58 protein-coding genes and 1 pseudogene (1 of these 59 running past the window's edge) are annotated in these 55,502 nt (G+C 70.8%); 28 read left to right on the forward strand and 31 right to left on the reverse strand.

Annotation, left to right across the window (positions count from 1 at the left end):
- Positions 1-152 (reverse strand): methylmalonyl-CoA mutase family protein (locus ASC82_RS30120; RefSeq protein ID WP_157863489.1); only part of this gene is annotated, 152 nt, incomplete at its 3' end.
- A 209-nt stretch (positions 153-361) separates the two neighbouring features.
- Here ASC82_RS30120 and ASC82_RS22075 point away from each other — a divergent pair.
- Complete coding sequence (locus tag ASC82_RS22075; RefSeq protein WP_056650882.1) at positions 362-1,273, forward strand: L,D-transpeptidase family protein; 912 nt, start codon at positions 362-364, stop codon at positions 1,271-1,273.
- A 124-nt stretch (positions 1,274-1,397) separates the two neighbouring features.
- On the opposite strand, the gene ASC82_RS22080 is transcribed toward ASC82_RS22075, so the two are convergent.
- Complete coding sequence (locus ASC82_RS22080) at positions 1,398-2,495, reverse strand: hypothetical protein (protein ID WP_056650885.1); 1,098 nt, start codon at positions 2,493-2,495, stop codon at positions 1,398-1,400.
- The gene (locus ASC82_RS22085; protein ID WP_056650888.1) at positions 2,495-3,187 is read right to left on the reverse strand and encodes an RNA polymerase sigma factor; all 693 of its coding nucleotides are present in this window, start codon (positions 3,185-3,187) and stop codon (positions 2,495-2,497) included. The genes ASC82_RS22080 and ASC82_RS22085 overlap by 1 nt, the downstream gene beginning before the upstream one ends.
- 408 nt (positions 3,188-3,595) lie before the next feature.
- On the opposite strand from ASC82_RS22085, the gene ASC82_RS22090 reads away from it, so the two are divergent.
- Positions 3,596-4,342: a Clp protease N-terminal domain-containing protein gene (locus ASC82_RS22090; protein ID WP_056650890.1), complete on the forward strand. Its 747-nt coding sequence runs from the start codon at positions 3,596-3,598 to the stop codon at positions 4,340-4,342.
- 115 nt (positions 4,343-4,457) lie between these two features.
- Here the strand turns inward: ASC82_RS22090 and ASC82_RS22095 are convergent, their stop codons facing one another.
- The 4 genes from ASC82_RS22095 to ASC82_RS22110 form a co-directional block, all read right to left on the reverse strand.
- The gene (locus ASC82_RS22095; protein ID WP_056650893.1) at positions 4,458-4,988 is read right to left on the reverse strand and encodes a hypothetical protein; all 531 of its coding nucleotides are present in this window, start codon (positions 4,986-4,988) and stop codon (positions 4,458-4,460) included.
- Positions 4,989-5,112: 124 nt separating this feature from the next.
- Positions 5,113-5,535 (reverse strand): type II toxin-antitoxin system VapC family toxin, encoded by a 423-nt coding sequence (locus tag ASC82_RS22100; RefSeq protein ID WP_056650895.1) that lies wholly within the window; start codon positions 5,533-5,535, stop codon positions 5,113-5,115.
- Positions 5,532-5,759, reverse strand: coding sequence for a hypothetical protein (locus ASC82_RS22105; protein ID WP_056650898.1), 228 nt, complete (start codon positions 5,757-5,759; stop codon positions 5,532-5,534). The genes ASC82_RS22100 and ASC82_RS22105 overlap by 4 nt, the downstream gene beginning before the upstream one ends.
- Before the next feature lie 46 nt (positions 5,760-5,805).
- The gene (locus ASC82_RS22110) at positions 5,806-7,437 is read right to left on the reverse strand and encodes a glycoside hydrolase family 20 protein (protein WP_242427743.1); all 1,632 of its coding nucleotides are present in this window, start codon (positions 7,435-7,437) and stop codon (positions 5,806-5,808) included.
- Between the two features lie 302 nt (positions 7,438-7,739).
- Here ASC82_RS22110 and ASC82_RS22115 point away from each other — a divergent pair, with 302 nt between their 5' ends.
- The 6 genes from ASC82_RS22115 (at position 7,740) to ASC82_RS22140 (ending at position 12,444) form a co-directional block, all read left to right on the forward strand.
- Positions 7,740-8,216: a 2-oxo-4-hydroxy-4-carboxy-5-ureidoimidazoline decarboxylase gene (locus ASC82_RS22115; RefSeq protein WP_242427767.1), complete on the forward strand. Its 477-nt coding sequence runs from the start codon at positions 7,740-7,742 to the stop codon at positions 8,214-8,216.
- Positions 8,217-8,408: 192 nt separating this feature from the next.
- Positions 8,409-8,789 (forward strand): succinate dehydrogenase, cytochrome b556 subunit, encoded by a 381-nt coding sequence (gene sdhC, locus ASC82_RS22120; RefSeq protein WP_015035721.1) that lies wholly within the window; start codon positions 8,409-8,411, stop codon positions 8,787-8,789.
- 8 nt (positions 8,790-8,797) lie between these two features.
- On the forward strand, positions 8,798-9,274 hold the full coding sequence (locus ASC82_RS22125) for a succinate dehydrogenase hydrophobic membrane anchor subunit (protein WP_056650901.1): 477 nt from the start codon (positions 8,798-8,800) through the stop codon (positions 9,272-9,274).
- Between the two features lie 25 nt (positions 9,275-9,299).
- Positions 9,300-11,054, forward strand: coding sequence for a succinate dehydrogenase flavoprotein subunit (gene sdhA / locus ASC82_RS22130; protein WP_056650904.1), 1,755 nt, complete (start codon positions 9,300-9,302; stop codon positions 11,052-11,054).
- Complete coding sequence (locus tag ASC82_RS22135) at positions 11,054-11,812, forward strand: succinate dehydrogenase iron-sulfur subunit (protein ID WP_056650907.1); 759 nt, start codon at positions 11,054-11,056, stop codon at positions 11,810-11,812. Before sdhA ends, ASC82_RS22135 begins: the two co-directional genes overlap by 1 nt.
- A gap of 107 nt (positions 11,813-11,919) precedes the next feature.
- The gene (locus ASC82_RS22140; protein ID WP_056650910.1) at positions 11,920-12,444 is read left to right on the forward strand and encodes a hypothetical protein; all 525 of its coding nucleotides are present in this window, start codon (positions 11,920-11,922) and stop codon (positions 12,442-12,444) included.
- A 19-nt stretch (positions 12,445-12,463) separates the two neighbouring features.
- On the opposite strand, the gene ASC82_RS22145 is transcribed toward ASC82_RS22140, so the two are convergent.
- On the reverse strand, positions 12,464-13,030 hold the full coding sequence (locus tag ASC82_RS22145; RefSeq protein ID WP_024755304.1) for a MarR family transcriptional regulator: 567 nt from the start codon (positions 13,028-13,030) through the stop codon (positions 12,464-12,466).
- Between the two features lie 87 nt (positions 13,031-13,117).
- Here ASC82_RS22145 and ASC82_RS22150 point away from each other — a divergent pair, with 87 nt between their 5' ends.
- Positions 13,118-14,341: an MFS transporter gene (locus tag ASC82_RS22150; protein WP_056650913.1), complete on the forward strand. Its 1,224-nt coding sequence runs from the start codon at positions 13,118-13,120 to the stop codon at positions 14,339-14,341.
- A gap of 7 nt (positions 14,342-14,348) precedes the next feature.
- On the opposite strand, the gene ASC82_RS22155 is transcribed toward ASC82_RS22150, so the two are convergent.
- Entirely contained in the window at positions 14,349-15,122 is a 774-nt protein-coding gene (locus ASC82_RS22155) for an alpha/beta hydrolase (RefSeq protein ID WP_056650917.1), read from the reverse strand.
- A gap of 136 nt (positions 15,123-15,258) precedes the next feature.
- Between ASC82_RS22155 and ASC82_RS22160 the strand changes: the two genes are divergently transcribed.
- The 3 genes from ASC82_RS22160 to ASC82_RS22170 all read left to right on the forward strand — a co-directional run bounded on the left by ASC82_RS22160 (position 15,259) and on the right by ASC82_RS22170 (position 17,022).
- Positions 15,259-15,693: a hypothetical protein gene (locus ASC82_RS22160; RefSeq protein WP_056650920.1), complete on the forward strand. Its 435-nt coding sequence runs from the start codon at positions 15,259-15,261 to the stop codon at positions 15,691-15,693.
- 11 nt (positions 15,694-15,704) lie between these two features.
- On the forward strand, positions 15,705-16,109 hold the full coding sequence (locus ASC82_RS22165) for a DCC1-like thiol-disulfide oxidoreductase family protein (protein ID WP_199862589.1): 405 nt from the start codon (positions 15,705-15,707) through the stop codon (positions 16,107-16,109).
- 202 nt (positions 16,110-16,311) lie between these two features.
- The gene (locus ASC82_RS22170) at positions 16,312-17,022 is read left to right on the forward strand and encodes a TetR family transcriptional regulator (protein ID WP_056652394.1); all 711 of its coding nucleotides are present in this window, start codon (positions 16,312-16,314) and stop codon (positions 17,020-17,022) included.
- On the opposite strand, the gene ASC82_RS22175 is transcribed toward ASC82_RS22170, so the two are convergent.
- Together ASC82_RS22175 and ASC82_RS22180 are read right to left on the reverse strand one after the other, a co-directional pair.
- Positions 17,019-18,578: an ABC transporter substrate-binding protein gene (locus ASC82_RS22175; RefSeq protein ID WP_056650923.1), complete on the reverse strand. Its 1,560-nt coding sequence runs from the start codon at positions 18,576-18,578 to the stop codon at positions 17,019-17,021. The two genes, ASC82_RS22170 and ASC82_RS22175, sit on opposite strands and share 4 nt — an antisense overlap.
- A 203-nt stretch (positions 18,579-18,781) precedes the next feature.
- Positions 18,782-20,047: a metallophosphoesterase gene (locus ASC82_RS22180; protein ID WP_056650925.1), complete on the reverse strand. Its 1,266-nt coding sequence runs from the start codon at positions 20,045-20,047 to the stop codon at positions 18,782-18,784.
- Between the two features lie 145 nt (positions 20,048-20,192).
- Here ASC82_RS22180 and ASC82_RS31210 point away from each other — a divergent pair, with 145 nt between their 5' ends.
- Positions 20,193-20,429 carry a hypothetical protein gene (locus ASC82_RS31210; protein WP_056650927.1) on the forward strand — a complete coding sequence of 79 codons (237 nt, stop codon included), beginning with the start codon at positions 20,193-20,195 and terminating at the stop codon, positions 20,427-20,429.
- A gap of 52 nt (positions 20,430-20,481) precedes the next feature.
- On the opposite strand, the gene ASC82_RS30690 is transcribed toward ASC82_RS31210, so the two are convergent.
- The 5 genes from ASC82_RS30690 to ASC82_RS22215 all read right to left on the reverse strand — a co-directional run bounded on the left by ASC82_RS30690 (position 20,482) and on the right by ASC82_RS22215 (position 26,189).
- Positions 20,482-20,784, reverse strand: coding sequence for a hypothetical protein (locus ASC82_RS30690; protein WP_056650930.1), 303 nt, complete (start codon positions 20,782-20,784; stop codon positions 20,482-20,484).
- A gap of 75 nt (positions 20,785-20,859) precedes the next feature.
- On the reverse strand, positions 20,860-22,107 hold the full coding sequence (locus ASC82_RS22195; protein ID WP_157863490.1) for a hypothetical protein: 1,248 nt from the start codon (positions 22,105-22,107) through the stop codon (positions 20,860-20,862).
- A gap of 157 nt (positions 22,108-22,264) precedes the next feature.
- The gene (locus tag ASC82_RS22200; RefSeq protein ID WP_157863491.1) at positions 22,265-23,563 is read right to left on the reverse strand and encodes an MFS transporter; all 1,299 of its coding nucleotides are present in this window, start codon (positions 23,561-23,563) and stop codon (positions 22,265-22,267) included.
- 10 nt (positions 23,564-23,573) lie between these two features.
- Positions 23,574-25,025: a radical SAM protein gene (locus tag ASC82_RS22205; RefSeq protein WP_079039420.1), complete on the reverse strand. Its 1,452-nt coding sequence runs from the start codon at positions 25,023-25,025 to the stop codon at positions 23,574-23,576.
- 588 nt (positions 25,026-25,613) lie between these two features.
- A complete protein-coding gene (locus tag ASC82_RS22215) occupies positions 25,614-26,189 on the reverse strand; it encodes a recombinase family protein (protein WP_347336085.1) in 576 nt (191 codons plus the stop codon).
- A 285-nt stretch (positions 26,190-26,474) separates the two neighbouring features.
- Here ASC82_RS22215 and ASC82_RS22220 point away from each other — a divergent pair, with 285 nt between their 5' ends.
- The gene (locus ASC82_RS22220) at positions 26,475-27,797 is read left to right on the forward strand and encodes a D-alanyl-D-alanine carboxypeptidase (RefSeq protein WP_056652397.1); all 1,323 of its coding nucleotides are present in this window, start codon (positions 26,475-26,477) and stop codon (positions 27,795-27,797) included.
- Here ASC82_RS22220 and ASC82_RS22225 read toward each other — a convergent pair.
- Positions 27,715-28,632, reverse strand: coding sequence for a YihY/virulence factor BrkB family protein (locus ASC82_RS22225; RefSeq protein ID WP_056650950.1), 918 nt, complete (start codon positions 28,630-28,632; stop codon positions 27,715-27,717). The two genes, ASC82_RS22220 and ASC82_RS22225, sit on opposite strands and share 83 nt — an antisense overlap.
- Positions 28,633-28,812: 180 nt before the next feature.
- Here ASC82_RS22225 and ASC82_RS22230 point away from each other — a divergent pair, with 180 nt between their 5' ends.
- Positions 28,813-29,613 (forward strand): SDR family NAD(P)-dependent oxidoreductase, encoded by an 801-nt coding sequence (locus ASC82_RS22230; protein WP_056650953.1) that lies wholly within the window; start codon positions 28,813-28,815, stop codon positions 29,611-29,613.
- Between the two features lie 19 nt (positions 29,614-29,632).
- Here ASC82_RS22230 and ASC82_RS22235 read toward each other — a convergent pair whose 3' ends face one another.
- A complete protein-coding gene (locus ASC82_RS22235; protein ID WP_056650957.1) occupies positions 29,633-30,229 on the reverse strand; it encodes a 2'-5' RNA ligase family protein in 597 nt (198 codons plus the stop codon).
- A gap of 95 nt (positions 30,230-30,324) precedes the next feature.
- Complete coding sequence (gene trpS, locus ASC82_RS22240; RefSeq protein ID WP_056650960.1) at positions 30,325-31,338, reverse strand: tryptophan--tRNA ligase; 1,014 nt, start codon at positions 31,336-31,338, stop codon at positions 30,325-30,327.
- Between the two features lie 56 nt (positions 31,339-31,394).
- Here trpS and ASC82_RS22245 point away from each other — a divergent pair, with 56 nt between their 5' ends.
- From ASC82_RS22245 to ASC82_RS22260, 4 genes are all read left to right on the forward strand, one after another.
- Positions 31,395-31,991 (forward strand): RNA polymerase sigma factor, encoded by a 597-nt coding sequence (locus tag ASC82_RS22245; RefSeq protein ID WP_056650962.1) that lies wholly within the window; start codon positions 31,395-31,397, stop codon positions 31,989-31,991.
- On the forward strand, positions 31,984-32,811 hold the full coding sequence (locus ASC82_RS22250) for a hypothetical protein (RefSeq protein ID WP_242427744.1): 828 nt from the start codon (positions 31,984-31,986) through the stop codon (positions 32,809-32,811). Before ASC82_RS22245 ends, ASC82_RS22250 begins: the two co-directional genes overlap by 8 nt.
- 179 nt (positions 32,812-32,990) lie before the next feature.
- The gene (gene rocD / locus ASC82_RS22255) at positions 32,991-34,196 is read left to right on the forward strand and encodes an ornithine--oxo-acid transaminase (RefSeq protein ID WP_056650965.1); all 1,206 of its coding nucleotides are present in this window, start codon (positions 32,991-32,993) and stop codon (positions 34,194-34,196) included.
- A 248-nt stretch (positions 34,197-34,444) separates the two neighbouring features.
- Positions 34,445-35,140: a polysaccharide deacetylase family protein gene (locus tag ASC82_RS22260; RefSeq protein ID WP_056650968.1), complete on the forward strand. Its 696-nt coding sequence runs from the start codon at positions 34,445-34,447 to the stop codon at positions 35,138-35,140.
- 8 nt (positions 35,141-35,148) lie between these two features.
- Here ASC82_RS22260 and ASC82_RS22265 read toward each other — a convergent pair whose 3' ends face one another.
- Entirely contained in the window at positions 35,149-36,333 is a 1,185-nt protein-coding gene (locus ASC82_RS22265) for a glutathionylspermidine synthase family protein (protein WP_056650971.1), read from the reverse strand.
- A 14-nt stretch (positions 36,334-36,347) separates the two neighbouring features.
- A complete protein-coding gene (locus ASC82_RS22270; protein ID WP_024755284.1) occupies positions 36,348-36,650 on the reverse strand; it encodes a hypothetical protein in 303 nt (100 codons plus the stop codon).
- Between the two features lie 115 nt (positions 36,651-36,765).
- Between ASC82_RS22270 and ASC82_RS22275 the strand changes: the two genes are divergently transcribed.
- Positions 36,766-37,653, forward strand: coding sequence for a hypothetical protein (locus ASC82_RS22275; RefSeq protein WP_056650974.1), 888 nt, complete (start codon positions 36,766-36,768; stop codon positions 37,651-37,653).
- Positions 37,654-37,730: 77 nt separating this feature from the next.
- On the opposite strand, the gene ASC82_RS22280 is transcribed toward ASC82_RS22275, so the two are convergent.
- Entirely contained in the window at positions 37,731-39,140 is a 1,410-nt protein-coding gene (locus ASC82_RS22280; RefSeq protein WP_056650977.1) for a PLP-dependent aminotransferase family protein, read from the reverse strand.
- Between the two features lie 47 nt (positions 39,141-39,187).
- On the opposite strand from ASC82_RS22280, the gene ASC82_RS22285 reads away from it, so the two are divergent.
- Positions 39,188-39,703 carry a carboxymuconolactone decarboxylase family protein gene (locus ASC82_RS22285; protein ID WP_056650978.1) on the forward strand — a complete coding sequence of 172 codons (516 nt, stop codon included), beginning with the start codon at positions 39,188-39,190 and terminating at the stop codon, positions 39,701-39,703.
- A complete protein-coding gene (locus ASC82_RS22290; protein ID WP_199862591.1) occupies positions 39,700-40,464 on the forward strand; it encodes an isocitrate lyase/phosphoenolpyruvate mutase family protein in 765 nt (254 codons plus the stop codon). The genes ASC82_RS22285 and ASC82_RS22290 overlap by 4 nt, the downstream gene beginning before the upstream one ends.
- Before the next feature lie 36 nt (positions 40,465-40,500).
- Here the strand turns inward: ASC82_RS22290 and ASC82_RS31215 are convergent, their stop codons facing one another.
- From ASC82_RS31215 to ASC82_RS22325, 7 genes and pseudogenes are all read right to left on the reverse strand, one after another.
- Positions 40,501-41,490, reverse strand: coding sequence for a hypothetical protein (locus ASC82_RS31215; protein ID WP_056650981.1), 990 nt, complete (start codon positions 41,488-41,490; stop codon positions 40,501-40,503).
- A gap of 1 nt (position 41,491) precedes the next feature.
- On the reverse strand, positions 41,492-41,881 hold the full coding sequence (locus tag ASC82_RS22300) for a hypothetical protein (protein ID WP_056650982.1): 390 nt from the start codon (positions 41,879-41,881) through the stop codon (positions 41,492-41,494).
- Entirely contained in the window at positions 41,874-43,631 is a 1,758-nt protein-coding gene (locus tag ASC82_RS22305; RefSeq protein ID WP_056650985.1) for a hypothetical protein, read from the reverse strand. The genes ASC82_RS22300 and ASC82_RS22305 overlap by 8 nt, the downstream gene beginning before the upstream one ends.
- Before the next feature lie 261 nt (positions 43,632-43,892).
- Positions 43,893-44,882, reverse strand: a complete 990-nt coding sequence (locus ASC82_RS22310) for a malate dehydrogenase (protein ID WP_056650988.1) — start codon at positions 44,880-44,882, stop codon at positions 43,893-43,895.
- A 329-nt stretch (positions 44,883-45,211) separates the two neighbouring features.
- Positions 45,212-46,132 (reverse strand): XRE family transcriptional regulator, encoded by a 921-nt coding sequence (locus ASC82_RS22315; RefSeq protein WP_056650991.1) that lies wholly within the window; start codon positions 46,130-46,132, stop codon positions 45,212-45,214.
- 236 nt (positions 46,133-46,368) lie between these two features.
- A pseudogene (locus tag ASC82_RS22320) lies at positions 46,369-46,746 on the reverse strand (DUF3017 domain-containing protein); the annotation flags it as partial.
- 97 nt (positions 46,747-46,843) lie between these two features.
- Positions 46,844-47,704 carry a bifunctional methylenetetrahydrofolate dehydrogenase/methenyltetrahydrofolate cyclohydrolase gene (locus ASC82_RS22325; protein ID WP_024759217.1) on the reverse strand — a complete coding sequence of 287 codons (861 nt, stop codon included), beginning with the start codon at positions 47,702-47,704 and terminating at the stop codon, positions 46,844-46,846.
- 250 nt (positions 47,705-47,954) lie between these two features.
- Between ASC82_RS22325 and ASC82_RS22330 the strand changes: the two genes are divergently transcribed.
- Positions 47,955-48,560, forward strand: coding sequence for a hypothetical protein (locus ASC82_RS22330; protein WP_056650996.1), 606 nt, complete (start codon positions 47,955-47,957; stop codon positions 48,558-48,560).
- A gap of 86 nt (positions 48,561-48,646) precedes the next feature.
- On the opposite strand, the gene ASC82_RS22335 is transcribed toward ASC82_RS22330, so the two are convergent.
- Positions 48,647-50,077, reverse strand: coding sequence for a DUF2079 domain-containing protein (locus ASC82_RS22335; protein ID WP_107105944.1), 1,431 nt, complete (start codon positions 50,075-50,077; stop codon positions 48,647-48,649).
- A 201-nt stretch (positions 50,078-50,278) separates the two neighbouring features.
- Between ASC82_RS22335 and ASC82_RS22340 the strand changes: the two genes are divergently transcribed.
- The 5 genes from ASC82_RS22340 to ASC82_RS22360 all read left to right on the forward strand — a co-directional run bounded on the left by ASC82_RS22340 (position 50,279) and on the right by ASC82_RS22360 (position 54,926).
- Complete coding sequence (locus ASC82_RS22340) at positions 50,279-51,100, forward strand: hypothetical protein (protein ID WP_056651003.1); 822 nt, start codon at positions 50,279-50,281, stop codon at positions 51,098-51,100.
- The gene (locus ASC82_RS22345; RefSeq protein ID WP_056651006.1) at positions 51,097-52,452 is read left to right on the forward strand and encodes a protein kinase; all 1,356 of its coding nucleotides are present in this window, start codon (positions 51,097-51,099) and stop codon (positions 52,450-52,452) included. Before ASC82_RS22340 ends, ASC82_RS22345 begins: the two co-directional genes overlap by 4 nt.
- A gap of 71 nt (positions 52,453-52,523) precedes the next feature.
- Positions 52,524-53,417 (forward strand): peptidoglycan DD-metalloendopeptidase family protein, encoded by an 894-nt coding sequence (locus tag ASC82_RS22350; RefSeq protein ID WP_056651009.1) that lies wholly within the window; start codon positions 52,524-52,526, stop codon positions 53,415-53,417.
- 103 nt (positions 53,418-53,520) lie between these two features.
- Entirely contained in the window at positions 53,521-54,426 is a 906-nt protein-coding gene (locus ASC82_RS22355) for a hypothetical protein (RefSeq protein WP_056651011.1), read from the forward strand.
- 41 nt (positions 54,427-54,467) lie between these two features.
- Positions 54,468-54,926, forward strand: coding sequence for a hypothetical protein (locus ASC82_RS22360; RefSeq protein WP_056651015.1), 459 nt, complete (start codon positions 54,468-54,470; stop codon positions 54,924-54,926).
- Between the two features lie 92 nt (positions 54,927-55,018).
- Here ASC82_RS22360 and purH read toward each other — a convergent pair whose 3' ends face one another.
- A protein-coding gene (gene purH, locus ASC82_RS22365) for a bifunctional phosphoribosylaminoimidazolecarboxamide formyltransferase/IMP cyclohydrolase (protein WP_056651018.1) crosses the window boundary here: on the reverse strand, positions 55,019-55,502 show its 3' end. Its footprint extends 1,079 nt past the window's final position; 484 of the gene's 1,563 nt are visible here — the last part of the coding sequence; the start codon falls outside the window, past its right edge — the gene reads right to left on this strand; it ends in the stop codon at positions 55,019-55,021.

The following is a 55,502-nucleotide window of genomic DNA, read 5'->3' on the forward strand; positions in this document are numbered from 1 at the left end:
CACGGACGACCCGTGTACATCGACGGATACACACCACGCGTGAACGGGTACGAACCCGGCTCGCCCAGCTTCTCGGCGGGATCCCACCCCTCCAGAGCCTCCGGCCCGTAGACCGGCTCGATCGGCAGCCCCGACTCCGACTCGCGCGCCATGTGTTGTGCCTTCCCGATAGACCTGCTGCTCAGCGGTACCGACCCTCGCGACGGACTGTAGCTGCGGGCGTGCGGCCGGTGGAGGGCAGCACGCTGGGACCTTCCTCACAGCTTGCCCGCGCTTCTCTCCGATCTTCGTACGCGCGTGCGCAACCGCACGCGCGCGGGAAGCATCCCTACGTACACACGACTCGCCTCGGGGGGCAACGATGAAGCGGACCACGTCCGTCATACGCAGAGCGGTTCTGGCAGCGGCAGCGGTGGCGCTGGCCGCGGGCTGTACGGCCCAGGCGGCCGATCCGGGAGGCGGCGGCGCGAGCCCGTCGGCGGGGGCGACGAAGCCGCCGACGACCGCGGCGCCGACCGGGACGGCGTCCCCGAGCGACTCCGCGACGGGCTCCCCGACCGACGCGCCGACGACCGACTCCCCGACCACCGACGGCAAGCCGCCGTCCCCCTCCGCGAGCCCCAGCACCTCGGCGTCCGCGTCCAAGGCCCTCATGGCCGACGGCGACGAGACCGAGCAGGTCCGCGAGCTCCAGGCGCGGCTCCGGCAGCTCGGCCACTTCGACCGTGCCCCCACCGGTTTCTACGGGACGATGACGGCGGCTTCGGTCACCGCGTTCCAGAAGAAGCAGGGGCTGCCGGGGACGGGTTCGGTCGACGAGACGACCTGGCAGCGGCTGCTCGCGGGCAGCAAGAAGCCGACCGCCGACGAGCTGAAGCCGTCGACGACGAACCAGCTGGACACCCCGGACGCGCGCTGCATGACCGGCCGGGTGCTGTGCATCAGCAAGGAGAGCCGGACGCTGGCCTGGATGATCGACGGCCGGGTCGTCTCGTCCATGGACGTCCGCTTCGGCTCGGAGAACACCCCGACCCGCGAGGGCACGTTCAGCGTGGGCTGGAAGGCCCGCAAGTGGACGTCGACGATCTACCACACGCCCATGCCGTACGCGATGTTCTTCAGCGGCGGCCAGGCGGTGCACTACTCGGCGGACTTCGCGGCCCGCGGCTACAACGGGGCCTCGCACGGCTGCGTCAACGTCCGGGACAAGGCGAAGCTCTCGGCCCTCTTCGACCAGGTGAAGGTCGGCGACAAGGTCGTCGTCCACTGGTAGTGGCGGGGAGAAGAAGGGGCGCGGGTGGGACCGGGGGAACGTGCCCCACCCGCGCCGGGTGCGCGGAGCCGTAGGTACGGGGGGAACCCCGGCTCATCGCGCGGCCGATGACCAGTCGGCTCACTCAGTACTGCGCCGACGGCCCGAAAAGTGTCACACCTGGAGCGACGAGGGCTCCGCGGCGGTTCCTGTCGGTGTGCCCGGAGCCGCGGTTCCGGCGCTCGGAGGCCTCGCTCCCGCCGTCGTCCTTCTTCGCGCCGGCGTCCTTCCTCCGGTCGCCCTTCCCGTCGTCCTTGCCGTCGTCGCTCTTCCCGTCGTCACTCTTCCCGTCGTCCTTCTTGCCGTCCTCCTGCGGGTCGGCGGACGCGCCCGTGCCGCCGGAGCCGAGGATCCGGTCGCAGTACCGGCGGAGGGTCTCGCCGCCCAGGGTGCTCGACAGCTCCCGGTTGCCGGCGGAGTCCAGCCGGCCGGCCCGGTAGTCACGACAGGCCTTGAGGGCCTTCTCCTTCGCGGTCGGGCCGCTGGTGACCTTGTCCCCGCCCGGGCGGGACGTCGTCCGGCCCGGGTTCGGGGTGTGCCGGGGGTCCGGCGGCGTGGAGAGCGAGGGGAAGGGGGACGTGGAGGGCGAGGCGGGGGAGGCGGAGCCTCCGGTCGTGGGCGACGAGCCGGGTGAGTGTGCGCCGCCGTCCGGGCCCACCGGGGGGACCTCGGGGTCCTTCCGTATCCCGGGCGTACCGGTGACGGCCGGCGGGTCGGGGCTCTCCCCCGCCGTGACGGAGGCCGCGGGCTCGGGGCCCACCATCGGCAGCATGCCCGTACCGGCGGCGACGGCGACGCCGCCGACCGTGACGGCGGCGACCGCGGCGGCCAGCCCGTACCGCACGGAACGTCCCCAGCGGCGCACGGGCGCGGAGACGGGGGCGATACGGACCCGGCCCAGTTCGACGCGCTCGGCGTGGGCGGCATGGGCGGCGTGGGCCGCCCGCTCGGCGTGGGCGGCGCGTTCGGACGTGGCCCTGCGGAAGGCGGCCAGTGCCGCCGCCTCGCCGGGCAGTTCGGTCTGACCTGCGAGGGCGGCGGTCGGCGTACGGGCCGCGTCGAGGGCCTCCGCGAGACGTCCGGCCTCGATGCGTGCGGGGTCGTCGAGGGCGTCGACCGGCTCGCCCCGGAGCAGCCGCTCCGCGGCCTCCTGGTCGAGCCACTGGTAGCGCTCGTCGGCCATCACATGTCCTTCTGCGTACGCGGACGTGAATGCGTCACACCTCCGGGGCCCGTGGGCCCCGGTCCGCGCCCGCGTTGCGGAGGGACACCGTCCAGCGGGACGACATCCTCGCCGGTCCCGTCCGCCGGTCCGTCCGCCGATCCGCCCTCCCCGAGGAGTTCGGCGAGCTTCTTGAGACCACGGTGCGCAGCGGTGCGTACGGCGCCGGGGCGCTTCCCCAGGGTGTCGGCGGCGCTCTTCGCGTCCAGGCCGACGACGACGCGCAGGACGACGGCCTCGGCCTGGTCCTGCGGAAGTTGGGCGATCAGGTGCATGGTGTGGCCCGTGGCCAAGGCTTCCAGTGCCTCGTCCGCGGTGTCGGAGTCGGCGGGCTTGTCGGTGAGTTCGGTCTCGTCTGCTCCCACTGCGGGCCGGCGGCCGCGCATCCGGATGTGGTCGAGCGCGCGGTTGCGGGCGATCCGGGCCGCCCAGCCGCGGAAGCGGTCCGCGTCGCCGCTGAAGCGGTCGAGGTCGCGCGTGATCTGGAGCCAGGACTCCGAGGCGACATCCTCGGCGTCGCCCTCGCCGACCAGTGTGCGTATGTAGCCGACCAACCGAGGATGCACGGCGCGATACACAGTACGGAACGCGATCTCGTCCCCGTCCTGCGCAGCGAGCACCGCGGCGGTCAGCTCCGCGTCGTCCCCCAGCACTCCCCAAACCCTGTTCGTCGGTCGCGTCCTCGCGTCGTCGCGGCCGGTCACCACCGCCACGCCGCCTCGCGCATCTGCACGCTACGTCGTGCCCCCGCGCCGCGTCCACGCGATCCGGGGTCTTTGTACAACTTGCAACCTTCGAGATCGGAGCCGTGATGCACGTGCGGGTGCACGTGCCGGTGTGACAGAAAACGCACCACTGGCGCTGTATGGAGTACGGAGCCGTGCTGCGGCTCCGTGGATGACGACCGGGGCCTCTCCTGTGGGGGGTGGCGGCCCCGGTCGTCTCCCTTTTTCACCTCTCTCCCCCTCTGACGTCGCCCGTTCCCCGGGTTGGGCACCTCATGCCCTTTTCACTGTCAACCGTCGGTTGACAGTGCGGGACTGTCAACCTAGGGTTGCCTCATGACGAATCCAGTCGTTCCGAACGTCCCCGTCCGTCTCGACGAGCTCATCGAAGCGATCAAGAAGGTCCACTCCGACGCCCTGGAGCAGCTCTCCGGCGCCGTCATCGCGGCGGACCACCTCGGCGACGTCGCCGACCACCTCATCGGCCACTTCGTGGACCAGGCCCGGCGCTCCGGCGCCTCCTGGACCGACATCGGCCGCAGCATGGGCGTCACCCGCCAGGCGGCCCAGAAGCGGTTCGTGCCGAAGGACCCCGACGCGTCCACGATGGACCCGAACGCCGGGTTCAGCCGCTTCACCCCGCGCGCCCGCAAGGTGGTCGTGGCCTCGCAGGAGGAGGCCCGGACGGCCGCCAACGCGGAGATCGTGACCGGTCACCTCGTCCTCGGCCTGCTCGCCGAGCCCGAGTCGCTCGCCATGCGGTGGCTGACCGGGCACGACGTGACGGCGGAGGCGGTACGCGACGCGGTGACCCCGACGCTGCCGCCGCGGGCCGAGACGATCCCGGCGCTGATCCCGTTCGACGCGGACTCGAAGAAGGTCCTGGAGCTGACGTTCCGCGAGGCCCTGCGCCTCGGCCACAACTTCGTCGGCACCGAGCACATCCTGCTGGCGCTCCTGGAGCACGAGGACGGCGCGGGCGTGCTGGCGGGCCTGGGCCTCGACAAGGCCACGGCGGAACGCGAGATCGCCGAGGCGATCGCGTCGGTGTCGATCCAGGAGCCGGAGACCCCGGAGGCCTGAGCCGCCGTTCCGTACGAGAGAGGCTTCGTACGAAGCGAGGTCCGTACGAAGCGGGTCCGTACGAAGCGAGGGGGTGGCCGGCGCCGGCCACCCCCTCGTTCCTTTCCTGCGCGGCTCAGGCGGTCCGCGCCCGGCGCGAGACGACCGCGCGCAGCACCCGTCCGCCCTCGGTGGACAGCTCGCGGGCCCGGCGCAGACCGGTCGGTCCGTGCGCGGCGGCTTCCAGGACGGCCTGCTGGCGGCGGAGTTCTCCGGCGTGGAGCGGGCCGGCCTCGGTCGCGTCGTACAGGCGGTGCACGGCGAGCGCGACCGCCGAGCACTGCCCGGCCCAGGCCCGCAGGGGCTCATCGGCCCACTCCGCGGGGACTCCGTCGAGCATCGCGTGCACCATCGTCACGACCCCGCCGGCGTCCGCGTCCTCGCCTCCCACGCCGTCCAGCTCGACCCGCGCCTTGCCGACGGCCTCGGCCCACGCCCCGCCGTCCCCGCGCGCCACCGCGGCCCACGCGGGCCGGAGCACCTCGGCGCGCTCGGGCGCGAGCAGCGGCAGACACCGGTCCAGGCACGCGAGCCCGGCGGCCGCGAGGCCCCGCACGTCGGCGCGGTCGATCAGATCCTGCATGCTCGTGCTCGTCACGGACGTCATGGACGCCTCCTCGCCAGCGATTCGGACGCAGTACTTCCACTACTGCGCCGGGGCGCGACTTTTCGTCACTGCGGCCGGAATCATGCCAGTGGCGCGGCGCGCTGCATAGGGGCCGAACAGTGCCCTACAGCGCCCCGTGGGTCTTCTCGTTGAAGACCTCCACCGGGCACTTGGCCCGAGTGGCACGCGCGCCGCCCTCGATACGCCCGTCACTCGTCACGAGCGGCACGTCATACCCTTCGGCGAGCGCCACGTACACGGCGTCGTACGCGCTGAGGTTCGCGTACAGCTCGCGCACGCGTGGCAGCAGGAACAGATGCTCCGACCTGCGCAGCGGCAGCTCCGCGAACGCCGCACAGGCGTCATCCAACTGCCGGTCGGTCAGCTTGCCGCCGCGATGCCTGCCGAGGAGCGCGGATGTCACCTCGACATCCACCAGGTATGGGGCGAGCAGCCGCTCCCCCCTCACCCGTTCCCTCAGCGCCGCTCCGACCGGTCCCGCGTCGGCGAGCAGCATGACGAGCGCGCCCGCGTCCACGACGATCACTCGCGCCGCCCCCGGTCGATCTCGTCGAGCACACCCTCGGTGGAGAGCCGCGCCGTGGCCTGCTCCTGGATGCGGGCGATCACGCTGTCCAGCGACGGGCTCGCGGCTTCCTGCTCCAGCAGTGTCCGCGCGTACGCCTGAAGGGACTGCCGGTTACGGGCGGCCCTTATCTTCAGCTCGGTCAGCGCTTCCTCGGACAGGTCTCGCACGTAGAGAGTGGCCATGCGACAACATTAGTCGCATGGCCAGCACTCTGCTAGCAGATCCGGCTCAGCGCACCTTGGCCGCCAGCGCCCGGAACTGGTCCCAGGTCGGCGTCGGCTTCCGCTCGTCCCACAGCTTCTGCGCCGTCGCCGTCAGGGGCAGCCGGATCCCGTCGGCCACCTGGGCCTGCGTCTGCGACCGGGACAGGTCGCACCAGACCGCGAACCGGCCGCCCAGGATCTGGGGTCCGTACCGGGCCGGCACCGGGGTCGTGCCCCGCAGCACCAGCGGGGTCCACTGCTCGTAGATGCGGCGGCCCGTCGGGTACGTGAAGTCGTTGGGCTGGCCGAGGACGTAGTAGAGGTACTCGTCGTTGAGGTTCACGACCTTGCGGCCCTCGGCCAGGTACTCGGCCGGCGGCCGGGCCCCGATCTCCTTGCCGGTCCAGTACTCGACCTCGATGTCCTTGTCGGCGTTGACGACCCCGCCCCGGAAGAAGCCGTCGTTCCAGGCCTTCGCCACCTTGCCCGTGTCGCGCACCACCGCCGCGCGGTCGTTCAGCCAGCCCTCCGCCAGGTCCTGGACGCGCGCCTGCGCGCCGTACTTCTGGCGGGCCGCCGCGGCGAGCTGCGGATAGGAGGTCTCGGGTGACCGGACGGTCAGCGCCTGGTACTCGTCGGCGCCGACGTGGAACCAGCCGCCGGGGAAGAGGGCGGCGTACTCGCGCAGCAGCTCGTCCACGAGCCGCGCGGAGGCGGGCTTGGAGATGTCGATGGCACCCTGCCGCGGGACGCCCTGGACGTTGAGCAGCCGGAGGTCCGGGTAGGCGCGCAGGACGGCGCCGAGGTGTCCGGGCGAGTCGATCTCGGGCACGACGGTGATGTGCAGGGTCTGCGCGAGCGCGAGGATCCGGCGCACCTCGGCCTTGGTGAGGTGCTCGGCCGAGACGATCTCGGGATGGGTGTCCGAGGCGATCCGGAAGCCCTGGTCGTCGGAGAAGTGCAGACCGAACTGGTTGAGCTTGAGGTCGGCCATCTCCCGGAGCCGGGCCTCGATCCACTCCGCCGTGAAGAACTTGCGGGCGATGTCGAGGTTCAGCCCGCGCTGGGGCTTCGCCGGGGCGTCGGTGACGGTGCCCTCCGGCATCGAGCCCGAGCCCTTCACCGACTGCTTGAGGGTGCGGGTCCCGTAGAAGACGCCGGCCTGGTCGGGGCCGGTGATCCTCACTCCGTTGTCACGGGTGGTGAGCGTGTACGACTCGGGGGCGCCCTTGCCGCCGAGGGCCAGCTCGACGTCGCCCGCGCGGGCGGCGACGGCACCCCGGTAGGCGATCTTGAGTTCCCCCGCGAGCAGCTGCGCCTCGTCGGCGAGCCCCTCGCTGCCCGCGGCGATGACGATCCCCGCGGTGGGCGTGGGCTTCCAGCCGGGGCCGCGGGCGGCCTCGTGGTCGCGGACTGCGGGGATGGTGCGGGGCGCGGTGGAGAGGGGGTAGGTCCGCGTCGGCGTGGGGCTGGGCGGCGGCGCGCTGCTGGGCGCGGCGCTCGTGGACGTACCGCCGGAGCCGGAACCGGAGGGGGAGGCAGGCGACGGCGCTCCGGAGGGAGAGCCGCTCGAACAGGCCGCCACGGTGGCCAGTGCCACCGCGGTCGCCATCAGTGCGGTGCCCCCGCGGGGCACCCGTATGGAGTACCGCATCATTCGGAATCCTCCCGTACGGAAGACGGTCCGGCCAATCGGGGGAACGGAACCGGATCGTCCATCACATGTTCCGAAACTCTCCCTTCCGGGTGAAATTCGCGCATCCGTCGGACACTTCCCTCATCCCGTCGATAACGTTGCGTCACGCCCACCCCGCCCGTCCCGGAGTACCGGAGCCCACGCTGACCAGCGACACCCACGCCCCCTGCCGGAATCCGGGCTCCACGGACACGCCTGCCATACCTGCCCAGCACCAGGGCCCGACCCACTCTCCTCCCTCCGCGACCTCCCCTCTCCATGGGCTGACGCGCTTCAACGCCGCCTCGTCCGCCGAGGCCGAGGCCCTGCTCCTCTCCTGCTGCCGCAGCCGGCGCTGGGCCGAACGGGTGGCCGCGCACCGCCCGTATCCGACGGTCGACGCGCTGCTCGCCGCCGCCGACGAGGCCGGTTACGACCTGTCCCGCGCCGATCTCGACGGGGCGCTGGCCGCCGAGTCCTCCGCCCCGCCGCACCCCGACGCCCCGCCGGCGGCGCGGACCGCGCTGCGGGCCGCCCACGCCGCGTACGAGAGCAGCTTCGGACACGCGTTCGTGATCAGCCTCGAAGGAGTAAGGCCCGGAGAGCGTCTCGACCAGGTATTGGCAGGCATTCGGTCACGTCTCGGCAACGAACCGGAGGAAGAGCGCGTGATCGCCGCCGACGAACTGAGGCGGCTCGCCCGCGCCCGCCTGGCCTTCCGCCTGTCCGAGGGCCTCACGCTCCGACACTCCGAAGCGTGATTCCGACCGGAACAGGGCGATTTCGGCTTGTGGGATAGCCCGTCCGTGCCTGTTTGATCACACCGATGGACCCCGCGCGAGCGAACCGACAAGTCGTCGCTACGATGACCGGGGCCGGTGGACCGTACCCGGCCGGGTCAGACCGACAGAGAAGCCGGCCGACCCTGATCCCCGCTCCCGGAGGGTTTTTCCGTGCCGGCTGGAACGCTGTACCGCGGCCGGGAAGGAATGTGGAGCTGGGTGGCTCATCGAGTCACCGGCGTCCTCATCTTCTTCTTCCTGTTCGTACACGTGCTGGACACCGCTCTCGTCCGCGTCTCGCCCGAGGCGTACGACGAGGTCGTCGCGACCTACAAGACGCCGATCGTCGCTCTTCTGGAGTACGGCCTCGTCGCCGCCATCCTCTTCCACGCGCTGAACGGCCTCCGGGTCATCGCCGTGGACTTCTGGTCCAAGGGCCCGCGCTACCAGAAGCAGATGCTCTGGACCGTCGTGGGCATCTGGGTCGTGCTGATGGCGGGCTCGCTGTACCCCGTCCTCGGCCACGCCGCACGTGAACTGTTCGGGAGCTGACGCCAGATATGTCCTCTGACACCACCTCCGCCACGATCGGCCCCGTCGAGGGCGCCCAGTACGACGCGGACAACCCCGCGCCGTACATCGAGGCCCCGCGCAAGCGCACCGGCAAGACGCCGCGCGCGACCCGCGGCAACTTCGAGATGGCCGCGTGGCTCTTCATGCGCCTCTCCGGCGTGGTCCTCGTCGTCCTGGTCCTCGGCCACCTGCTGATCCAGCTCTTCCTCGACGGCGGCGTCTCCAAGATCGGCTTCGCCTTCGTGGCCGGCCGCTGGGCGTCCCCGTTCTGGCAGGTCTGGGACCTGCTGATGCTCTGGCTCGCCATGCTGCACGGCGCCAACGGCCTCCGTACGGTCATCAACGACTACGCGGAGCGGGCCAACACGCGCCTGTGGCTCAAGGGCCTGCTGTACACCGCCACGGTGTTCACCATCCTTCTGGGCACGCTGGTGATCTTCACCTTCGACCCGAACATCCGCTAGGCACGGGGCTGAGGTAATCCACGTCATGAAGATCCACAAGTACGACACCGTCATCGTCGGCGCCGGCGGCGCCGGCATGCGCGCCGCCATCGAGTCGACGAAGCGCAGCCGCACCGCCGTGCTGACGAAGCTCTACCCCACCCGCTCCCACACGGGCGCGGCGCAGGGCGGCATGGCCGCCGCGCTCGCCAACGTGGAGGAGGACAACTGGGAGTGGCACACCTTCGACACGGTCAAGGGCGGTGACTACCTGGTCGACCAGGACGCCGCCGAGATCCTGGCGAAGGAGGCCATCGACGCCGTCCTCGACCTGGAGAAGATGGGCCTGCCGTTCAACCGCACCCCGAACGGCACCATCGACCAGCGCCGCTTCGGCGGTCACTCCCGCAACCACGGCGAGGCCCCGGTCCGCCGGTCCTGCTACGCCGCGGACCGCACCGGCCACATGATCCTCCAGACGCTGTACCAGAACTGCGTCAAGGAGGGCGTGGAGTTCTTCAACGAGTTCTACGTCCTGGACCAGCTGATCACCGAGATCGACGGTGTGAAGCACTCCGCGGGCGTCGTCGCCTACGAGCTGGCCACCGGCGAGATCCACATCTTCCAGGCCAAGGCCGTGATCTACGCGTCCGGCGGCACCGGCAAGTTCTTCAAGGTGACCTCCAACGCCCACACCCTGACCGGTGACGGCCAGGCCGCGTGCTACCGCCGCGGCCTGCCCCTGGAGGACATGGAGTTCTTCCAGTTCCACCCGACGGGCATCTGGCGCATGGGCATCCTGCTGACGGAGGGCGCCCGCGGTGAGGGCGGCATCCTCCGCAACAAGGACGGCGAGCGCTTCATGGAGAAGTACGCGCCGGTCATGAAGGACCTCGCGTCCCGTGACGTCGTCTCCCGCTCCATCTACACGGAGATCCGCGAGGGCCGCGGCTGCGGTCCCGAGGGCGACCACGTCTACCTGGACCTGACGCACCTCCCGCCGGAGCAGCTCGACGCCAAGCTCCCGGACATCACCGAGTTCGCCCGTACGTACCTCGGCATCGAGCCGTACACGGACCCGATCCCGATCCAGCCCACCGCGCACTACGCCATGGGCGGCATCCCGACCAACGTCGAGGGTGAGGTCCTGTCGGACAACACCACCGTCGTCCCGGGTCTGTACGCGGCCGGCGAGGTCGCCTGCGTGTCGGTGCACGGCGCCAACCGCCTCGGCACCAACTCGCTGCTCGACATCAACGTCTTCGGCAAGCGCTCCGGCATCGCCGCCGCCGAGTACTCCGCCAAGAACGACTACGTCGAGCTGCCGGAGAACCCGGAGTCCCTCGTCGTCGCGACGATCGAGAAGCTCCGCAACTCCACGGGCCACGAGCGGGTCGCCGACATCCGCCGCGAGCTGCAGGAGACCATGGACGCCAACGTCATGGTGTTCCGCACCGAGCAGACGATCAAGACGGCCGTCGAGAAGATCGCCGAGCTGCGCGAGCGCTACGAGAACGTGTCCATCCAGGACAAGGGCAAGCGCTTCAACACGGACCTCCTGGAGGCCATCGAGCTGGGCAACCTGCTCGAACTGGCCGAGGTCATGGCCGTCTCGGCCCTCGCGCGCAAGGAGTCCCGCGGCGGTCACTACCGCGAGGACTACCCGAACCGCGACGACGTCAACTTCATGCGCCACACCATGGCGTACCGCGAGGTCGGCGAGGACGGCTCCGAGACCGTCCGTCTCGACTACAAGCCGGTCGTCCAGACCCGCTACCAGCCGATGGAGCGTAAGTACTGATGGCTACCCCCGTACTGGACAAGGTCGAGGCGGAGTCCGCCGCCTCCCCGTACATCACGGTCACGATGCGGATCCGCCGCTTCAACCCCGAGGTGTCGGACGCCGTGGTCTGGGAAGACTTCCAGATCGAGATCGACCCCAAGGAGCGCGTCCTCGACGCCCTCCACAAGATCAAGTGGGACGTCGACGGCACGCTGACCTTCCGCCGGTCGTGCGCGCACGGCATCTGCGGCTCGGACGCGATGCGGATCAACGGCAAGAACAGGCTCGCCTGCAAGACGCTGATCAAGGACATCAACCCCGAGAAGCCGATCACGGTCGAGGCCATCAAGGGCCTGACGGTGCTGAAGGACCTCGTGGTCGACATGGAGCCCTTCTTCCAGGCGTACCGGGACGTCATGCCGTTCCTGGTCACCAAGGGCAACGAGCCGACGCGCGAGCGCCTGCAGACCGCCGAGGACCGCGAGCGCTTCGACGACACCACCAAGTGCATCCTGTGCGCCGCGTGCACGTCGTCGTGCCCGGTCTTCTGGAACGACGGCCAGTACTTCGGTCCGGCCGCGATCGTCAACGCGCACCGCTTCATCTTCGACTCGCGTGACGAGGCCGGTGAGCAGCGCCTGGAGATCCTGAACGACAAGGACGGCGTGTGGCGTTGCCGCACGACCTTCAACTGCACCGACGCGTGCCCGCGTGGCATCGAGGTCACGAAGGCGATCCAGGAAGTCAAGCGTGCGCTGATCACGCGTCGCTTCTGACGTCTCGTCCGGCCGTCTCGTTCGGCCATCTCGTTCGGTTGTAAAAGCCCGCTTCTGTACGCTGCGCGTGCAGGAGCGGGCTTTGTCGTAGTGGAAAGCGGGGACTGATGAGCGAGCCGAACCCTTACGCGGACGGGGAGTACAAGTGGGGGCCTGGCCAGGGTGCCGGGACGCCCGGGTACGGGTACCCGCAGGACGCGACGCCGGGGCCGGGGCCGTACCAGGCGCCCGCCTACCAGCCGACGCTGCCGGGCGGGGTGGCCCTGCCGCCGCAGTACGCGACGGGCGGGGCGCCGTCGTTCGCCATCGGGGACATCAGCGTCGTCGGCGACCAGATCCTCACCCCGGCCGGGCCGATGCCGCTGCGGGGCGCCGTGTGGAACGCGATGGACCTGTCGCGGACCGAGGAGAAGATCTCGACGGTCGGCATCGTCCTCGCCTGCCTCTTCGTCGCGGCCTGCGGACTGGGGCTGCTGTTCCTGCTGATGAAGGAGCAGACGACGACCGGCTTCGTCCAGATCACGGTGAACAGCGGCGGCAAGCACCACTCGACGATGATCCCGGCGGTGCGGCCCGACACCATCCACTGGGCGATGGCTCAGATCAGCTACGCGCGCTCGCTGAGCATCTGACCCGGTCTCGGCCGCGCGCTCAGTCCCAGTGGCGCGTGTGCTCCGCGCTCTCCGCCTCGACCATGATGCGGCGCAGCAGGTCGTTGAGCTGGTTCCGCTCCTCGGCGGAGAGCACGCCGAGGAGGCGGTACTCCTCGTGACCGAGGACGTCCATCGCGCCGAGCCAGGTCTGGTGGCCGGAGTCGGTGAGTTCGACGACGACCCGGCGCCGGTCGGTCGTGGACTGCGTACGGCGGACGAATCCGCGCTTCTCCAGGGCGTCGAGGCGGCCGGAGACGGAGGCGGGAGCGAGGTCGAGGTCCTGGGCGAGCTCGGAGGGCGCGGCGCTGCCGCCGCGGCCGGCGAGCTTGTGGAGGGTGTCGAACTCGTGGCGCTCCAGGTCGAAGTCGACGAGGGACTGCTCCCTGACCCGGCGGAAGTGGACGGAGAGCTTCTTCATGCGGGTGACGGCACCTTCGACGACGGGGTCGAGGCCGGGCAGGACGGGCTGCCAGCGGGCGACGTGGTCGTCGGTCCAGTCGCGCGGTTCTTCGCGGGGTGCGTCGCGCGGTTCGTCGGCGGCACGCGGTTCGTCGGAGGGCGCCATGAGGTGATCGTACGTCGGCGCACGGGCCATCTCCCGGCAGAAGTAATTCGTTGACGAATTATTCGGTACCGAAATACTCTCCTTGACATGCCCGCCGCACCCGCGCGCGCCGTCGCGCCCGCTCCCGTCCCGCACCCCCTGCGCACCCGCTCCTTCCGCCTCCTCTTCACCGGCCGCGCGCTCTCCCTCCTCGGTGACGCCGCGATCCCCGCCGCCCTCGCCCTCGCCGTCCTGGAGGCCACAGGATCCACGTCGGCCCTCGCCCTCGTCCTCGGCTGCGCGATGGTCCCCAAGCTGCTCCTGCTGCCGCTGGGCGGGGTCGTCGGCGACCGCTTCGACGCCCGTACGATCGCGCTGACGACCGACCTCGTACGCTGCGCCACCCAGCTCCTCGTCGGCGTGCAGCTGCTCGGCGGCGCCCCGAGCCTCGCCGTCCTCGCCGTCTCCGAGGCGCTCGGCGGGGCGGCCGGGGCCTTCGCGATGCCGACCGGCTCGCCGCTCGTGAAGGGGACCGTGGCGCCCGAAGCGCTGCACCGCGCCAACGCGGCCATGGGGGTCGCCAAGAGCGCCTCCCGGCTCGCGGGACCGGCGCTCGCGGGCACCCTCGTACTGACCGTGGGGGCCGGCTGGGCCTTCGTCCTCGACGCGGCCACCTTCGCCGTCAGCGCCCTGCTCCTGACGGCCGTACGGGTGGAGAGGGTGCCGATCCCGCGCCGCTCGCTCCGCGCCGACCTGGCGGAGGGCTGGCAGGAGGTCCGCTCCCGGGACTGGTACTGGACCAGCCTGATCGGCCACAGCGCCTGGAACGGCGCCGCGGCCGTCCTGATGACGCTCGGGCCCGCCGTCGCCCTGCACCGGCTCGGCGGCGAGGCCACCTGGGTCGTCCTGCTCCAGGTCGGCGCCGTCGGCTTCCTCCTCGGGGCGCTGCTCGCCGACCGGGCCCGCCCCAAGCGCCCGGTCCTGACGGCGAACCTCGGGCTCGCCACGTACGCCCTGCCGCTCGTCCTGCTCGCCGTGGCCGCGCCCGCGCCGCTGACGATCGCGGCCTACGGGCTCGCGCAAGCGGGGCTCGGCTTCCTCTCCCCCGTGTGGGACACCGCCGTCCAGCGGGCGGTGCCCGACCACGCGCTCGCCCGGGTCACCTCGTACGACTGGCTGCTCTCGCTGGCCGCGATGCCGCTGGGCTACGCCCTGGCGCCGCTCGCCGCCTCCGCCTGGGGGCCCGAGGTGCCGCTGATCGCCGCCGCCGTCGTGGTGGGCGGCTGCTGCCTCGGTACGGCGCTGGTCCCCGGGGTGCGGCGCTTCCGCTGACCTCCCGTCACGACCGCCCGGCGGCCTCCGCGAGGAACGCGGTGAGCAGCCGGGCGGTCTCGTCCGGGCGCTCCAGGGCGGGGAGGTGTCCGGCCCAGTCGAGGTCGAGCCGGCGGGCGCCGGGCAGGAGGCCGGCGAGGTCGTCGGCGACGGCCCGGAAGTCGGGCAGGTCGTGGGCGCCGATGGCGACGAGCGCGGGGGCCTCGAACCGGGCGAGGTCGTCCCGGGTGACCTCGGGGTCGACCGGCGAGAAGTCGTCGGGGGCGGCGAGCTGGAGGTCGAAGGCGCGGCGCTGCATCTCCCGTACGAGGGCGCGGGCGGCCGCGTCGGCCTCGGGGCCGAGCCAGGTGTCGACGTTGAGCTCGACGGCGGCGTCGACGTGGCCGGCTTCGAGCAGCGCGTCCTCGCGGCCGCCCCAGGCCCGCAGCTCCTCGCTCGGCTCCATCCAGGGGCTGGCGGGGCCGAGCAGGGCGAGGGCGGTGACGCGGCCGGGGTGGCGGGCGGCGAACTCCAGGGCGACCCGACCGCCGAAGGAGGAGCCGACGACGGCGGCGCGGTCGGCCCCGAGGTGGTCGAGGAGGTCGCGGACGTCGTCGGCGTGGGTGTGCGGGGCGTCGATGGGGGATGCGCCGAAGCCGCGGAGGTCGCAGCGGACGACGCGGTGGCCCGCCTCGGCGAGTGCGGAGAACTGTCCGTCCCACATCCGGCGGTCGCAGACCCCGGAGTGCAGCAGGACGACGGTCGAGGGGCCTTGGCCGGCCAGGTCATGAGAGAGCGTCACCCGCCGACCCTAGACGGGGCGGGGAGGGGCGGCCACGGGATTTCCGGAGGCGCCACGAAGGGACTTGAACACGTTCAAGAAGGGGTCTACAGTCATGCCCAACAGCCTTTTGAACGCGTTCAAGGGAGGGTGGGGCATGGACCTCACTGTCGTCGCGTACATCGTCTACCTGCTGATCAGCGTGGCACTGACCGTCTGGGTCGCCCGCACGCTCAGCCGCAACGGAAGGATCTTCCTCGCCGACGTCCTGCACGGGAACGAGAAGCTCGCCGAGGCCGTCAACCACCTCCTCGTGGTCGGCTTCTACCTCGTCAACTTCGGCTTCGTCGCCCTCTACCTGAGCCAGGAGCGGGCCGTCCTCGACGCCCGCGCGCTCTTCGAGGCCCTCTCCGTCAAGCTCGGAGTCGTCCTGCTCGTCCTCGGCGTGATGCACCTGGGCAACGTCTACGTGCTCAACAAGATCCGCCGCCGGGGCGTCATGGAGCGCGAACAGACACCGCCGGTCGGCCCGCAGGGCTGGACCGCGACCCCCAAGGGCGGCCCCTGGGCCCCGCCCGCGCCCCAGGCCTGAGGGACCCGGCCATGCCGACCCCCGTGGGACGCCTGACCGTGCTGTACGACGCCGACTGCCCGCTCTGCGTGCACCTCAGGCACTGGCTGGTGCGCCAGCGGCAGATCGTCCCGCTGGATCTCGTACCGGCCGGATCGCACGAGGCCAGGCGCCGCTTCCCCGACCTCGACCACTCCGCCACCCTGCGGGAGATCACCGTGGTCGGGGACCGGGGGCAGGTCTACCGCGAGACCAACGCCTGGATCGTCTGCCTCTGGGCCCTGGCCGACCACCGGGCCAAGGCCCACTGGCTGGCCACCCCCGCCGGGCAGCCCTTCGCCCGGATGACCGTCCTGGCCGCCGCGAAGTGGCGGGAGGCGCTCAAGGGCCCGGCCTGCGAGGACGGGCGCTGCGAGACACCCGGCCGGCCCGGCTAGGCTCGGGCGCGTGAAGGACGTGAAGGAAGAGAAGCCGGCCGAGGACAAGTCGACCGAAGGCACGTCGGCCGAAGGCAAGTCGACCGAGGGCAAGTCGGCCGAGGCGAAGTCGGCCGCACCGAAGACGGCCGCACCGAAGTCGGCCGACGAGAGGAAGGCCGACGAGAAGAAGGCCCCGAAGAGCGAGCAGACCCGCACGCTCATCCTCGAAACCGCGCTCCGGCTGTTCAAGGAGCGCGGTTACGACAAGACGACGATGCGGGCCATCGCCCAGGAGGCCGGAGTCTCCGTCGGCAACGCGTACTACTACTTCTCGTCCAAGGAGCACCTCGTCCAGGGCTTCTACGACCGGATCGCCGAGGAGCACCAGGCGGCCGTCGAGCCCATCCTGACCGGCGGCGAGAAGGACCTGACGGCCCGGATCCGCGGCGTCTACCTCGGCTGGCTCGACATCGCGGAGCCGTACCACGAGTTCGCTTCGCAGTTCTTCAAGAACGCCGCCGACCCGGACAGCCCGCTCAGCCCCTTCTCACCCGAGTCGGAGGGCCCGCGCGAGGCCGCGATCGAGGTCCACCGGCGGGTCATCTCCGGCGCTTCGGTGAAGGTCGACCCGGAACTCGCCGAGGCGCTCCCGCGGTTGCTGTGGCTCCAGCAGATGGGCCTCGTGCTCTTCTGGGTCTACGACCGCTCGGAGAACGCCGAGAACAGCCGCCGGCTCGTCGAGCGGCTCGCGCCGGTCACGGCCCGCGCGATCTCGCTCTCCCGCTTCCGGATCCTCCGGCCGCTCGTCAAGGAGACGCACGAGCTGCTCTCCGACTTCATGCCGACGGCGGCCGGGATGGCGGCCTCGGGCAAGCCCAAGCGGGCCACCCCGAAGCCGCCGGACGCGAAGCCCTCGGCCCAGGAGAGCTAGATCCAGTTGAGCTCCCAGAGGCGCCAGATGCCGGTGCCGTCCGTGAGGTACTGGGAGCCGCCCACGGCCTCCGAGGCGAGGACGTAGTCCTTCTTCTGCCACAGCGGGACGAGCGGGACCTCGTCGGCGACCTCGGACTGGATCGCTCGGAAGTCCCCGGTCGCCCGGGACCGGTCGCTGTACTGCTGCGTCGAGGAGACCAGCGAGTCGATCCGCTTGCTGGAGAAGCCGTTGTGCAGGGTGTTCGCCGTGCCGACGAGGGGCGCGGTGAAGCTGTCGGAGTCGGGGAAGTCGGGCAGCCAGCCGACGGTGTACGCGTCGTAGGCACCCCGGGCGTACGCCTTCTGGAAGTTCTTCCAGTCGGACTCGACGACCTTCACCTCGAAGAGGCCGGTCTTCTCCAGCTGCTTCTTGATCTCGGCGGTCTCGGCGGCGTACGTGGCGTCCGCGCGGAAGCCGAAGGTGAACTTCACCGGCGTCGCGACCCCGGCGTCCTTCAGGAGCTTCCTCGCCTTCTTCACGCTCGGCGCGGGGGTGATGTCGTAGAAGGCCGTGCTGTGCCCCACGAAGCCCTGCGGGATGAGGGAGTAAAGCGGCTCGACGGTGCCCTTGTAGGCGCCGGTGGTGATCTCCGGGCGGTCGATGACCGCGGCGACGGCCTGGCGGACGGCCTTGTCCGCCATCGGCGAGCCGGGCCGGACGTTGAAGTTGAGGTTGCGGATCTCCGCGCTCTCCGCCTCGGTGAGCCGGGTCCCGCCCTGACCCTCGGCCTCCATGCTCGCCAGGAACTCCGGCGGCAGCTGCCGGTGCGTGACGTCGACCTGCTGCGACTTCCACGCGCCGGCGAGGTCCTCGGACTTGGCGAAGTACTTCACGAGGACCGGGCCGCCGGCCTTGGTGATGGCGCCCTTGTACTTCGGGTTGGGCTCCAGGAGCGCGGACTCGCCCGGCTTGTACTCCTTGAGGACGTACGGGCCGGAGCCGTCGACGCCCAGCCCGCCGCGCAGCGTGTCGGCCGGGTACTGGTCCTTGTCGACGATCGAGCCGGCGCCCGTGGCGACCTTCAGCGGGAAGGTGGCGTCCCGGCCGCTGAGGTTGAAGGTGACGGTGCGGCCGTCGGCCACGACGTTCTTCAGCGTCGGGAAGAGCGGCTGCGGACCGACGTCCGTCTTGATGCGCAGCATCCGCTCGAAGGAGTACTTGACGTCCTCGGCCGTCACCTTGCGCCCGTTGGCGAAGGTGAGGTCGTCGCGGAGCGTGCACTCGTACGTGGTGAGCTTGGCCCCCACGAACTTGCAGCTCTCGGCGGCGTCCGGCACCGGGGTCGTGAACCCCGGCTTGAACGTCAGCAGCGACTGGAAGACATTGCTGTACATGGCCCAGGAACCGGCGTCGTAGGCGCCGGCCGGGTCGAGTGAAGTGACTTCGTCGGTCGTGCCGACGCTGATCGGATCGGTCCGGACGTCGTCGGAGGGCAGGAGTTGCCAGCCCCCGATCCCGGCCGCCACCAGTACTCCACAAGTGATGAGGATCCGCAGACGGACCGTCGACCGCATTGCCGTGCTTCCTTTTTTCGTACCACCCCAGGCACGACGCCCCCCGAAAACGCCGCATTGCCGTCAGCCAATCACACGACTTTCACAAGTGGAAGGAAAAACTTTCACACAGCAGGTATATGTCCGGGATATGAGACTTTAAGCCGATGAGCAGCACGTATCGGTCCCGGAGCAGGGAGTGACCCCCCTGCTCCGCCGTCCGATTACGCCTGCTTCGAGGCGAGTTCGACGATCGTGATGTCGGACGGCGCACCGACCCGGACCGGCGGCCCCCAGGCACCCGCGCCCCGCGAGACGTACAGCTGCGTGTCGCCGTACCGCTCGAGCCCGGCGACCGTCGGGTTGGCCAGCTCGGCGAGGTAGTTGCCCGGCCAGAGCTGCCCGCCGTGGGTGTGGCCGGAGAGCTGGAGGTCCACGCCGTTGCGCACGGCGTCGTGGATGACGATCGGCTGGTGCGCGAGGAGGACGGCGGCGCGGGCCCGGTCGCGGTCGCCGAGGGCGCGGCCGAAGTCGGGCCCCTGGCCCTCGCTCTCGCCGGCGACGTCGTCGACCCCGGCGAGATCGAATCCGGCCGCGATCTCCACGCGCTCGTTGCGCAGCGGTCGCAGTCCGAGCTCGCGTACGTGGTCGACCCAGGCGTCGGCGCCCGAGAAGTACTCGTGGTTGCCCGTCACGAAGAACGAACCGTGGCGGGCACGGAGCCGGGCGAGCGGCTCGGCGGCGGGGCCGAGGTTCTCGACGGTGCCGTCGACGAGGTCGCCGACGATCGCGATCAGATCGGGCTGGGTGGAGTTGATCGCGTCCACGATCCGCCGGCTGTGGGCACGACCCAGGATCGGCCCGAGGTGGATGTCGGACACGACGGCGATCCGGTACCCGTGCGCGGCCCGCGACAGCTTGGCGAGCGGAACGGTCACCCGCTTGACCCGGGGCCCGCGCAGCACGCCGTACGTCCCGTACCCCACGGTCCCGAGAGCGACGGCCGCGGCGGACCCGCCGACGACACGCGAGACGAAGAGCCGCCGGGAGACGTCGACGGGAGCTTCAGCGGCCGGCGGGGCGGCCTCGGCCGGAGGCGCGGCCGTGACCGCATCGGGCACGGAGACGGGCACGGGGACAGGCGCTGCCTCCCCCGGCGCCGCGGCCTTCGCGCGGCGTTCCAGCCGAGCACGCAGGACGGGCCGCACGGCCTCGCCGACGACCAGGGCCAGCGTCACGTACAGCAGCAGGGCGAGCCACAGGAACCCCGGCCAGGCGACGACCTGCTGGAACCAGAAGGGCGCACCGGCGCGCGAGGAGGTCAGAGCCGCGAGCGAGAACAGCGGCAGGGCGACGACGGCGACCGTACCCAGCCGGCGCGGCAGCCCGCCGGCCACCGTCACATCGCGGACGAGCCGCCGCCACACGTACCAGTGCACACCGCCGAGCACGGCGAGCACCACGACCAGGACCAGCAGAAAGGCGACCACGCCCCGAACCCCCTCTTTCCCTCCGGAGACCTAAGAACTGTGACCGGCGTCGCTGCGCGCGGCGACGGGGGAGCCCGCCTCCACGACCCGGCGGGGGCGGTTCGATACTGGCAGGGAACGCCCCGCCCACCCCGAAGGACACCTCATGAAGCTCAGCCGCCGCGTCTCCTGGTTCCTGCTCGCGTTCGGCGTCTGGTCCTGGGTGATCTGGGTGACCTTCGCGAAGAACCTCTGGAAGGACGGAAGCGGTCTCGCCTTCGACGACGCGGGAGACCCCACTGCGTACTTCTGGGTCCACCTCGCCCTCGCTGTCACGTCGTTCATCCTAGGGACGGCCGTCGGCGTGATCGGCTTCCGGGGTGTCCGGGCGAGCAAGAAGTAAGGCCCCGCCCCTACGCCACGGAGTTCGGCGCACAGACGGGGCGGTCTTGCGGTCAGCCGATGAGGGGAACGGGCTGATCGGAATCGTCCAGCCACGCGGGCTCTCCCGTGGCGGTCGCGGTCGCACCGAACAGCACGGGTCCGGGCCGGTCGTGCATCGTCCACCACGCGTACGCGATTTCCGCTTCGTTCCAGAGGCGCCGTGGCCCGTGCTGCCACACGGTGAAACGGTCCTCGGACGTGCCGTCCCAGTCGACGGCCGCCCACGAGGTGGTGCCGGTCGTCGCGAGCCCGGAAGATCGCCCGGCGCCGTACTTGGGCCAGGCACCGGAGCGCCGGGCCCCACCGACTCGCATGTCCGCAACGCGTTAACCCCGAAGGATCCGAGCACCTTCCCGCGATGCGGAGAGTCGGTACACGGGAATCTCCGGCTATCCCTTGTGGGCGGCCTCCGGGTCGCGGCTGATGATCGGCGCAACCCAGATCGGGCCCCGTTTCAGCTTGACTTCGGAGTCCTGAAGATCGACGAAACCGTCGGCAACTTCGTCATATTTCTGCGGTATGAGACGCAGGCCTGTGCTGAACTTCTCCGAAGTCATCCCGAGTTCATGTGCAACAGGACCGGAGACCACATTCCGACGATCCTTGACTTGCGCCATGACATGTCGGGGCAGCGCATCAGATACCGGCTTGGGGAAATCGCCGTCCCATTCGACTCGGAAATAGGTCGTCCGCCAGCGCGGAGCGATGCCGAGGATCTTTGCCTTTCCGTACGGGCGCACGTTGGAGAACATGGCGAAGGCCCACTCCCCTTTGAGGCCAAGAAAGAGCAGCACGAAGTTGAGGGAGAATGCGGCCAGAACAACTACGGCCCCGGCACTCCACTCCCCCTCGCGCGGCGTGGACGTGGCAGCGGATTTCCAGACGAGCACGGCGGCGGCGCAATAGATGCCTACGAGAAGGGCGTCCGCTAGTCCACCCTTAATCCTGCTGCCGTGCAGCGTGTGATTTCCGATGACGTAGCCGGAGAGCCCTCCGATCACGATGACCGTCACCAACAGAGCAGCGTTCGAGTTCAACAGTTCCGTGAAGGACTGGCTTCCCCCCAGAGCCTCGTACCAGAACGCGAGGGCGATGAGTGCGAAGTGCGCGTTCCCCAAGATGCTGAACGCCAGGTGGAGCCCGGCACACACCAGGAAAGCGATGTCCAGTCTGTAGTTGAGCAAGAGCATGACTCCCGCACCCAGTTCGCCGAGTACGACGGCTGCCGGAGACAGCGCAACGAAGAGCTTGGGAGCCCGCACATGAAAACTGGACGCCTGACGGTTAACCATCCCCCTGGCCAGGCTTCGGTCGGACAGGAGAAACTCGCTGTTGCATTTGAATACGCCTGCGGCAACGTACAGGTAGCCGAGCAGCATGCGAGCCTCTACAACGTGCTCGGCCGGTGTCGAGAAGGCGAAGACCAGCACGCCGAAGAGAGCCAGCCAGACGTGATTCGACATGCGCAGGCTCTGAATCGATGACCAGAGAAGCAGGGTGACCAAGGCGGCGAATGTTGCCGCTCGACCCCCAAGAATCATCAGTATCGAAATCACCGGTACAGCGGCAATCTGCACGGCAGTGAACACCGGACGCGGAAGCGTGAGCCCCAGAGCGGGCGCGAAGCTCAACGTCAAGTATTCTCGCCTGTACATGAGTATGTAGATGAACTGATGCGCGAGAAGCCCGATGCTCAGAAGTACAGCAAACAAAACGTGTCCCCATGGTTTCGAAGTTCAGAGCAGCCCGACCCGGCATGCCATGGATACCAACCGCGGAACTTCGGGAAAACGCTCACGGCTGTAGAACCACGACAGGAACTTCTGGGAAGTCCCGCGTCTTCCGAAGTGGTCCGGCCATGAGGATCAAGGAGGTGAGCGCCAGAAAAGCCATCGTCCCCCATGCCACGGCTCGCGTCCCGAAGAGCGATGCCAGCGCCCCTGCAGAAAGCGCCCCGACGGGAATGAAGCTGTAGCGCAGCACTCTCATGGCACTGGTGATTCGTCCCAGCATGTGCGGCGGGCAATACGCCTGTCTGAAACTTCCCTGAATAATGTTTCCCGCTGTGATCCGGGCACTGACGGCCATCCCGCCGACTGCCATGAGGACCAACCCTGCGCCGGAAGTCGTCAGGGGAATGAGCAGGCTGAACGGAGCCAGTATCAGCTCGCACAGAATGACACTGCGAGCGCTCCCAAAACGGTCAGAAACCCGACGTACCACGAGCGCTCCGAAGAGACCGCCTACGCCCATCGAAGTCAACAGCAGGCCAATTGCCGCCGGGGGCGCCCCCACGTCCTTCATCAGGAAGGGCATCTGGATCGCCTGGAAGCCGATAAGAGCCATGTTGGTCGCGGCGCCAGAGACAGTGAGAGTACGGATATAGGGATCGCGAATCACGAACTTCAGCCCCTGGCTAATTTCCCTCCTCAGTTTGCCGCGCCCCGGCTGGTCCATCGCACCGGACGCCCGATGATTCGACTTCGACGGCCCCATGGACAACAGGCACAGCATGGATACGAGGAAGGACATCCCGGTGGCGAACAGAGCACTGATGGCTCCCACGGCTTGAGCGAACGCTCCACCTATGCTGGGGCCGGCGATTTCGGCCACCGACTCGGTGCCTCTGATCTTCGCATTTCCCTCGATAAGATCATCCCTGTCCACGAGATCCGACACGAAGACGAAAGAGGCGATCTTGATGAATACCTTGGTTGATCCGGTCAGGAGAGCCACCAGTATCAGGTGATACACGGACAGCACATCCAGCAAATGCGCAACCGGGATGCTCGTGTAGAGCACGAAATTCACGCCCTGGCACACCAGCATGAGTGGACGGACCGACATCCGGTCCACCCAGGCGCCGGCAGGCAGCCCGATGAGGAGCCAGGGAAGCCAGACCGCGCCTGTCAGCAAACCGAGCGTCATGGGACTTGCCTGCAGGTCGACGACCGCCACCATGGGCAGTGTGATCACCGCGACTGAAGCGCCGAGCGCGCTGGAAGCCTCGCTGAACCAGAAGAAACGAAAGCTCTGATGCCAGAAGAGTCCACCGCGCCTCTTCCTCGGCATGGCTACAGAGGCCCTGCTCACGTCATCCATTTCACACTGCAACAAAGGAGGTGAACGTCTCGCCAGCAGAGTCCCGAGTCTGCCTCAGCGCAATGTTCTCGCGCTCCAGGCCGATCAAGAACTCGCTGAGCGTCAGATTGTTTTGCGCGATGTACGATCGAGCTTGAGGAAGGACGCTTTCCTTGTTTCGCTGTATTCCACCGAGGAGCCGCGACAAGCGGGAAGCCCGTTCGAAATCCTCGCCGGACATCGCCGAAGAGTACAGGGCGCGAAACATTCGGTCCGGGTCCCACGCATAGCCAAATTCATGCCTGTGGTCCCAGATCTCAGTGTTGGGAAGGACCTTGAGGCAGCCACTGGTGATTTCGGCAGCAGTTTCGGCATAACACTTGTCGATCGTCTGGAGCCACTCGTCGAACGTTTCGCCAGGCAAACCGTAGATGGTATTCACCACCACCTCGATCCCTGCATCGATCAACCGATTACAGTTTTCCAGTACAACATCCACCTTCTCGCGGCGCTTGATCAGTTTCTGAGATTTCACATGGATGGTCTGGAGGCCTGCTTCGACAAAGGAGCAGACCCCACTCAGCGCCTCGATATCCTCCGGTCGAAGCATGTCGACCTTGAGCTCCGCGCTGAAGGTAGACCCAGGCAATTCATCACGCAAGAAATCAAGAAGACGATGCATCCGAGCACGGTCGAAGTTGAAGGTGGGGTCGAGGAAGATGAAGTGCCTTGCCCCCAAGTCGTACAATTTCCGGAGCTCTTCTGCGAGTTCTTCGAAGGACGCCAGGCGAGCCTTGCGCCAGCCTTGATCGCAGAAGGTGCACGAAAATGGGCAACCGCGCGCTCCCTCGACGATGGCCGTCTGCGTCCTCTTGAGTTCGTCCCTCATGATCTCTTGCGTGATGTAGGGACTTTGAATCGAGGTAAACGAGGCATTCTGCCCCTCAAGGAACTGCGGAAGATCCTGCGGAGGCAGGCTGAACAGATACGCGAGCGCGGCCTCGCCCTCGCCACTCACACAAGTAGATATCTTCCCTTCCCGCAGGAGACGCTGCAGTTCCTCATCGTCCCGGCTTACGTGTGGACCTCCCACCACGATCGGGAACTCGGGGTTATGGACCTGCAGTTCCTCGATCAACGCTATCGTCGAAACGTAGTTCCAAACGTAGAGACTGAGGCCGAGGAAATCAGGATTCTCCTGGAGGATATTCTGCGCAGCCACTTCAGCCGAGGTGTCCGACTTCACCGCGACCACCCGCACGTGCACGTGATCGGCATCTTGGGCGTGGTCAGGATCCCCTTGGTCGTTGAACTCCGCCTCTATGGAACCGGCCAGCACAGCCGAGCCGAAGGGACCCAGCTGATACTGGTCAGCCAAATAGCTCGCAAGGACGAGTCGCTTGTACAGAGGCGCTCCCTGGCGACCTTGGGGGGCGACGCCGGTTTGGACACTGAGTAGCGGCAGACTTGTCACCGTATCTCCTCAAACTTAATGTGAAACGTTCTGGGTTCGGTAGACACCAGGCACGCGACGGAACAGTCCGCTCATTTTGAGGCTCTGAAGAGGGGCGAGAATGCCGAGCTCCGAAAGGCCAAGAGATCCTGAAGGTGGCGTGGAGCCTTTTCGCGGCCGCCATCGCACTTTGGAGAAAAAGCCAGCGCTGTCCGACTGAAGGATCCAGTCAGACAACGCTGACGTGTGTCGTCCGTAACGGAACGACGAATGCTTTTTCAGTTATGCACCCTGAGGTGCGGGGCCTCGGACGGTCAGTCGAGTTCCGCCCACGGCAGGCTGCGAACAGTTCCCGCCGGCGCCTCGTCCGCGTTCATCGCGTCGAGGATCGCGTCGATCGAATCGATGCCCTTGATTTCCTTCTGCTCCATCTTCGCCCCTTTCAAGGATGTAGAGTTTTTCGCCGAGATAATTCCCCGACTTTCTGCTGCAAATTGATCTTAAACACACCCGTTGCCGCCCCACAAGGCCCGACGTCGTTTATCCAGTGCTGACCTCTTTCGCATAACGGGTTCTGTTCGCCCTGTTTGTCGTACGTGTTCGCGGCCGTCATCGTCGACCGCCACATGGCCAGTTCGTCGCGGCCTCGGTTAAGACCGGCCTTGCGGTCGGCCTGTAGTTCGGCGATGGAGTTCCGGGCGTGCTCAAGCCGTGCCCATACTCGTCCAGCGACGTAGTCGTCGGCATCCGTGCGCTGGCTCCGCGCAGACGCTCCGCCTTGATGTCGCTGTCCTGCTTCGCGAGTGCCGCGATCAGCGCGAAGGTCACGACGCCGATCGCGTTCGACGTGTCGGGGAACGGTTCGAGGACGGAGACGAAGCGGACTCCGTACCTCTTGAAATCTTTGTCGATCTCCAGGGCGTCGTGCGCGCCCTTGCGGGGCGGCCGGGAGAGTTCGTCGACCACCACCACGTCGACCTCGCCCGCACGCACGGCGGACATGAGGTCCGCGGAAGAGGGATGGATCACATGTGGATCCCCACTCGACCTCCCCACGTCTTTGAGCGTGTGAACAACCTCCCACCCCCTGCTCTCCGCCGGCGCCGCACCGGCCGCCACCTGCGCTTCCGGGGACGAATCGGACGAGTCCGGGCGGGCCTTCGACTGTCGGGCGTACACGGCCACTCACACCGTGTCGAGTTGCCCGGAGCTCAGCGTCGAAACCAAGGGGGACACGGCTCTCACCTGCTTCTTTCTGTCGTGTGCCTACTGATTGACCGTCGTTGGAAAGCGATTCAGATGAAACAGCCACGCATGCCGCACACCAGTCCGACGGGGGAAACACGGCGGCTGAGCCAACCGGAGCCCCTGCCGCCGTCCGCTTCCCCACGCCCGCGTCCGGGTGGACGAGCCCGGACGAACCGCCCGGTGGGGTTCGGATACGTGTTCCGTACCTGTACGTTCTCGACCGTGTCTGCTTCGAAGAAGACCGCTTGGGCGGTCGCCACTGCCGTACTCCTGCCTCTCGTCATCGCCGCGCCCGCGGCTCACGCGGACGAAGGGAAGGACGCGAAGGACAAGCAGCCCAAGCCGCCCGCCAACATGTCCGCGGTCGGCGGTGCGGCGCTCGGCAGGCCTGGGACTCAGGTGCTGCTGGGGCCCGGTGCACCCGTGCTGCCCAAGGAGCTGTCCGCGCGGTCGTGGATCGTCGCGGACGCGGAGAGCGGGCAGGTCCTCGCCTCGCACAACGCGCACTGGCGGCTCGCGCCGGCGTCCACGCTCAAGATGCTCTTCGCGGACACCGTGCTGCCGAAGCTCCCCAAGACGCAGAACCATCTGGTGACCAACCGGGACCTGGCCGGGATGGGCTCCGGCTCCAGCCTGGTCGGCATCAAGGAGAAGCAGACCTACAGCGTCCACGACCTGTGGCTCGGCGTGTTCCTGCGCTCCGGCAACGACGCCGTCCACGTCCTGTCGGCCATGAACGGCGGCGTCCCGCAGACCGTGAAGGACATGAACGCCCGCGCGGCCGAGCTCCAGGCGCTCGACACCTACGTGGTCTCGCCGGACGGTTACGACGCCCCGCGCCAGGTCTCGTCCGCGTACGACCTCACGCTCATCGCCCGCAGCGGCATGCAGAACGCGGATTTCCGGGAGTACGCCGCCACGCCCCGCGCCGCCTTCCCCGGCGAGCAGAAGCCGGGCAAGAAGCGCGAGACCTTCGAGATCCAGAACACCAACCGGCTGCTGACCGGTGACCTCGGCGTCGCCCCGTACCAGGGGATCGCGGGGGTGAAGAACGGCAACACCACACACGCGGGATCCACCTTCACGGGGGTCGCGGAGCGCGGCGGGAAGGTGCTGCTCGTCACCGTCATGAACCCGTCGTCGAAGGAGCAGCACGCGGTCTACAAGGAGACCGCCCGGCTGCTCGACTGGGGCTTCGCGGCGGCCGGGAAGGTGACGCCGGTGGGCGAGCTGGTGCCGCCCACGTCCGCCCGTACGGGGAAGGGCACGGGTACGGGTTCGGGGGCCGGCACCGGGGCGGCGACCGGGGGGTCGGACGGAGGAGCGGAGCCCGCTCCCGGGAAGAACGCTCCCGACGGGTCCGCCGCCTCCGCCGCATCCGAGGAGAAGTCCGGCGGGGTCGGGATCGCGCTGAGCGTAGCGGGCGGGGCGCTCCTGCTGCTCGCCGGCGCCGTCTTCCTCGTCAACCGTCGCTGGCCGCTGGCCGGTTCGGGGTCGCGCCGTCGTCGCTCGCAGACGCCTCTGGATCCCGACGTGAACCCGTAGCCGTCCAGGCCGCGCAGAACAGCAGCAGTTTCGCGGTGAAGTTGATCCACAGCATCAGGGCGATCGGGGTGCCGAACGCCCCGTACATCGACTTCCCCGCGACCCCCTTCATGTAGCCGCCGAGCAGCAGCTTGAGCAGTTCGAAGCCGATCGCGCCGATGACCGCCGCCACCAGGAGGCGGCGGCGGGGCGGCTGGACGCCGGGCAGCAGCGTCAGGAGGTAGAGCAGCATCAGGAAGTCGGCGGCCGCGGCGACGAGGACGGCGGCCGCCTGGAGCAGGTAGCCGCCCGCGCCCTCGCCGGAGATGCCGGCCTTGTCGGCGGTCCAGCCGACGGCGGTGGAGCCGAGCCAGGACGCGGCGAGCGAGCAGAGCGCGACGCCGCCGAGCCCGAGGAGCACGAGCGCGTCCTTGCCCTTGCGGACGATCGGATTGCCCTCCTCGACGCCGTCGAGCCCCCACACGGCGCGCAGGCACTCCCGCATGGAGCCGATCCAGCTGATGCCGGTGAGGAGCAGGAGCGCGCCGGCGATGAGTCCGACGGTGCCGGCGTTGGCGACGAGCCCGTCGATGTCGAGCTGGTCGGAGATGCCGGGGACCTGGTCGGCGACCTTCTCCTCGATCTTGTCGAGCTGCTTGGTGGAGAGCAGCGCGGCGCCGATCGCGGCGGCGACGGTGATCAGCGGGAAGAGGGCGAGGAAGGAGAGGAAGGTGATCGCGGCGGCGAGCCGGGTCCAGTGGACCTCGTCGAGGGTCTCGTACGAGCGCCAGGCGTGAGTGCGCATGAGGCGGGCGGCCACGGGGCCGATGACGGGGAGCTTGGTCAGCCAGTCCATGTCGTACGCCTACCCCTTGATCCGTTGGTCCGAGAGTTGCCCGGAGTACGAGAATCCCCCGGCGGAGCACGCGCGCCGGTGACCGACATCCCGGAGGCAATGGCGGCATAAGCGACAGACGCGGCTATACGGTCACCCTGATGGCTGTCGAGACCCCCGCCCTCTGAGGAGTACCCCACCATGAAGGACGCCTTCGGCACCCCGCAGTCCCTGCTCGTCCTCGGCGGCACCTCCGAGATCGGCCTCGCCACCGCGCGCCGGATGATCACCCGCGGCGTCCGGACGGTCTGGTTGGCCGGCCGCCCCTCACCCGCGCTCACCGCCGCCGCGGACTCGCTCCGCGCGCTCGGCACGGACGTGCGGACCGTCCCCTTCGACGCGCTCGACACCGAGTCGCACCCGGAGCGGCTCGGCAAGATCTTCACCGAGGGCGCCATCGACATCGTGCTGCTCGCCTTCGGGGTCCTCGGCGACCAGGCGCACGACGAGGCCGACCCCGTCGCCGCCGTCCGGGTCGCGCAGACCAACTACACGGGCGCCGTCTCGGCCGGGCTGGTGTGCGCGGGCGCGCTGCAGGCGCAGGGGCACGGCTCGCTGGTGGTGCTCTCGTCCGTGGCGGGCGAGCGGGCGCGGCGGACCGACTTCATCTACGGGTCGTCGAAGGCGGGGCTGGACGTCTTCGCGCAGGGGCTCGGGGACGCGATGTACGGCACGGGCGTGCACGTGATGGTGGTCCGGCCCGGGGTGGTGGTCCGGCCCGGGGTGGTGGGGCGTGGGGCGGTGCGGCCCGGGTCGGCGGGGCGTGGATCCGGGCGGTTCGGTTCCGGGTTGCCCTCGGTGACTCCCGAGGCCGTCGCGACCGCGATCGAGCTGGGGCTGCGGCGCCGCTCGGAGACGGTGTGGGTGCCGGGGTCGCTGCGGATGGTGATGGCGGCGGTACGGCACGTGCCGAGGTCGCTCTTCCGGCTCCTGCCCCTGTGAGGACGGGGAGAGGGAGGGCTCAGCCGGCGGGGGTGACGGTCGGCGTGTCGACCGGGCTGCCGCCCTGCGACGGGACGGCCGAGATCGGCCGGCCGCTGCCGAACTCGTAGTCGTACAGCTTCCGCCAGACGCCGTCCGGGCCCTGCTCGTACAGCGCGAAGGAGCGGCACGTCCAGGCCGCCTCGTACCCGGCGAGCTCCTCGAACGCCCGGTCCATCCCCTCCTCGGAGATGGCGTGCGCCACGGTGACGTGCGGGTGGTACGGGAACTGGAGCTCGCGCGCGAGCGGGCCCGCCTCGTCCCGGATCTGGTGCTGGAGCCGGTTGCAGAGGGGGACGCCCTCCTTGAGCTTCACGAAGACGACCGGGGAGAGCGGGCGGAAGGTGCCCGTGCCCTTCAGGCGGACGGGGAACGGTTCGTACCCGGCGGCGACCCCGGCGAGGTGCGCCTCGATCTCGGGGAGCCGCTCCTCGTCGACCTCGGTCGGCGGGACGAGGGTGACGTGCGTGGGGATGCCGTGCGCGGCGGGATCGCCGAAGCCCGCGCGCCGCTCCTGGAGCAGGCTGCCATAGGGCTCCGGGACCGCGATCGAAACGCCGAGCGTTACGGTCCCCACGTCGTTCTCCTCCGTCGTCCGTCGAATGGTGTGCGGTGGGTGGTGCAGCCGCCAGTGTGCGTCCTGCACCACCCTCGTGGCCAGGGTCCCAGGACTCAGTGCTTGGCGGGCAGGAAGCCCATCCGGTCGTACGTCTGCGCCAGCGTCTCCGCGGCGACGGCGCGGGCCTTCTCCGCACCCTTGGCCAGGATCGAGTCCAGCGTCTCCGGGTCGTCCAGGTATTCCTGGGTGCGGGCCTGGAAGGGCGTGACGAAGTCCACCATGACCTCGGCGAGGTCCGTCTTCAGCGCGCCGTACATCTTGCCCTCGTAGCTCTTCTCCAGGTCCGCGACGGACGTGTCGGTGAGCGTGGACATGATCGTGAGCAGGTTGGAGACGCCGGCCTTGTTCTCCGGGTCGAAGCGGATCACGGTGTCGGTGTCGGTGACGGCGCTCTTGATCTTCTTGGCGGTGACCTTCGGGTCGTCCAGGAGGTTGATCAGGCCCTTCGGCGTGGACGCCGACTTGCTCATCTTGATCGTCGGGTCCTGGAGGTCGTAGATCTTCCCGGTCGCCTTGACGATGTGCGGCTCGGGGATCGTGAAGGTGTCGCCGAAGCGGCCGTTGAAGCGCTCCGCGAGGTCGCGGGTCAGCTCGACGTGCTGGCGCTGGTCCTCGCCGACCGGGACCTGGTCCGCCTGGTAGAGCAGGATGTCCGCGACCTGGAGGATCGGGTAGGTGAAGAGGCCGACGGTGGCGCGGTCCGCGCCCTGCTTCGCCGACTTGTCCTTGAACTGGGTCATGCGGGAGGCCTCGCCGAAGCCGGCGAGGCAGTTCATGACCCAGCCGAGCTGCGCGTGCTCGGGGACGTGACTCTGGACGAAGAGGGTGCAGCGGTCCGGGTCGAGACCGGAGGCGAGGAGCTGCGCGGCGGCGACGCGGGTGTTGGCCCTCAGCTCGGCAGGGTCCTGCGGAACCGTGATGGCGTGCAGGTCGACGACCATGTAGAAGGCGTCGTGGGTCTCCTGCAGTGCGACGTACTGGCGGATCGCACCGAGGTAGTTGCCGAGATGGAACGAGCCCGCCGTGGGCTGGATTCCGGAGAGCGCGCGAGGTCGGTCAGAGGCCATGCACATCATTCTCTCAGGTGTGGGAACCGATCCCGGACTGCCGGTGTATCAAGAGTGTGAGGACGCGGGAGGGGACCCGGGAGGGGGGCCTGGTCGACGACGAGGCCGTGGTGATCGCACGGGTGCGCGCCGGAGAGCCGGAGGCGTACGCGGAGCTGGTCCGCGCGCACACGGCGGTGGCGCTGAGGGCGGCGGTGGCGTGCGGGGCGGGCCCGGAGGCAGAGGACGTGGTGCAGCAGGCGTTCTTCAAGGCGTACCGGTCGCTCGGGCGTTTCAAGGACGGTGCGGCGTTCCGGCCGTGGCTGCTGCGGATCGTCGTCAATGAGACCAGGAACACAGTGCGCTCGGCGGGTCGGCAGCGGGCCGTCGCGGACCGGGAGGCGGACCTGCTCGGTGGCGAGCCGCGGATACCGGAGTCGGCGGACCCGGCGGTCGCGGCCGAGGAGCGGGAGCGGAGGCGGCGGCTCCTCGAGGCCTTGGACGGGCTCTCCGAGGACCATCGGCAGGTGGTGATCCACCGCTATCTGCTTGAGCTGGACGAGGCGGAGACGGCCGATGCGCTGGGCTGGCCGAGGGGGACGGTGAAGTCCCGGCTGAGCCGGGCGCTGAAGAAACTGGGACTGGTGCTGGAGGGAGGTGAGGAGCGTGGGTGACGAGCGTCTGCCGGAGGAGCGGCTTCCCGAGGAGTTGCGGGAGCTGGGACGGCGGCTGCGGGTGCCGGACGTGGACGGCGAGTCCATGGCGGAGCGGGTGCTCGCGCAGCTCCTCGCCGAGCACGTGGCGACGCCGGTGGCGGAGCCGGAGCCTCTGCCGGTGTGGCGGCGGTGGTGGGCGTCGGTGCGGGGGTGGGCGCGGGGGCGGTGGCGGGCGCTGGTGGCGGGGCTGACCGGGGTGCTGATCGCGCTGGTGCTGACCCCTCCCGTGCGGGCGGCGGTGGCGGACTGGTTCGGCTTCGGCGGGGTCACCGTGCGGTACGACGACGACCCCTCCGGGCGCGGCGTGCCGCCCGGCGGGGCGGTGCCGGGGTGCGCCGCCCCGGTGCCCCTGGCGGAGGCCGGGCGTCTGGCGGGGTTCGAGCCGCTGATACCGAAGGCTCTCGGCGCGCCGGACGCGGTCGCGGTGACGGGGTCGGCCGAGCGGGGCCGGGCGGTGATCAGCCTGTGCTGGCGCGACGGGGAGAGAACGGTCCGGCTGGACGAGTTCCCGGCGCGGCTGGACATCGGCTTCGCCAAGGAGGTCACGACGCAGCCGCAGTGGGTGGACCTGCCGGACGGCGCTCAGGGCTACTGGTTCGCGGCGCCGCACCTGCTGACGGTCCCGATGACGGACGGGACGGGCGGGGTGTGGACCCATGAGGTCCGCACGGCGGGGCCCACGCTGCTGTGGACGCGGAACGGGATCGCGCTCACCTTCCGGCTGGAGGGGATACCGGATCTGGAGGAGGCGCGGGCGGCGGCGGAGTCGACCGGCTGACGTGTCTGCTCGGCGTGGGCTTGTCGAGGCGTAGGCGTGGGCTTGTCGGGGCGTAGGCGTGGGCTTGTCGGAGCGGTGGGCGCGCCGTCGTCGAGGTTTCCGCGTCCGGCGCGCGAGCGACGATAAGAAGGGGAGCCACAACCCCTGAGCTCCCGGGCCGCAGGACGAACGGAGACCCCGTGTCGAGGACGCAAGACGCGATCGCTTCCGCGGAGGCGCACAGCGCTCACAACTACCACCCCCTTCCGGTCGTCGTCGCCTCGGCGGACGGCGCCTGGATGACCGACGTCGAGGGGCGCCGCTATCTCGACATGCTCGCCGGATACTCGGCGCTCAACTTCGGGCACGGGAACCGGCGGCTGATCGAGGCCGCGAAGGCGCAGCTGGAGCGGGTGACGCTGACGTCGCGCGCCTTCCACCACGACCGCTTCGCCGAGTTCTGTACGCAGCTCGCGGCGCTGTGCGGCAAGGAGGCGGTGCTGCCGATGAACACGGGGGCGGAGGCGGTCGAGACGGCCGTGAAGACCGCCCGGAAGTGGGGGTACGAGGTGAAGGGCGTGCCGGACGGGCACGCGAAGATCGTGGTCGCGGGGAACAACTTCCACGGCCGGACGACGACGATCGTCAGCTTCTCCACGGACCACGAGGCGCGGGACCACTTCGGTCCGTACACGCCGGGGTTCGAGATCGTGCCGTACGGGGACCTGACGGCTCTCGAAGCGGCGGTCACCGAGAACACGGTGGCGGTGCTGCTCGAACCGATCCAGGGCGAGGCGGGGGTCCTGGTGCCGCCGGCCGGCTACCTGCCGGGGGTGCGGGAGCTGACGCGCCGGCGGAACGTGCTGTTCATGGCGGACGAGATCCAGTCGGGTCTGGGCCGGACGGGGAAGACGTTCGCGTGCGAGCACGAGGGCGTCGTGCCGGACGTGTACATCCTGGGGAAGGCGCTGGGCGGCGGTGTCGTGCCGGTGTCGGCGGTGGTCGCCGACCGTTCGGTGCTCGGGGTGTTCCGGCCGGGTGAGCACGGCTCGACCTTCGGCGGGAATCCGCTGGCCTGCGCGGTGGCCCTGGAGGTGATCGCGATGCTGCGGACGGGCGAGTTCCAGGAGCGGGCGACGGAGCTGGGCGAGCACCTCCACGCCGAGCTGGGGCTGCTCGTGGGCGGCGGAGCGGTGGAGGCGGTGCGCGGGCGCGGCCTGTGGGCCGGGGTGGACATCGCGGCGTCGCGGGGCACGGGCCGGGAGATCTCGGAGAAGTTGATGGAGCGGGGGGTCCTGGTGAAGGACACCCACGGGTCGACGATCCGGATCGCGCCGCCGCTGGTCATCTCGAAGGAGGATCTGGACTGGGGACTGGAGCAGTTGCGGGACGTGCTGGCGGAGTAGCGGGGTGACGGGTTGACGGGCTGACGGGGTCGTTTCGCTTCGGGGAGGCGGGCGGGTCAGGTGCGCAGGGCCTCCAGGGGCTCGACCGTGGCCGCCCGCATCGCCGGAGGGAAACCGGGTCGGCTCCGTCGGCCGGGGCCGCGGCCCCGAGCCGGTCGGGAGGCCTGTCGTCGACTCGAGCCACGCCACCGGGGACGGGACAACTCGGGCCATTGACACGACAGTTGGTCTAGGCCAATGATGCCGCCATGCCGAGACTCCGTCTGCGTCACGCCGTGCGTGCCGCGCTCGCCGCCCTCGTCCCCCTCGCGCTCCTCGGCGCGTCCTCGGGACCCGCGCACGCCGCCCCGCGGGCGGCCTGGCCCGAGCCCGTCCCGGTGGTGTCGCACGTCGAGACCACCGACCCGGTCGTCTTCATCACCATCGACGACGGCTGGTACCACGACCCCGCGGCGGCGAAGCTGCTGCTCGACCGCCGGGTGCCCGCCTCGCTCTTCCTGCTGCCGGGCGCCTACTCGTACGACTCCGGCTACTTCCACACCCTGCTGAACCAGGGCCGCTCCCGCGTCGAGAACCACACCGTCAACCACCCCGACCTGACCACGCTCGACGCCGCCGGGCAGAAGGCGGAGGTCTGCGGGGCCCGCGACCAGCACCTCGCCCGGTTCGGCGACGGCCCGCGGCTGCTGCGCCCGCCGTACGGCACGTACGACGCGACCACCCGGACCGTCGCGCGCGCCTGCGGGGCGAAGGCCGTGGTGACCTGGACGTACGACCTCACCACCTGGGGGCAGTGGACCCCGCCGACGCCGACGCTCAAGGCCGGCGACATCATCCTGCTGCACTTCAACGAGACCCTGGAGCAGGACCTGGCGCGGGCCCTGGACCTGGCCGAGGCGGCCGGCCTCAAGCCCGCGCCGCTGAGGGAGTACGTCGCGGAATAGCCGGGGGCCTACAGGATCACGTGCGGGAGGAAGCGGGCGTACTCGTCGGTGACGAGGCCCGCCGACTCCCGGATCCCGAGCCCCGCCGCCTCGTTCTCGACGACCCACGCGCCGAGCACGACCTTGTTGCCGTCGAAGTCGGGCAGCGGGGCCAGCTCCTGGTAGCAGCAGGCCTCCCCGTCCCGTACGAAGGGCTCCGTACCGGCCTCGTGCAGGGTGACGCCCGCGCCCTCGCGGCCCAGCAGCGGCTTGGCGACCCACCCCGTGGTCGAGGCGAGCTCGCGCGGACCGTCGAGGTAGGCGGGCAGCAGGTTCGGGTGGCCCGGGTTGAGCTCCCACAGGATCGCGAGCAGCGCCTTGTTGGAGAGGAGCATCTTCCAGGCGGGCTCGATCCAGCAGGTGGTGCCGGTGCCGCCGCCGTTGTCGAGGGTGTCGAGGACGTGCTTCCCGAAGCGGTCGGTGGTCAGCCACTCCCACGGGTAGAGCTTGAAGCAGCTGCGGATGAAGCGGAGCCGGTCGTCGACGAAGCGGCGCGAGAGCCGGTCCCAGCCGATCCGCTCGACGGAGAGCGCCTCCGTGTCGAGCCCGGCCTGCTGCGCGGTCTCGCGGAGGTACGCGACCGTCATCAGGTCCTCGCCGAGCTCGTCGCCGTCCGAGTGGACGAAGTGGACGGGGCCCGGCGGCAGGAGGTGCGCCTGGCGCTTCCAGGCGTCGACGAGCCGCTCGTGGAGGGAGTTCCACTGGTCGGCGCCGGGGAACCGCTCCTCCATCCAGAACCACTGCGGGCTCGCGGCCTCCACCAGCGACGTGGGGGTGTCGGCGTTGTACTCCAGCATCTTGGCCGGGCCGGTGCCGTCGTACCGCAGGTCGAAACGCCCGTAGAGGGAGGGGAGTTCGTCCCGTCGCCGCCAGGCCTCGGCGACCAGGGACGCGAGCTTCGGATCGGTGATCCCGAGCTCGGCGAACCGGTCCCGCTCGACGATGTGCGCGGCTGCCGCCAGGCACATCGCGTGCAGCTCCTCGACGACCTCCTCCAGGGCCTCGACCTCGGGCAGGGTGAAGGAGTAGTACGCGCTCTCGTCCCAGTACGGGCGCAGCGAGCCGTCCGGGTAGCGCGTCAGGGGGTAGACGACCCCCTGCTCCTCCACGATCCGCTGCCAGTCGGGCCGGGGGTCGATGGTGTGCCGCTTCATGTGCCGGGTCCTCCTCAGCCGCCGCCGGAGCCCGAGCAGCCGAAGCCGCCGGTGTCGACGGCCGCCTTGCTGAAGCTGCCGCCGCTCACCTTGCCGCTCCGGACGGAGCCGCCGTAGTAGTACGAGCCCCGGGTCGTGGTGCCGTTGCTGTCGTCGTCGTCATCGCCGCCGCCGCTCTCGCACCGGTAGCTGGGCAGCTCTTCCCGGGTCAGCGGGTCCACGCACCGCTGGTCCGGCTCGGAGCCGCACGCGGTGATCGTCGCCGCCAGCACACCCATCCCACCGAGCACCACCGTGCTCGACCTCAGCCTCCGCATGGTCCGTCGCCTCCCCTTCGCGGTCGCGTCCGTCGTGGCCACGACAGTCGCGACCGCACAGTGTAGGCCGGTGATTTCCGGCCTCAGGACCTAGAGTCGCTTCGTGCTCCTTGGGATGATTTGCGCGTTTGCTTCGGCCTTCTGCTTCGGCGCGGCCTCTGTCCTTCAGGCCATGGCGGCCCGGGCCTCGCAGCCGGGGACGGGTGGCGGCGTCGACGTCGCCCTGATGTGGAGGGCGCTGCACCAGTGGCGCTACCTCGCCGGCCTGGGGATGGACACCCTGGGCTTCGCCCTGCAGATCGTGGCGCTGCGGACCCTGCCCATCTACGTGGTGGGCGCGGCGCTCGCCGCGAGTCTGGCGGTCACGGCGGTCATCGCGTCCCGGCTGCTGCACGTGCGGCTGAGCCGGGTGGAGTGGACGGCCGTCGGTGTGGTGTGCCTGGGGCTCGCGATGCTGGCGCTCGCCTCGGGGAAGGAGGGGCACCGGGACGGCTCGGATGCGCTGCGGTGGGCGCTGCTCGGCGTCTCCTTCGGGGTGCTGCTGCTGGGCATGGCAGCGGGACGGCTGCCGGAGAAGCCGCGCGCTCTCGTGCTCGGCCTCGGGGCGGGCTTCGGCTTCGGGGTGGTGGAGGTGGCGGTCCGGCTGATCGACGGCATCGATTTCGCCGATCCGGTCTGGTACGCGCTGCTCGTGGGCGGCGGCGCGGCGTTCCTGCTGCTGACCTCGGCGCTCCAGCGGGGCGCGGTGACGACGGCGACGGCGGGTGCGGTGCTCGGCGAGACGATCGGGCCCGCGGTGGTCGGGGTGGTCTGGCTCGGTGACCGGACGAGGGAGGGGCTCGGGTGGCTGGCGATCCTCGGCTTCGCGTTGGCGGTGGCCGGCTCCCTGACCCTGGCCCGCTTCGGCGAACCGCCCGCGCCGGCGGAGGCCCCCGGTGAGGACGAGGCGGAGAAGCGCCTCGGCGCGGGACCGGCACCCGAGCACGGACCCCGCACGCCCTGACCGGCGGCGCGCTCAGGGCAGCACCCCTGCACAGGGGCGCGCTCAGGGCAGCCCCCTGCACAGGGCCTGGAGCGCGCTCAGGGCAGCACCCTGCACAGGGCCTGGAGTGCGCCCTGCCAGCCGCTGTCCGGGGGCGTGGCGTAGCCGACGACCAGGCCGTCCAGGGTCGGCTCCACGCCCTGGCGGCGGAACTGGTTCACCCCTTGCACGGCGAGACCGTGCCAGGCGGCGGCGCGCAGGACGTCCTGCTCGGTGCCGGGCGGCAGGGCGAGGACCGCGTGGAGGCCGGCCGCGATCCCGCTGACCCGGGTCAGCGGCGAGTGCGCGGCGACCGCCTCCACCAGCTGGTCCCGGCGTCGCCGGTAGCGCAGCCGCATGGCCCGTACGTGCCGGTCGTACGCCCCCGAGCCCAGGAACTCGGCGAACGCCAGCTGGTCGGGCGCGCTCGACGCCCAGTCCACGGCCCCCTTCGCGGCGACCACCTCGCCCACCAGCCCCTCCGGCACCACCATCCACGCGAGCCGGAGCCCGGGCGCCAGGGACTTGCTCGCGGTCCCGAGGTAGACGACCCGCTCGGGGTCCAGCCCCTGGAGCGCACCCACCGGCTGCCGGTCGAAACGGAACTCGCCGTCGTAGTCGTCCTCCAGGACGAAGCCTCCCGAGGCGCGCGCCCAGTCGACGACGGCCGCCCGCCGGTCCGGCGGCAGGGCGCCGCCCAGGGGGAACTGGTGCGCCGCGGTGAGCAGGACGCCCCCGACGCCGGTGAGCTCCTCGACGCGCGTGCCGCGTTCGTCGAAGGGCAGGGTCGGGGTGCCGAGTCCGGCCCGGCGGAGGATGTCGGCGTGGACGCCGAGCCCGTACGACTCGACCGCCACGTGCCGCACCGCCCGGCCGCGCAGCACCTCGCCGATCAGCATCAGGCCGTGGACGAACCCCGCGCAGATCACGATCCGTTCGGGCCGGGCGTGCACGCCGCGCGCGCGGGCGAGGTACTCGGCGAGCGCGGTGCGCAGTTCGATCCGGCCGCGCGGATCGCCGTAGCCGAGGGCCTCGTTCGGGGCGGCGGTGAGCGCCCGCCGGTACGCCTTGAGCCAGTCGGCGCGCGGGAAGGAGGCGAGGTCGGGGGTGCCGGCCTTGAGGTTGTGCGCGGGGGCGGTGAGCCGGGACCGTACCGCCGTCGCGGGCGCGGGAGGGGGCTTTCGCGGCTCGGTCCGGCGCGGCTCGGCCCTGCGGGCGACGCGCGTGCCCGAGCCCTGTCGGGCCGTCAGCCAGCCCTCGGCGACCAGCTCGGCGTAGGCGTCGGCGACGGTGTTGCGGGCCATGCCCAGGTCGGCGGCGAGCGACCGGGAGGACGGCAGCCGTGTGCCCGCCTCCAGGCGCCCGCTGCGCACCGCCTCCCGGAGCGCGTCCATGAGTCCGGCGCGCAGGTGCGGACCACGCACTTCCAGATGAAGGTCGGCGCCAAAAGTGGCCCACTCGTTTGCCATGGAAATGGACCATACTCCTGCGCCACCCCGCTCGTACGGTGAGAAGCATGACCACGAGCACCGCAGCAGCGGCGACCACCGAGAAGACCGCTTACGCGCACGAGCACGCGCCCCGCCTCGCCATGTCCGAGCGGGTCCCCGAGTTCTACCGGGCGATGCTCCGGCTGGAGGCGGCGGCCGCGAAGGACGTCGACCCGACCCTGTACCACCTGATCAAGATCCGGGCCTCGCAGGTCAACCACTGCGCCTTCTGCATCGACATGCACGCCAAGGACGCGCTGGCGGAGGGCGAGACCGTCGAGCGGATCGTGCAGCTCTCCGCCTGGGAGGAGTCCCGGCACTTCTACACCGAGCGGGAGCTCGCCGCCCTCGCCCTGACCGAGTCCGTCACCGTCCTCACCGACGGCTTCGTCCCCGACGAGGTGTACGCGCAGGCCGCCGCGCACTTCGACGAGACCGAGCTCGCCCGGGTCATCGCCGCGATCGTCACGATCAACGCCTGGAACCGGATCGGCGTGACGACCCGGATGACGCCCGGCCACTACACCCCCCGCTCCGCGTGAGCGGCGGCGGCGCGACCACCGGCGTGCTGCGGGCCCTGCACCGGGGCCGGGCGGCCGACGATCCGCTGGTGCTGCCGGGACCGTGGGACGCCGTGAGCGCCCGCGCCTTCGAGGAGGCCGGATTCCCGGCGCTCGCGACACCGAGCGCCGGGATCGCCGCCGCCCTCGGGTACGAGGACGGGGCGACGCCGGCGGCGGAGATGTTCGCCGCCGTGGCGCGGATCGCCCGCTCGGTCTCCGTACCCGTCACGGCCGACCTGGAGGGCGGCTACGGGCTGCCGGCCGCCGAACTGGTGGAGCGCGTACGGGAGTCCGGGGCGGTCGGGGTGAACCTGGAGGACAGCGACCCGGCCGTCGGCCTCAAGGACCCGCAGACCCATGCCGCGTGGCTGGCAGAGGTGCGCGCGGCCGCGGGCCCGGGGCTCTTCGTCAACGCGCGCGTGGACGTGTACATCCGGAAGGCGCCCGAGGGGACGGCGCCCAGGGACGCGTCGATGGCCCGCGCCCGGCTCTACGCGGAGGCCGGCGCGGACTGCGTCTACCCGATCGCGGCCCCGCCCGCCGACCTCCCGGCCCTGCGCGCCGCGCTCGGCGACCTCCCCCTCAACGCCCTGGCCGTCCCCGGCGGCCCGTCCTTCACCGAGCTCGGCCTGCTGGGCGCGACCCGCGTCACGTTCGGCGACGGCCTGCTCGTCCGCGCCACGGCCGGCCTCACGGCTCTGGCGGCGCGGCTCCGGGACGGCGACGCGCTCACGGACTGAGCGGGCGGCCGTCCCGGGGTCCGGGGACGCCGGGCGTCAGTGCGCGCCCGGGCGGAAGAACTCCAGCGCCACGCGCAGCACTTCGCGCTGCTTGGGCCAGTCGGCCTCCGGGCCCGCGGAGAGGATCGCGTAGTGGTTGCCGTCCGCCGCCGTGAAGGCGCGGTCGACGACCTTGCGGCGGCCGCCCTCGCGGTCGTACGCGTACACCAGCTCGGCGGAGTCGGCCGGGGCGCCCGGTTCGCCGGTCACCCGGTCGAGGCCGATCTCCACGTAGCCCGGCTTGTTGGCCTTGCCGTCGTCGGAGGCTCCGCGGAGGGCCTCGTACGGCGTCAGGTCCGGCTCGGTGATGACGAAGACCTGGAGGAGGCTCTTCCCGTCCGGCGCGTTGTAGAAGATGCCCTGGTCGGACTCGGTGCGGTCCCAGCCGTCGGGGACGGCGATCGTGAAGCCCTTGAGGTCCTTCTGCACGCTGTACGCGGGCGGGGGGAGGTCGTCGGTGGGCTGGGTGGAGGCGGAGGCGGAGGGGGACGCCGTGTCCGTCGGATCGACCGTCGGGGAGTCGGTCGGGTCCTCCGTCGGGGAGTCGGTCGGGTAGTCCGAGGGCGTCTCCACCGGGGCCGAGACCGAGACCGCAGGACCGCCGCCCGCCCCGGCCTGCCCGCCGTCGTCCTTGCCCCAGACCAGCCAGGCGCCCACCGAACCCGCCGCCAGGACGGCGACGGCCGCCCCCGCCGCGACGGCGCCACGCGTCCGCGCTCGGCCGCCGGCGGCCGGGGCCGGGGCGGTGGGGTACTGCCACTCCCCCGTCTCCGGGACGTACGCGGGGGCGTGCGTGGGGGCGGGGGCGTACGAGGGCGGGGCCTCGGGTGCGTACGAGGGCGGGGGCGGAGGCGGAGGCACGACGGGACCGGCACCGGGAGCTGCCACCGGCCCCGGAGCGGGCTCCGGTATCGGCGACGGGCCGGGGGCCTGCGTCCCCCCGACCGTCTCCCAGCTCTGCGTCTCGTCGTTCCAGCGGGCGCTCATCTCACCCTCCGAGCAGGGCGCCGACGGCCTGCCCGACGGCCACGCCCGAGGCGAGGATCCCGCTCACCGCGCCCGCGTCCGCGAGCGCCTGGCGCAGCCGGGTCAGGCGGCCCGTGCCGGCCCGCCCGGTGCCCTCGATCTCGTCCTCGGCGTCGGAGAGTTCCTCGTCCAGGGCGGCGGTCTGCTCGGAGGCGACGACCCCGCCGAGGTCGGCCCGGAGCTTGCGGATGGCCTGGAGGAGTTCCTCCTGCTGCGGGTCACGGGCCGGCTGCGCGCCGCCCACCGTGTTGGTGACGGTGTTGTTGTCGCCGATGGTGACGTTGCCGCTGGTGTTGGTGACGTGAATGCCGCCGCGGGCCCTGTCGTTGCTGTCGCTGCCGGTGTCAGCCACGGTCGCCTCCGGTCGTCGAGGTGGTGAAGGTCTTGTTGGTGACGGTGTTGTGGTTGCCGAGGGTGACGTTGCCCTTGGTGTTCTCGATGAAGGTGCCGCCCTCGGCGACGTGGATGATCTTCTGCTCGAACTCGGCGGTCTCGTAACCGGCTTCACGCAGCGCGACGGTCACGCCGTTCGCGACCCGGTCCTGAATGCTCTTCAGGTAGCGGCTCACGTCCATCTCCTGGAAGAGGGAGGCCTCGTCGTCGGAGCCGTACTCGCGGACCGAGAGCCAGGGCCCCTCGGGCAGCGCGTTCGCGTGGCCTCCCGTGAGCAGCCGCCAGCCGTGGCCGAGCGCCCGCCAGAGCGTGGCGACGGCCTGCCCGGCGGAGCGCGGGGTCCGGCCGAGCGCCCAGACGGCCTTGCCGAAGTGGTGGTTGTGCCGGTAGCGGTGGGCGATCCGGTCGGCTTCCCGGTAGAGCCGCTTCACGGGTCGCAGGACGTGCGGGGCGACCTCCAGCATCAGCATGCCGCCCTGCGTGTGGACGCGGACGAAGACGGTGGCGACGATCTCCTCGCCCCAGCCGCCGACTCGGACGCGGAGGAAGTGGCGACGGGTCTCGCCGCCCTCCTCGATGGCGCCCGAGCGATGCAGCTCGAAGCCCTCCGGGGTGTACGGGGCGGCGGTGCGGGCCGGCAGTCCGTCGACGGGCAGGAAGACGACCTCGTCGATCTCCAGCTCGCGCAGCCGGTCCCGTACGGCGGCCTGGATCTGCGGCGAACCGTGCGGGGACGGCACGCGCAGCGCCTCCACGAGCGGGACGACATGCCGCATGATCGCGCTGTTGTCGAGCGGCTCGGGCGCCTTGCCGTCGAGGTTCTTGCGGGGGCGCAGCTCGATGGAGAGCGACCAGGGTTCGTACGGGGCTCCGGCGCCGCAGAACGGGTCGTCGGAGCCGTACATGACGAGGCGGGCGTGCTGCTCGACGCGGATCCGGTCGCGCAGGCGGCGGGAGCGGGCGCCCTCGGCCTGCTCGGCCGGGTCGGAACGGAGGTCGGGGAAGCGCTCCTTGGAGAGCTCCTGGGTGAGCGCGCGGGCGAACTGGCCCTGCTGCGTCGCCACCGCCCAGGCCACGAGCAGCGGCACGGCGATGGTGATCCACACCTCCAGCGGGCTGATGCCCCACATCTCCTCCGCGGCGAGACTGAGCGCGAAGCCCAGGAACTCGCCCGTCTCGGAGACGTCGCCGAGGAACTCCCAGCCGGCCTCGTCGTCGCCGAAGGCGAGGAAGAGGAGGAGCAGCGCCGACTGGACGAACATGATCCGCCCGTACCAGCGCAGCACGAAGGCGGGGACGGTGCGGTAGAGGGGTGCGGCGGCGGACCGGCCGCGGACCCAGCGGGCGAGGCCGAGCACGAGGAACGGCACGATGAGGAGGGTGATCAGGCCCTTGGTGAGCGGGATCGCGATGATCCAGAGGGCCAGGATGCCGGCGGCCCAGGCGAGTTCGATGCGGCGGGCGCGCAGCGCGTGCGCGAGGACGCGGCTCGCGTCGAAGCCCAGGGAGGGTGCGGCGAAGCGCTCCTCGTGGACGTACAGCTGGTCGATGACGGCGTCCCGGAAGCCGTCGTCGAGGTAGGTGCCGGCACAGAGCAGGCGGGTCGACTCGCTCGCGGAAGGTAAGCGGCGCGCATCGACGGCGGGCGGGGTGCCCGGCGGCGTACTGGGCGGCCGGCCGGGCTGCTGAGGAACGAACGATTGCGCCAAAACTCCCCCGATTGCTGCGGAACGGTCCGTGATCACGACCCACTTGGGCGGGACCGGTGGGACAGCATAGGGGAGGTGGGGGCGCCTTGTCGGCGCGAGAAGACGGCGCGGAAGGCGGCACGAAGGGCGGCGCGGAAGGCGGCGCGAAAAGACGGCGCCCCCGGGCCGTACGGTCGGTCGTACGGTCCGGGGGCGCCGGGCATGTGATGCGCCGTCAGGCCGTCAGGCGGTCAGGCCGCCTTCGGGCTCTCGGGCAGCGGCTCAGATGAGGCCGAGCTCGCGGACCGCGTCGCGCTCCTCCGACAGCTCCTGCACGGAGGCATCGATGCGGGTGCGGGAGAACTCGTTGATGTCCAGGTTCTGGACGATCTCGTACTTGCCGTCGGTGCAGGTGACCGGGAAGGAGGAGATGAGGCCCTCGGGGACGCCGTAGGAGCCGTCCGACGGGATGCCCATGGAGGTCCAGTCGCCCGCGGCGGTGCCGTTGACCCACGTGTGGACGTGGTCGATGGCGGCGTTCGCGGCGGAGGCGGCGGAGGACGCGCCACGGGCCTCGATGATCGCGGCGCCGCGCTTGGCGACGGTCGGGATGAAGGTGTCGGCCAGCCACGCCTCGTCGGCGACGACCTCGGCGGCGTTCTTGCCGGCGATCTCCGCGTGGAAGATGTCCGGGTACTGGGTCGCCGAGTGGTTGCCCCAGATGGTGAGGCGCTTGATGTCCTCGACGGAGGCGCCGGTCTTCGCCGCGAGCTGCGAGAGCGCGCGGTTGTGGTCCAGGCGGGTCATCGCGGTGAAGCGCTCGGCCGGCACGTCCGGGGCGGCGGCCTGGGCGATCAGGGCGTTGGTGTTGGCCGGGTTGCCGACGACGAGGACCTTGATGTCGTCCGCGGCGTGGTCGTTGATGGCCTTGCCCTGCGGCTTGAAGATGCCGCCGTTGGCGGCGAGCAGGTCACCGCGCTCCATGCCCTTGGTACGGGGGCGGGCGCCGACGAGCAGCGCGACGTTGGCGCCCTCGAAGCCCTGGTTCGGGTCGTCGAAGATGTCGATGCCCTTGAGCAGCGGGAACGCGCAGTCGTCGAGCTCCATGGCGGTGCCCTCGGCGGCCTTCACGCCCTGCGGGATCTCGAGGAGGCGCAGCTTGACCGGCACGTCCGCGCCGAGCAGGTGGCCCGAGGCGATGCGGAAGAGCAGCGCGTAGCCGATCTGGCCGGCCGCGCCGGTGACGGTGACATTCACGGGAGTGCGGGTCATGGCGATCTCCGTAAGACAGCTGGCGGTGGGGGTCCCTGCCCCGGGTTCCGGACACCTCTCCGTGATCGACGATCGACGATCGATCAGCGTGATCGATCGGTGTCTCGACGTGAAGAGATTTCCAGCGGTCAGGCTATCCGACCCGGGGCCCCACGAACCCCCACCCCCTTGTGGTCCGGCTCACTGCCACCCGTCCGAGACCACGGGGGTCCGTCAGTTCGCGGTGCGGTGCTCGGTCGGTTCGCGGGTGCGCCGCGCGGTCGGTTCGCCGTGCAGTGCTCGGTCGGTTCGCCTTGCAGTGCTCGGTCAGTTCGCCGTGCAGTGCTCGGTCAGTTCGCGGTGCAGTGCTCGGTCCCGTCCGCGAGGGTGGCGCAGGCCGTCGCGTCGGTCCCGGCCGTGACCGCGAGCATCGGGGTGTACGCGTCGGTGTCGGCGCCCGCGCTCACCACCTCGGCGCGCCGGGTCGCTCCGCCGGCGCTCACCGTGACGGCGTCCCCCGGCGCGGCCCCGCTGATCCGGGCCCAGGCCGCCGCGCAGGTCGCGCTGTGCCGGACCTCGACCTGGACGGTCCCGACGCGGGTGCGGGCGACAGTGGTGGCGAGGGGCCCGCCACAGCCCATGGCCTCCGGGTCGCGGCCGGTGCAGCCGGCGCCCGCGCACTTCACCCCGGCGGGGAGGCTGGTGCTCGGCGCGGCGGTCGGGGTGGTCGGCGAGGGCGGGGTGACGGCGCGGTCGTCCGTACCGTCCGCGCCGCCGAGGTCGACGAGGAGGAGGGCGGCGGTGACGACGAGCAGGGCGCCGAGGGTCCCGACGGCGTAGAGGAGGAGGGGGCGACGGCGGGCCGCTGGGGGCGCGGGTGGCGGGGAGGCGACCGGGGCGGGGCCCGGTGCCGCGATCCGCCGGATCTGCATGGTCCGGTCGTCGGCGTCACTGGGGCGATCTGCGTCATCGACATCGACAGTGCCGCCATCGGGTCGGCCGCTCCTCGACCACCCCCGTTCGGCCCGCTCCCACTCCGCGGCGAGGTCCCCAGGATCCGTCCCGGTCACTTCCGCGAGCGCCGCCACCGCACTCCTGGGGACGGGCCGCCGTGCGTCCAGGCAGGCGTCCCACGTGGCCCGGTCGTGTCCGGTGCGCTCGGCGACGGCGGTGACGCCGAGACCGCTGCGGTCGATCAGCCGGCGGAGCCGCTCCGTGAACGCCCTGACGTCCGGGTCGAGTTCGTCCGACAGCGCCTTCCAGCCAGGCATGTACGCCCCCCTTGTCCGCGACCTCCCCTGCGTTCTCGAAGGATGGCAGCTCCGAGGGCGATCCGCGCCCCGGATGCGGAGGCGAGGTGGCGGAATGGTCACTTCCGTGACACAGCGAGCGGCCTGAACTTGCTCCAGGTTGGCGCGTACATGACTCTTGATCGCAGCGGCGCCCGCCCTCCCACGGGGGAGAGGGCGGGCGCCGTACACGAATCAGTGCCGCTACGTCACCGTTCCTACGTCACGGTGAGATGGAGGATGTCCTCCAGGAACGGGATCCGCAGCCAGGGTTTCGGCTGCACCATGAGCGCGAGCAGCACGATCAGGCCGCCCATGACCCCGTACGTGATCATGTCCGTGAAGCGGGACCGCACGGCCAGCATGCCGACGGACGGCACCACCCGGCGCATCACGGCGCCGAGGAGCAGGGCCGCGCCGACCGCCATCGTGCCCACCCGGAAGGCATGCGGGAACGGGTCCGTGCCGACCACGACGAGGCCGAGACCGGCGAGGACGAGCACGGTGAGCAGGGGCCACTGACGCGCGGGCGCGGAGGCGTCGCGGGGCGCCGCCCGGCCGCCGCCCTCGGGCCGCGCCGTGTCGGTGGTGAGGCTGGGCGGCGGGCGGCGGATGCCGCCCTTGGCGGGCTCGCTCCCGGCCGACTCGCCCTCGGTGGCCCCGCTCCCTGGGGCCCCACCCTCGGCGGCCATGTCAGAGCGCCGCGGCCGCGCGCTCGGCGGCCTCGACGACGTTCACGAGGAGCTGGGCGCGGGTCATCGGGCCGACGCCGCCGGGGTTCGGGGAGATCCAGCCGGCGACCTCCGCGACACCGGGGTCCACGTCGCCGAGGATCTTGCCCTCGCCGTTGCGCGAGACGCCGACGTCGAGGACGGCCGCGCCCGGCTTCACGTCCTCGGGCTTGATGAGGTGCGGGACGCCGGCCGCCGCCACGATGATGTCGGCGTTGCGCAGGTGCGCCGAGAGGTCCCGGGTGCCGGTGTGGCACTGCGTCACGGTCGCGTTCTCGGAGCGGCGGGTGAGGATGAGCGGCATCGGGCGGCCGATGGTGACGCCGCGGCCGACGACCACGACCTCAGCGCCGTTGATCTCCACGCCGTGCGCGCGGAGCAGGGTGATGACGCCGTTCGGCGTGCAGGGCAGCGGGGCGGGCTCGTTGAGCACGAGACGGCCGAGGTTGGTCGGGTGCAGGCCGTCCGCGTCCTTGGCCGGGTCCATCAGCTCCAGGATGCGGTTCTCGTCGATGCCCTTGGGCAGCGGGAGCTGGACGATGTAACCGGTGCAGGTCGGGTCCTCGTTGAGCTCCCGTACGACCGCCTCGATCTCCTCCTGCGTGGCGGTGGCCGGAAGGTGACGCTGGATGGAGGCGATGCCGACCTGAGCGCAGTCGCGGTGCTTGCCCGCCACGTACTTCTGGCTGGCCGGGTCGTCGCCGACGAGGACGGTGCCCAGGCCGGGCGTGACGCCCTGCTCCTTGAGGGCCGCCACACGGACGGTCAGTTCGGACTTGATCGCGGCTGCGGTGGCCTTGCCATCGAGAATCTGGGCACTCATGGAGACATCCTCCCGGATGACCCCCGCCTTGTTCCAATTCGCTCCCGCCGGGCGGCTCGTCATACCGGGCGACAGATTGCACTTGCACAACTCCGCCGCGTATCGACTGGACAAAAAGTCGACGGTACGACAACGATGACCTGCGAAGTACCGCGGAAAGTGCCGGGGGGAAATCCGCTCAAATGCCGTGAAAGTCCTCCGCGCGGGCCGCGTCGTCCCCGCACAGAAAACTTCACGGAGGAATCCCGCGATGAGCTTCGGCGACTCGAACAACCCCTACGGCCAGCCCCAGGGCCAGCCGCAGCAGCCCGGCTACGGCTACCCGCAGCAGGCCCCGCAGGGCGTACCGCCGCAGCAGGGATACGGCTACCCGGCGGCCCCGCCGGTCTCCCCGTACGGCGGCGGCGGTTACCCGGCCGCGGTCACGGAGATGCCGGGCACCGTCAAGGCCGCCCGCGTCATGCTCTTCGTCATCGGCGGTCTGCAGATGATCGGCGTGATCTTCGGTGTGCTCGGCGCGCTGAGCATCGCCGCCGCGAAGAACGACCCGCAGCTGAAGGACGACGTCCAGTTCCAGCAGATCGCCGACATGTCGTCCGGCGCCGTCTGGGGCTTCACCGCGCTCATCCTGGCCTGGGGCGTCCTCGCGATCGTCCTCGGTGCCAAGTTCGGCAGCGGCGGCAACGGCATCCGCATCACGGCGATGGTCTTCGCGATCATCACCGCCATCTTCGGTCTCTACCCGTTCGTGGTCATCGGTCTCGCGCACACCGTGATGGCCGTCCTGATCGCGGTCTTCGTGGGCAAGTCGGACGGCGGCGCCTGGTTCAACCGCAACAAGCAGCCGCAGTACTGAGCCGAACGCCGAGGGGCCGGGTTCCGTACGGAAAGTACGGGACCCGGCCCCTTCGCCGTTCCCGGCGAACAAGACGTGCCTACCGGCTACACCCTCTTGAGCACCGCGAACCCGTCCGACCGGTACGTGATCTCGTACCGCGCCTCCGGATGCAGTTGCGAAGCCAGCTGCGCCGGGTCCGTGACCTGCTGCGACCAGCCGCGCAGGTCGAAGGCGAGGTAGTCCGGGGTGGCGCCCTTCGACGTGCCCACCCAGTAGACCCGGTGGTCCGCCGTGAGGTGGGCGAGGAGCGAGACGTCCGCCTCCACGCTCGCGCCCTCCGGCACCGCGTCCACCGCCGCCCGCGCCTGCTCGGCCCGGGCGTCCGTGCGGTACGTCTCCGACTTCGTCAGCTCCCGCAGCGGCAGGTCCATGGCGAGCACGAGCGCGACCGCCGTCGCGACGGGGACGACGACCTTCCCGTACGCGACGAGCCAGGCGCGCGGCGAGGTGCGCACGGACCGGGCCGCGTCCACGAGGGCCAGGAAGACCACCGGCATGAGGATGGCGCTGTAGTGCCAGTGCATGCCCCAGTGGTTGGAGTCCTGGGAGAGGAAGCGCCAGCCCAGGGTGGGCAGGACGAGCAGGATCAGCGGGGAGCGCAGGGCGAGGAAGCCGACGATCGCGAGCAGGAAGAACACCATCTCCCAGCGCTCGCCGGAGACGAGGGCGTCGCCGATGACCTGCCCGATGGAGGTCTCGGTGCCCTGGCCCGTCTTCTCGATCTTGGACCAGTAGTCGTACTCCCCGACCCGGCTCGCCGCCGGGATCAGGACGAGGACCGTGAGGGCGAAGGCCGCCACGCCGAAGCCGGCGAGGGCGGCACCCAGCCGCTTCTGGCCCTTGATGAAGAGGACCGCGCCGACCATGGAGACGGTGAGCCCCATGTCCTCCTTGACGAGGACGAGCGGGGCGGACCAGGCGACGGCCGTGGTCCAGCGCCCGAGGATCAGGGCCCGGCAGGTCAGGGCCAGCATCGGGACGGCGAAGGCGATCTCGTGGAAGTCGGACTTGACGGCTTCCTGGAGCCCCCAGGAGAGCCCGTACGCGATCGTGAGCCCGATGCCGGCGGCCCGGCTGCCGAGGATCTGCTGGGTGGTGCGGCCGACGACGACCGCGGAGGCGGCGAAGAGCGCCGCCTGCCCGAAGAGCAGGGATGCGGGCGAGGGCCAGATCCAGTAGAGGGGCGCGAGCAGTGCGGTGACCGGGCTGAAGTGGTCGCCGAGTATGTGGAAGCCGGGGCCCTTGATGTCGACGACGGGCGCCCGGAACTCCGCGTACGCCCTGACGGACTGCCCGAAGATCCCGAGGTCCCAGGAGGGGGTGAGGAAGTGCGAGTACTGCACCCAGGAGTAGAGGAAGTACAGACCGCAGAGGACGGCCGCGAGGATCAGATAGGGCCTGAGCGGTGCCGGGGAAAGGCCGTCCGACGCTTCGGCGTCGGTGGTATCCGCAGCGGGCCTGTTCAGTACGTCCAACACCACGTCCCCCACAACCGGCGGCCGACAAAAGAGCAACCCATTAGACCAGAGTCCACCCGATCGGCGGATCCGTCGCCGCCGGGCGGAACCTCCCCCCGCGGCCGCGCTCTTCTCCGTAAGCGGTACGTGACGTTCTGCATTCGTTTATCGCCGCTTCCTACCCTGACCCGCACGCAGACCTCGGGGAAAGGAAGCGTCATGTACAGCATCATCGTGGTGCCCGCACCGGACACCGGCCCCGGGAGCCAGATCAGGCTGGCGCCCGGCGAGAGGCTCCACTTCGGCCGCACCGCCCCGCGATCGACAGCCCCGCGGACGGCCGGGGCACCGCGCCATCTGGACATCCCCCATCCCGGGGTGTCCCGCACCGCCGGCGAGATCGGTGCGACGGCGAGCTACTGGACGCTCAGCAACTTCAGCGCGGCCTCGACCTACGTCGTCGAGAACCCGGAGGGCGCCGGAGAGCACATCAAGATCGCGCCGGGCCGGGTCGACGCCCCCGTGCCGTTCGAGTTCTCCCGGGTCGTGCTGCCCGCGGGCGGCGACCTGCTCGACTTCAGCGTCTGGGCGCCGCGCCACGACTACGTGGAGCGCGCCCGCTCCGCCTCCGCCGAGGACGGCGAGCCGACCGCGCTCGCCTTCCCCCTCGACCGCTCGAAGCGGTACTTCCTCGTCCTCGCCGCGCTCTGCGAGACGCGCCTGCGCGGCGCCCCGCACGCGCCGCTGCCGACGGTCGACCGGATCGTGGAGCGGCTGCGGCCGCTGTGGCCCGCGGTGAACCGCGCCTCGGTGCAGTGGAACATCGACTACCTGGCGGTGAAGTTACGGCTCAAGCCGGGCCCGGACACGGCCGACGCGGGCCCGCGCCTCAACGGCAAGAAGGAGTCGCTGGTCTCGCTCGCGCTCCGCTTCGACCTGGTCCGCGAGGACGACCTGACGACGCTGACCACCCCCCGCCCGGTCCGTGCGACCTCGCTGCCCGCTCCGACCCCTCCGGCCCTGCCGGAGGCGGCGCGGTGAACGGCTTCCCGCTGATCGTGCCGACCGGATACGAGGTCGGCGACTGGACGATCGAGCGCCCGCTGGGCGCCGGCGCGTTCGGCAGCGTGTACGCGGCGGCCCGCCGCACCGACGACCGGGACGAGCTCCCCGCCCGGGCCGCGCTCAAGTTCCTCCCCACCGGCACCCACACCCCGCGCCAGCTGCGCCACCTGCGCGACCTCGCCGACCGCGAGGTCGACCTGCTGAGGCGGCTCCGCTCGCCGCGCCTGATCCGCCTGTACGAAACCCTGACGGTCGACGACCCGGCGCACCCAGAGCTGGACGGCGCCACCGTCCTCGTACTGGAGGAGGCGGAGCGACCGCTCCAGTCGCTGCTCTCGGACACCGCCGCGCCGCCGCCGTCCGGCCCCGCGCTGCTCGTCCAGATCTGCGAGGGCCTGCACCAGCTCCACACGGCGGGCTGGGTGCACGGCGACCTCAAGCCGGGCAACGTCCTGCTGATGAAGGACGGCAGCGTCCGGCTCGGCGACTTCAGCACCGCGAGCGAACTGGAAGGCACCCACGCCTACGCCGCCGGCTTCGCCACACCCGACTACACGCCGCCCGAGCTGCTCTGGTCGGAGGTCGGCGACCGCGGCACACGGATCCGCCCCAGCGCCGACGTCTGGGCCTTCGGCGTCCTGACCCACACCGTCCTGACCGGCACCTCACCCCTCCCCGGCGGCACGCCGACCGCCCGCCGGGACGCCGCCCTCCGCTACGCCCGCGGCGAGGAGGAACTCCGCCTCTCCCCCGCACTCCCGCCCGTGTGGCGCGACATCGTCACCGACTGCCTGAGCCGCACCCACGAGGAACGGGTAGCCCATGACGCGCGGTCCGTGCTCCGCCGGGTCCGGGAGGCGGCGGCGGGCCGGATGCCGCGCCGCCGGCGCCGCGGCCGACGGCTCGTCCCCCTCCTCGCCGCCTCCCTGGCGACCCTGACGGCGGCGGGCCTCGGCCTGAACGCACTCCTCGACCGGCAGGACGGACGGAACACCGCGGCGGGGTACGAGCGGTGCGCGCCGGGTTACGTCTGCTTCTTCTCCGAGGAGGGCGGGAGGGGCGAGATGTGTGCCTGGGAGAACGACGACCCCGAGTGGTTCGACGGCGACACGGTCTGCGCGTGGGCACGGAAGGACGGGCCGCGCTCGGTGTTCAACAACGGCGCCGCCGACTCCCGGGGCTTCGTCCACGTCTCCTTGTTCGCGAAGAACGACCTCAAGGACGGCCTGGGCTGCGTACGGCAGGGCGGGCGGCGCGACCTCGCGCTGTCCCGGCCGATCGCCTCCCACACGTGGACGAAGACGTGCGAGGAGTCCGTGGCCCTCTGATGTCCGAGTACGGCCGTCGGGCCGAACCTCGGGACGGTGGACCCACCTGACCGCGAGAAGGGAGCACGAACGTGTCCTCCGCACGACTGCGCACCGCACTCCTGACCTTCCTGATGGCTCTTGGCCTGACCCTCGGGCTCGGCGCCACCACGGCCGGCGCCACCGCCTCGGCCGAGGCCGCCGCCCCGCCCGCCGGGAAGCCGGACTTCCAGCTGCCGTTCGCCTGCGGCACCACGTGGCAGCTCGACACCTGGGACCACACTCCGGCGCTCGACATCGTCAAGGAGGGCAACCCCGGCTCCGACGGCCTGCCCGTCTACGCCTCCGCGCCGGGCACGGTCTCGGCCGCCTACTGGAACAACGGCTCGGGCAACACCCTCCAGATCAGCCACGGCAACGGCTGGTTCACCGCGTACTACCACCTCCAGGAAGCACCGGACGCGTACGTGAAGGTCGGCAGCCAGGTCACCGGCGCCACCCAGATCGGCCGCGTCGGCAAGTCGGGCGCGGCCGGCGACTGGGCCCACCTCCACTACGAGCAGCGCTACCTGGCCTCCGGCACGTTCACGGACGAGACCCACCGCAAGCCCGTCCACTTCGGCGGGGCCGAGTACAGCGGGGCCGGGCGCCAGTGGTCGAGCGTCACGAGCGTCAACTGCGCTCAGCCCCAGACCACCCCGTACCAGCCGTGGAACTGCCCCAACGGCTCCGTCTGCTTCTTCTCCGAGACGGGCGGCAAGGGCACGGTCTGCAAGACCGACAGGAACGTGCCGGCGAGCACCTGCGGCCTGCGCAAGTCCTTCTTCAACAACGGCCACCCGGAGGCCGGCGGCGACCACGTGTACGTCTCCTTCACGGAGGGCGGCACGTCCTGCCTCCACCACGGCTGGGCGGACGGCCGGGGCGACTTCGCCGCCGGCGGCCGGACGATCAAGGCCGTGACCTGGGGCGGCGAGTGCCCCTGACCCTCTCCTAGGAGTTACGAGGTACCCCGCTCCGGGCCGCGCCGCAAAGGTGTGACCGGGCCGCACAAACGGTGCGGCCCGGTCACCCGGGGGGCTCGGAACCATGACGTCCACGTTCGTTCGCGCCTGCGCCGTCGCCCTGGTCCTCATGACCGCGGCGACCGGCTGCACGGACCGGCCGGCCACCGGAACCGGCCCCGGCCCGGGGGTCGGTGCCGGCACCGACCCCCGCCCCGAAGTCTCCGACACCGACCGCGCGTTGCTCCATCACACGGAGCAGGTGCTCGTCGAGCGCTGCATGCGGGCCAAGGGATTCTCGTACCGGGCCGGAGCGCGTCCGACGCCGGACGAGAGCTTCACCGTCGGCTATCTGCTGACGGACGCGGCCTGGGCGCGGAGGAACGGCTACGGCAGCCGGATCGCCGCGAGGGTCCTCGCGGCGCGGAAGACGGACCCGAACCTGCTGTACGTCGACGGGCTGCCGCCCGAGCGGCGCGCGGCCTACCGCACGGCCCTGGACGGCGGCGCCGGAGCGCGGACGCTCTCGGTGGAGGCACCCGGCGGAGGAACGATCGGCCGTCGGCTCGGGGGCTGCGAGGAGACCGCCCAGAACCGGCTGTACGGCGACCCGGCGGCCTGGTTCCGGGCCGCCAAGACCGCGACCAACCTGACCCGGCTGTACGTGTCGAAGCTGAGCCGCGACCCGGAGTTCACCAGCGCCCAGGCAGCCTGGGCGGCCTGCATGCGCCGGGCCGGCCACCCGTACGCGACCCCGTCGGCCGCCCGGGCCGCGCTCCCCACGAGCGGGCCCGAGGACACGGACTTCGCCGCCGAGGTACGCCTCGCGACGGCCGAGGCCGAGTGCGCCGGTTCCTCGGGCTTCGCCCGCACCGGGACGGCCCTGGAGCGCCGGTACGTCGACGGGCTGCGCGGCGAGTACGGCGACGAGCTCGACGCGTACGCGCGACTGGAGCACGAGGCGCTGGTCCGCGCCCGCTCCCTCACATGAGCTCCCGCGGCGCGAGGCCGCGGGCGAACGGAGGAGGAACCATGAAGCGTCTCATCGGAAGCGCCGCGGCGGTGCTGGGCCTGGCGGCCGGCTCCGTACTGATCGGTTCGCCGGCACAGGCGTCGACCGCGTGCGACAACTTCTACAACAACACGGCCCGGTCCGGGTACATGTACGCGTGGAACCTGCCCAACTGTTCCGGCCTGCTCGGCGGGGACGTGGACAACGACGCCGACTGGGGCGACTCCTCCGGGTCCTTCCAGGGAAGCGACACCAACAACGCCGAGTCCGTCATGAACAAGGGGACGGGCAGTACGTACCACATCGTCCGATTCTACGACTACACGGCCTACAACACGCCCAACGGCTACGGCTGCCTGCACCCGGGCGAGTACTACGCGAGCGACCTGCGGGACAACAAGCTCAGCGACGGCGGTCCGGCCGCCAACAGCATCAGCTCGCACAACTGGGTCTCCAGCTGCGACCACTGGCTCGACTGATCCACGCGCCACACCTCACGCACCACGCACGGGCSGCCCGCCCGTCATCGATCAGCGTCAGTGATCAGTGCTGACTGCTGAGTGCTGAGTGCTCAGTGGAAGAAGTGACGCGTACCGGTGAAGTACATCGTCACGCCCGCCTTCTTCGCGGCCTCCACGACCTGCTCGTCACGGACCGAGCCGCCCGGCTGCACGACCGCCTTCACGCCGGCGGCCGTGAGGATCTCCAGGCCGTCGGGGAAGGGGAAGAAGGCGTCCGAGGCGGCGTACGCACCGGCCGCCCGCTCCTCGCCCGCCCGCTCGACGGCCAGCTTCGCGGAGTCGACGCGGTTGACCTGGCCCATGCCGACGCCGACCGAGGCGCCGTCCTTGGAGAGCAGGATCGCGTTGGACTTGACCGCGCGGCAGGCCTTCCAGGCGAAGGCGAGCTCGGCGAGCTCCTCGGCGGACAGGGCCTCGCCGGTCGCCAGGGTCCAGTTCGCCGGGTCGTCGCCCTCGGCCTGGAGGCGGTCGGTGACCTGGAGCAGCGCGCCGCCGTCGATCGGCTTGACCTCGACCGGGTTGGCCGGGGCGCCG

Source organism: Streptomyces sp. Root431, from assembly GCF_001426585.1.
GTDB classification, from domain to species: Bacteria; Actinomycetota; Actinomycetes; order Streptomycetales; family Streptomycetaceae; genus Streptomyces; species Streptomyces stackebrandtii.

Coding starts and splice junctions, on each gene's coding strand:
- ASC82_RS22075 (WP_056650882.1), top strand. CDS start 362: ATGAAGCGGACCACGTCCGTCATACGCAGAGCGGTTCTGGCAGCGGCA.
- ASC82_RS22080 (WP_056650885.1), bottom strand. CDS start 2,495: ATGGCCGACGAGCGCTACCAGTGGCTCGACCAGGAGGCCGCGGAGCGG.
- ASC82_RS22090 (WP_056650890.1), top strand. CDS start 3,596: ATGACGAATCCAGTCGTTCCGAACGTCCCCGTCCGTCTCGACGAGCTC.
- ASC82_RS22095 (WP_056650893.1), bottom strand. CDS start 4,988: ATGACGTCCGTGACGAGCACGAGCATGCAGGATCTGATCGACCGCGCC.
- ASC82_RS22105 (WP_056650898.1), bottom strand. CDS start 5,759: ATGGCCACTCTCTACGTGCGAGACCTGTCCGAGGAAGCGCTGACCGAG.
- ASC82_RS22110 (WP_242427743.1), bottom strand. CDS start 7,437: ATGATGCGGTACTCCATACGGGTGCCCCGCGGGGGCACCGCACTGATG.
- ASC82_RS22125 (WP_056650901.1), top strand. CDS start 8,798: ATGTCCTCTGACACCACCTCCGCCACGATCGGCCCCGTCGAGGGCGCC.
- sdhA (WP_056650904.1), top strand. CDS start 9,300: ATGAAGATCCACAAGTACGACACCGTCATCGTCGGCGCCGGCGGCGCC.
- ASC82_RS22135 (WP_056650907.1), top strand. CDS start 11,054: ATGGCTACCCCCGTACTGGACAAGGTCGAGGCGGAGTCCGCCGCCTCC.
- ASC82_RS22140 (WP_056650910.1), top strand. CDS start 11,920: ATGAGCGAGCCGAACCCTTACGCGGACGGGGAGTACAAGTGGGGGCCT.
- ASC82_RS22145 (WP_024755304.1), bottom strand. CDS start 13,030: ATGGCGCCCTCCGACGAACCGCGTGCCGCCGACGAACCGCGCGACGCA.
- ASC82_RS22150 (WP_056650913.1), top strand. CDS start 13,118: ATGCCCGCCGCACCCGCGCGCGCCGTCGCGCCCGCTCCCGTCCCGCAC.
- ASC82_RS22160 (WP_056650920.1), top strand. CDS start 15,259: ATGGACCTCACTGTCGTCGCGTACATCGTCTACCTGCTGATCAGCGTG.
- ASC82_RS22165 (WP_199862589.1), top strand. CDS start 15,705: ATGCCGACCCCCGTGGGACGCCTGACCGTGCTGTACGACGCCGACTGC.
- ASC82_RS22175 (WP_056650923.1), bottom strand. CDS start 18,578: ATGCGGTCGACGGTCCGTCTGCGGATCCTCATCACTTGTGGAGTACTG.
- ASC82_RS31210 (WP_056650927.1), top strand. CDS start 20,193: ATGAAGCTCAGCCGCCGCGTCTCCTGGTTCCTGCTCGCGTTCGGCGTC.
- ASC82_RS30690 (WP_056650930.1), bottom strand. CDS start 20,784: ATGCGAGTCGGTGGGGCCCGGCGCTCCGGTGCCTGGCCCAAGTACGGC.
- ASC82_RS22225 (WP_056650950.1), bottom strand. CDS start 28,632: ATGGACTGGCTGACCAAGCTCCCCGTCATCGGCCCCGTGGCCGCCCGC.
- ASC82_RS22230 (WP_056650953.1), top strand. CDS start 28,813: ATGAAGGACGCCTTCGGCACCCCGCAGTCCCTGCTCGTCCTCGGCGGC.
- trpS (WP_056650960.1), bottom strand. CDS start 31,338: ATGGCCTCTGACCGACCTCGCGCGCTCTCCGGAATCCAGCCCACGGCG.
- ASC82_RS22260 (WP_056650968.1), top strand. CDS start 34,445: ATGCCGAGACTCCGTCTGCGTCACGCCGTGCGTGCCGCGCTCGCCGCC.
- ASC82_RS22265 (WP_056650971.1), bottom strand. CDS start 36,333: ATGAAGCGGCACACCATCGACCCCCGGCCCGACTGGCAGCGGATCGTG.
- ASC82_RS22270 (WP_024755284.1), bottom strand. CDS start 36,650: ATGCGGAGGCTGAGGTCGAGCACGGTGGTGCTCGGTGGGATGGGTGTG.
- ASC82_RS22275 (WP_056650974.1), top strand. CDS start 36,766: ATGATTTGCGCGTTTGCTTCGGCCTTCTGCTTCGGCGCGGCCTCTGTC.
- ASC82_RS22280 (WP_056650977.1), bottom strand. CDS start 39,140: ATGGCAAACGAGTGGGCCACTTTTGGCGCCGACCTTCATCTGGAAGTG.
- ASC82_RS22285 (WP_056650978.1), top strand. CDS start 39,188: ATGACCACGAGCACCGCAGCAGCGGCGACCACCGAGAAGACCGCTTAC.
- ASC82_RS31215 (WP_056650981.1), bottom strand. CDS start 41,490: ATGAGCGCCCGCTGGAACGACGAGACGCAGAGCTGGGAGACGGTCGGG.
- ASC82_RS22310 (WP_056650988.1), bottom strand. CDS start 44,882: ATGACCCGCACTCCCGTGAATGTCACCGTCACCGGCGCGGCCGGCCAG.
- ASC82_RS22315 (WP_056650991.1), bottom strand. CDS start 46,132: ATGCCTGGCTGGAAGGCGCTGTCGGACGAACTCGACCCGGACGTCAGG.
- ASC82_RS22325 (WP_024759217.1), bottom strand. CDS start 47,704: ATGAGTGCCCAGATTCTCGATGGCAAGGCCACCGCAGCCGCGATCAAG.
- ASC82_RS22330 (WP_056650996.1), top strand. CDS start 47,955: ATGAGCTTCGGCGACTCGAACAACCCCTACGGCCAGCCCCAGGGCCAG.
- ASC82_RS22340 (WP_056651003.1), top strand. CDS start 50,279: ATGTACAGCATCATCGTGGTGCCCGCACCGGACACCGGCCCCGGGAGC.
- ASC82_RS22355 (WP_056651011.1), top strand. CDS start 53,521: ATGACGTCCACGTTCGTTCGCGCCTGCGCCGTCGCCCTGGTCCTCATG.
- ASC82_RS22360 (WP_056651015.1), top strand. CDS start 54,468: ATGAAGCGTCTCATCGGAAGCGCCGCGGCGGTGCTGGGCCTGGCGGCC.